Consider the following 55,440-nt stretch of genomic DNA (forward strand, 5'->3'; position numbering starts at 1 on the left):
GATCCGAGGCATTGAGCTCGCCCATGCGTTGCAGCAGGCTTTTCATGTCCATGGCGCACTCCCCTTTTAGAAGGCGTTTTTATCCACCGCTTTGGCGCGGGCGTCGAGGCGGTTGATAAGGTTACGGTTCACCAGTTCTTTCATGCATTGGTCGAGGGTCTGCATGCCGTGGGTCATACCGGTTTGGATGGCCGAATACATCTGGGCCACCTTGTCTTCGCGGATAAGGTTACGAATGGCCGGGGTACCAATCATGATCTCGTGGGCCGCCACCCGGCCGCCGCCGGTTTTCTTCAACAGCGTTTGGGAAATAACCGCTTGCAAGGATTCGGACAGCATGGAGCGGACCATGGATTTTTCTGCGGCCGGGAATACGTCGATGATACGGTCGATGGTTTTGGCCGCCGAGCTGGTGTGCAGGGTGCCAAATACCAGGTGGCCGGTTTCGGCGGCGGTAAGCGCCAGGCGGATGGTTTCTAAATCCCGCATCTCGCCCACCAGTACCACGTCGGGGTCTTCACGGAGCGCCGAGCGCAGGGCGTTGGCAAAGCTGTGGGTGTCGCGGTGCACTTCCCGTTGGTTGACCAGGCATTTTTTGTTCTCGTGCACGAATTCGATGGGGTCTTCGATGGTGAGAATGTGGTCGTGGCGGTTGTCGTTCACATAATCGATCATCGCCGCCAGGGTGGTGGATTTACCGGAGCCGGTGGGGCCGGTCACCAGCACCAGGCCACGGGGCTTGGTGACGATGTCTTTAAAGATGGCTGGCGCCCCCAGGTCGTCCAGGGTCAGCACCTTGGACGGGATGGTCCGAAATACCGCCGCCGCGCCACGGTTTTGGTTGAAGGCGTTAACACGAAAACGCGCCACCCCGGGCACTTCGAAGGAGAAGTCTACTTCCAGGAACTCTTCGTATTCCTTGCGCTGCTTATCGTTCATGATGTCGTAGATAAGCGAGTGCACTTCTTTGTGCTCTAAGGCCGGCAGGTTGATGCGGCGCACATCGCCGTCAACCCGGATAAGGGGCGGAACGCCCGCAGAGATATGCAAGTCAGAGGCATTGTGCTTGACGCTGAATGCCAGGAGTTCGGTAATATCCATGTTCTTGTTATCACTCTTGAACTGCGGGCCAACATGACAACCATAGCAGAACGCTTGCATGACGCGGCAGCGCGCATCGCCAAGGCCGCAACGGTTTCAGGCCGGAACCCGGATGCCATTAGTCTGCTTGCGGTAAGCAAGCGAAAACCCCTCGAGGATGTCGTTGCCGCCCTGGCCGCAGGCCAGCTGGCGTTCGGTGAGAATTATGTGCAGGAAGGGGTGGAGAAGATCCAGGCCCTGTCTGCCGCCCATCCCGGCCATAAGGCGCAGTGGCATCTTATTGGCCCCCTCCAGTCCAATAAGACGGCGCTGGTGGCTGAGCACTTCGATTGGGTGCAAAGCCTGGACCGCGCCAAAATCGCCAAACGCCTCGACGAACAAAGACCGGCTCACCTTAAACCCATCCAAATTTGCATACAAGTGAACATCAGTGGTGAACAAAGTAAGTCTGGTGTTAGCCCCGATGAGGTCCTGGCCCTTGCCGCAGCCATCAGCGCCCTGCCTAAGCTTACCCTGCGCGGGCTGATGGCCATTGGCAGTGATGCCGGCCCAGACACCCAGCACCGCGAGTTTCACGCCATGAAAACCCTCTTTGACGAGCTTAAGGGCCGGTATCCCCAGGTAGACACTTTGTCTATGGGGATGAGCGGCGACCTGGAAATCGCTATCATGGAGGGCACCACTATGGTTCGCCTGGGTACCGCCCTGTTCGGTGCCCGTACCAACTGACAAGGTTGAACATGGAACACAAGCACATTGCATTTATCGGCGCTGGCAATATGTCCGGCGCCATCATGGGGGGCCTGGTGGCCTCCGGTTACCCCGCCAAGGCCATCACCGCTGCCAATCGCTCCGAGGGTAAGCTCGAGACCCTGGCCGATGAACTGGGTATCAATACCACCACCGACAACCTCAAGGCGGCCGAAGCCGCCGACGTGGTGGTGCTGGGGGTCAAACCCAACATGATGGAAGGGGTGGTCAAACAGCTGGCGCACCTCAACGACGGCAAGAAGCTGTTTATCTCCATCGCTGCCGGGGTCACCCTGGCCCATTTTGAAGCCTGGTTTGGCAAAGCGGTCCCGATGATCCGCACCATGCCCAACACCCCGTCCCTGGTGGGCCTGGGCATGACCGGCCTGTACGCCTCAGACACCACCAACAAAGACGACAAAGCCATCAGCGATATGCTGATGCGGGCCGTGGGTAAAACCGCCTGGGTGAAAACCGAAATCGAACTGGACCACATCATCGCCGCCGCCGGCTCCGCCCCGGCCTACTTCTTCCTCTTTATGGAAGCCATGGAAGCCAAAGCCATAGAACTGGGCTTTGACGCCGCCACCGCCCGCGAGCTGGTGCAGCAAACAGCCAGTGGCGCTGCGGAAATGGTACGCCGCCGCGACATGCCCATCCGCGAGCTGCGCCGCCAGGTCACCTCCCCCGGCGGCACCACCGCCAAGGCCATTGAGTCCTTCCAGGCCGCTGGCCTTGAGAAGATCGTTGCAGACGCCATGGACGCCGCCATCAGCCGCGCGGCAGAAATGGCCAAGGAGCTTTGATGAACGCCTTTGTATTTTTGTTCAAGACCCTGTTTGAGCTCTACATCATGGTGGTGTTGCTGCGGGTCTGGTTGCAGTGGGCCAAGGCGGACTTCTACAACCCCTTCAGCCAATTTGTGGTCAAGGCCACCCAGCCCATAGTGCGGCCGCTGCGCAAGGTGATCCCTTCTCTTGGCCCCATCGACACTGCCTCGGTGCTGTTTGCACTGGTGCTGAGCGGCCTGGAAGTGATAGTGCTTAACCTTATTCTCGGTGGTGGCATACCGCCGCTGCTGTCAATACTGTTTACCGGCGCTATTTTGCTGGTTTCCAACATCTTCCAGCTGATCATCTACGTGATCTTCGCCGGCGTGATTTTAAGCTGGGTGGTACGAGGCTATCACCCGGTGGCGGCAGCACTGTTCCAGCTCACCGAGCCGCTGCTTCGCCCCATCCGCAGCATTTTGCCCAATATGGGCGGCCTGGACCTTTCCCCCATGGTGCTGCTGCTGGGCCTGTACTTTATTCGCATCTTGCTGACCGATCTGACCGGCATCGGTTTTTAATGAGCGCATTTGAATGGCAGGACCAGGATCTGGTCCTGCATCTTTATGTGCAGCCCAAAGCCAGCCGCGACAGCTTTGCCGGCCTGCACGGCGATGAGCTGAAACTGGCCATCACCGCCCCGCCGGTGGATGGCAAAGCCAACGAACACATCCGCAAATACCTCGCCAAACAGTGCCGCATCGCCAAAAGCCAGGTGCTGATTGAAAAGGGCGAGCTGGGGCGCCACAAGAAGGTGCGACTTTGCGGCCCGTTAACGCCGCCCCCCGACTGGGACTGGCTCACCGGCTAAACTGTGCCCAAGCCCACCACGGACTTGGCATCCCATGAATTACCGCCCGCTGCTGCTGTTATTGCTGAGCTTTTGCCTGCATGCCGAGCAAAAGCAGGACTTTGGCCCCTACCGCGTCCATTACCAGGCGCTGCCCACCACCTTTCTGACCCCGGCCATCGCTGGCCAATACCATATCCGGCGTAGCCGCTATGAAGGGCTGGTTACCGTCACGGTACTCGATAGCCGCCACGGCAACAGGGCGATAAGGGCCGTGCTGGACGGCACCGCCACCAACAGGGTGGGCAACCAGAGACGGTTGTCCTTTCGGGAAGTGATTGAAGGGGACGCCATCTATTACCTGGCAACCCTGCCGGTCAGCCACCAGGAACATTTTGTCTTTGCCATTACCCTACGCCCTGCCGGTGGCCCGCCCCTGGCGCTGCGTTTTGACCACCGTTTCTACACCGACTGATGTGCTACACTAGCGCCCCGAATTTTGGAGGTGCCATGAGTAAGATTGTCCTGGCTACCGGCAACGCCGGTAAGGTGCGCGAGCTGGACGCCATGTTGGCGCCGCTTAAATTGCACGTTGTCGCCCAGAGCGAATTCGATGTGCCGGAAGTGGCCGAAACCGGCACCACCTTCGTGGAAAACGCCATCATCAAAGCCCGCCATGCCGCCCGCATTACCGGCCTGCCGGCCATTGCCGACGATTCGGGCCTGGTGGTGGATGCCCTGGGCGGGGCGCCGGGTATTTATTCGGCCCGCTACAGCGGCGAAGGCGCCACCGATGCCAAGAACATCGACAAACTGCTGGCCGAGCTGCAAGACGTGCCGATGGATGCCCGCAGCGCCCGCTTTATCTGCTGCCTGGTGTACCTGCGCCACGCCGACGACCCCACCCCCATCATCTGCGAAGGGGCCTGGGAAGGGCGTATCGCCCGGGAAGCCTTTGGCGAAGGCGGCTTTGGTTACGATCCGGTGTTTTATGTACCGGCCCTGGCCAAAACCGCCGCCGAGCTCAGCAAGGAAGAGAAAAACGCTGTCAGCCACCGGGGCCAGGCCCTCAAGGCGCTGCTGGCCAAGCTGGGGGAATAAGGTGACGCTGCCGCCGCTCTCGCTCTATATCCATATTCCCTGGTGCGTGGAAAAGTGCCCCTATTGCGACTTTAACTCCCACGCCATCAAGGACGGCATTCCTGAAGCCGAGTACGTGGACGCCCTACTGGCCGACTTAGAGGCCGATCTGTCCCTGGCCGGCGGCCGCACCTTGCAGAGCATTTTTATTGGCGGCGGCACCCCCAGCGTGTTCTCGACCGAGGCCATAGCCCGGCTGCTGGCCGGGGTGAAAGCCCGCATTCCCTTTAGCGACGATATCGAGATCACCCTCGAAGCCAACCCTGGCACCGTGGAAGCGGATAAATTCAAGGGCTTTGCCGAAGGTGGCGTCAACCGCCTGTCGATTGGCGTGCAAAGCCTGCAGCAGGACAAACTCAACCTGCTGGGGCGCATTCATGGCCCGGGCGAAGCCCTGCGCGCCGCCGCTCTCGCCGCCGATTGCGGGGTGAGAAGCTTTAACCTCGACTTGATGCACGGCCTGCCCAATCAGCGCCAGGAAGATGCCCTGGACGACCTTCGCCAAGCCATTGCCTGCAACCCGGCGCACCTGTCCTGGTACCAGCTCACCATCGAGCCCAACACCCTTTTTGCCAGTAAGCCGCCGGTACTGCCCGACGACGACACCCTTTGGGCCATCCAGGAAGCTGGCCACGAGCTGCTGCTGGCAGCGGGGTATCGCCAATATGAGATCTCCGCCTACGCCAAGCCCGGCTTTGAGGCCCGCCACAACCTCAACTACTGGCGGTTTGGCGACTACCTCGGCATTGGCTGCGGCGCCCACGGCAAGCTCACGCAAAAAGACGGCCGCATTCTTCGCACCGTCAAGGTACGCCACCCCAAGGGCTACCTAGACTCCAGCCGCTCATTTATGGACCAACTGCTGGCGGTAGAGGCAGACGAGCTGCCGTTCGAGTTCTTTATGAACCGGCTGCGGCTCTTTGAAGACGTACCCAAGGCCGACTTTACCCATCGTACCGGCCTGCCGCTGGCCCTTGCCCAGCAGCAACTGGCCGATGCCTTTGCCAAGGGCCTGATGGTGGAAACCGACAGCCACTGGCAGGTCACCGAACAGGGGCATCGCTACCTTAATCAGCTGCTTGCCTCATTTTTGTAACCTTTCATAACCAGCAGCCGACAAAAAAATCGCCATTGGGTTAACATTGCCGCTCCTTGAAGCCCTTGCCCTGGAGAACCCATGGTGTTTCGTTCCGGTATCCTGGCCGCCGTGCTGGCTGCGTCGTTGTCCGCCTGCACCCAAATGCCCCATAACCACACTAAGGTGCCAGAATCCGAGCTAAGCCAGGCTCAGCTACACGAGCGGGCCCAGGCCCTTTTCCAGGCCTACTTTGATGCCGAAGTAGCGGCCAGCCCCATGTGGCAGACCGAACTGGGTATGGACACCAACAAGGGTAAATGGGACGACATCTCCGACCGGGCCGAAGAAGACAAAGTGGCCAGGGCGCAGCTGATGCTGCAACGGCTTGACCAGCTGGACAGCAATCGCCTCTCCCCCCAGGACCAGCTCAGTTGGACCCTGTTGACCCAGCAGCTGCAAAGCACCATCGAAGGCTTCAAGTGGCGCCATTACGACTACCCAGTCAACCAGATGTATGGCTGGCACAGCGAGCCGGCGGCGTTTCTTATTAACAGCCAGCAGATAAACAGCAATGACGATGCCTGGGCCTATATTCGCAGGCTAAGGGCAATGCCGGATCTGTTCCGCCAACTGGAGAACAACCTCAGGGTACGGGCCGATGAGGGGATCATCGCGCCGGCCTTTGTGTTTGAGCACGTCAAAAGCGATATCGCCAACCTCACCCGTGGCTACCCCTTCGAGACCGGCCAACCGGACAACCCGCTGATGGCCGATTTTCGGGCCAAGGTGGCCAAGGTGGCCGGGCTCAACCAATACCGCCTGAACGCCGAGGCCGCCGATGCCCTGCGCACCAAGGTTGGCCCGGCCTATCGCCGTTTGCTGAGCACCATCGACAAGCTGGAAAAACGTGCCGACGATAACGACGGCGCCTGGAAATTCCCCCAGGGCGATGCCTTCTACCAGTGGCGCCTCAAGGAAATCACCACCACCGACCTCAGCGCCACACAAATTCACCAACTGGGGCTCGCGCAGGTCAAGCGTATCCAAAAGGAGATGCTGGCCATCAAGAACCAGGTGGGTTTTAAAGGAGACTTGCAGGCCTTCTTTGAGTACATGCGTAGCAGCCCGCAGTTTTTCTACCCCAATACCGAGCAGGGCCGGGCCCGGTACCTAACAGAAGCCACCGCCCTGATTGACGACATGAAAGCCCGCCTGCCGGAGCTGTTTACCCTGATGCCCAAAGCCGAGCTGGATGTAAAAGCGGTGGAGCCATTTCGGGAAAAATCCGCAGGCAAGGCCTTTTACCAAGGGCCGGCCCCGGACGGCTCCCGGCCCGGGCGCTATTACGTCAACCTCTACAACATGAAAGACATGCCGGTCTATCAAATGGCGGCGCTGGCCTACCATGAGGGCATTCCCGGCCACCATATGCAGATCGCCATCGCCCAAGAGCTCAAGGACATCCCCATGTTCCGCCGTTACGGCCACTACACCGCCTATATCGAGGGTTGGGGCCTGTACGCCGAAGAACTCCCCAAGGAGATTGGCCTTTACCAGGACCCTTACAGCGACTTTGGCCGCCTGGCCATGGAGCTGTGGCGCGCCTGCCGGTTGGTGGTGGATACCGGCATCCATGCCCAGCACTGGACCCGCCAGCAAGCCATTGATTATCTTCTGGCCAACACCCCCAACCCCAAGGGCGATGTGGTCAAGGCCACCGAGCGCTATATCGTGATGCCGGGCCAGGCTACCGCCTACATGGTGGGTAAACTCAAAATCATGGCGTTAAGGGAAGAGGCTCAAAAAGCCCTGGGCAAGGATTTTGATATTCGCGCCTTCCACGACCAGCTCCTTGCCAACGGCCCCTTGCCCCTCAATGTGCTGCAAAAGCAGACTGAGGCCTGGATTAAGGCACAAAGCAATTGATTTATCTTGGGAAAGCAATAAGCTCTGGTAGCTGAAGTTGTACTTAAATCAAAGGAGTAGTCGATGCCTGGCACAAATCAGAACGGTGAAACCCCAGAGCCAACAGACGATTCTGGCAAAAAACAGAACTGACCCCCAGTTCATATGCATCCCATGACCATTATTGAGCTATTTAACAGCTCGGCATTGGTGCTTATTACAGCCGCTTGGTTAGTCTCCAAAGACGCCAAGCGGCTTATTGTGCTGATACTTGCCAACTATGCCATCTGGTATGGGCTGGAATTTTCGCTGACCCACTACGATGGGAAGGAATTCACCTTCAGCGTTGGAAATTCCTATTACCTGCTGCAAGCCGCCAGGGAAGTGGTCATTCTTGCCTTCCTGCTTGAGGCATGGATGCAAAACAAGGCCAGTGCCTTTTGGTGTAAAGCCTACCTCAGCGTGTTGGCCATCTCGGCATCCTGCAATGTGATTATGGCGGCAGACGCCAGTACCGAAGTAGGCTACGCCATAGCAGGTAAAGGTGGTTTTAGAGCCTTTCACTACTACGTAAATCAGGCCATACCCTTGGCTGAAATCCTTATCGCCTGGGGCAGCAGCAATAACGTTATTAGCCGTTTTTTCAAAAGATCGTTCACATCCCCCGTGGAAAACGCCCTTCCAAACGACTCTTCCGGCAAAGCTGATTGACCTTCGCGCCCTGACACCAGACACTAGCCGCTGCGTTTGATTTTGCGGTGCTTGGCTTTTGGAAGACTTCATCAACGGTGACTACCTCAATATTCTGGCTTGCAGCCTGATATTGCTGGCTTTGATAACGGCCAGAAAGGAGCGCCGCCTGCCCCTGGTTATCTTGAGCAACTATGCCGCCTACGGGGTGTTGGCTTGGTTGTCCGATGACTATGAGAACAACATATTCCTGGGGGACCACGAATTCTACGGGCTTTGGTACCTTATCAACGCACTGCGGGAAATCGTGATCCTGGCCTTTGTCTTTGAAGGGCTGTTAAAAGCCCAGCAAGGCCGCAAGCCCTACTGGGTGTATTTCGGGGTGCTGCTGATCTCCATCTCCGCCAGCCTGCTGCTGGCGCTGTCCGACGTAACCGGCAAGGATTACCTGTGGAGCATCCACCTGCAGGCCATCTACCTGATCCCCTTTGCCGAGATAGCCGTGTCCTGGTGGGGAAGCGATAATCTTTTCAACCGCCGTTACAGCACCCGGCGCCAACCGGTTCCCATCGAAAAAATCGCCACCAGCTATTAAAAAACGCCGCATTAAGCGGCGTTTTCGTTATTGCTCGATAACCTCGACCCAGCCGTCGAACTGGGATTTAAAGGCATTGTCTTGTTTGTCGATGGCCATCAGCTGGCCACACAGGGCATTGGCGTCAGACTTGATGGCGTCGCCCTTGGCATCGGCCTCGGCTTCAATCTTCTTGGCCTTGCTTTCCAGGTTATCGGCCCAGGCCTGGATGTTCTCCTCAAAGCTGCCGTCGCCGCTGCTCATGGCCTGGCCCAACTGGCTGAACATATTGCCCATGGACTTTTGCACCGCCCTTTCGATGCGCTTTTCAAAGTCCTTACCGAGAAAATCGTCGTTGTCTTGGTCCCAGCTGCCGGCCCCGACATACCAGGTGCCGCCCTGCTCATGGAGTTTGCTGTCCAGCTTGACCCGCGCCTCGGCAAGGCCTGCTTCAACTTCATCGGCGGCGTCCGTACCCAGCACGTCTTTCAGTACTCCTGTCGTGACCTCTGCCGCTAAATCCAGGGCTTTTAGCCCCAGGCGGGCGGCGCTTTCGGCGCTGGTGCGAAGGTCGCGGTTAAAGCCGTCCAGAGCCTGGCGCTGCTGGGCGCTGAGGGACTGGGTTTTACCCCCTATCACCAAGGTGCCGTCCTGGTAGCGCATCAGGGTTTTGTCTTTGTCAGCAACCGTGAACCCTGATTTATCCAGACGCATGTCGTGGGGCAGGGTCATTTCGCATTTTTCATCCAGGTTCAAATTCATATTGGTTGCCTGGGCCAGCGGCGCCAGCAGCAGCAAAGAAAGGGCGGGGATCAGTGCTTTTTTCATCAGAAGCTCCTTGGCTGATTCTGACTGTGAGCAATCAAACTACATGCCAACAGTAAAAACACTGATGAATCAAAAAGATATAAATTCAACTCACTGATCTGGCTGGTGATTTTCACCAGCTTTTGGCGAATTCGCCAAAGGGCGGGTTGATAAGCTAGTGCCGTGAGAAGGGGCCAGGCGAATGGCCTTAGATAGAGCCGCCAACGCCGTGCAAATGGGTGCAGCAGTGCAAGGCGCGTAGCGAAGGAAAGCAGGGCAATGGGCGCCGTCATGGCGAGTGCAGTCATACAAAGGCGCGTCGCGAACGACATTCAAACAAGGCAGCGGTCCAGGGAAAAGCGCAGTTTACTCATTGGTAAATGAGCATTTTCCCTGGGCCGCTAACGCCGTATGAATGAGTGCAGTAGCGCAAGGCGCGTCGCGAACGACGGCAGGATAAGGCGAATTGCCCTGGGAAAGCGCAGTTTACTCTTGTGTAAATGAGCATTGACCAGGGCAATTCAACGCAGTCATGGCGAGTGCAGTAGCGCCTTATTCAACGCGCTCGAACATCAGATCCCACACCCCATGCCCCAACCGCTCGCCGCGGGCTTCAAACTTGGTTTTGGGCCTGTGCTCGGGGCGCGGCACGTAGTCGTTACTGGCAGACTGGTTTTGATAACCCGGCGCCGCGCTCATCACTTCCAGCATGTGCTCGGCGTAGTTTTCCCAGTCGGTGGCCATATGGAATACGCCGCCAATGGCGAGCTTTTTGCGCAGGCTCTCGGCAAATTCGAGCTGCACGATGCGGCGCTTGTGGTGGCGCTTTTTGTGCCAAGGGTCGGGGAAAAAGAGCTGCATCCGCGCCAGGCTGCCATCGGGAATGTTGTCGGCCAGCACTTCCACGGCATCGTGCTCAAACACCCGCAGGTTGGTGACACCAGCTTCACTGGCCGCCATCAGGCAGGCGCCCACACCGGGCTTGTGCACCTCGATGCCGATAAAGTTGAGCTCGGGGGCAGCTTGAGCCATTTCCACCAGGCTTTTGCCCATGCCAAAGCCGATTTCCAGCACCACCGGGTTGCTGTTGCCAAAGACCTTGGCAAAATCCAGCAGCCCCATGCTGTGCTCAAGGCCCATGGTAGGCCAATTGGCTTCCAGGGCCTGGGACTGGCCTTTGGTCAGGCGCCCTTCGCGGCGCACAAAGCTACGTATCTTACGCAGATAAGGCGTATTTTCGGCGTTTTGCTCGGACATCTGAGGCTCCTGTGTTTTGGGGCGGGCATTATCGCTACAATACCGGCCTATTTCCAGACAGAAGATTGCTCATGACCTTTGCTGAGCGGGTGGTCAACTGGTACCACCAACACGGCCGCAAAACCCTGCCCTGGCAGCAGCACAAGACCCCTTATAAGGTCTGGGTCTCCGAGATCATGCTGCAACAAACCCAGGTTGCCACCGTTATCCCCTATTTTGAGCGCTTTATGGCGCGTTTTCCCGATGTGGTGGCCCTGGCCGATGCCCCTCAGGACGAAGTGCTGCACCATTGGACCGGCCTTGGTTACTACGCCAGGGCCCGTAACCTGCATAAAGCCGCCCAGCATATTCGCGACCAACATGGCGGCACGTTCCCAGAGCGCATCGAAGAGGTAGAAGCCCTGCCTGGCGTTGGCCGCTCCACCGCTGGCGCCGTGCTGTCGCTCTCATTGGGGCAAGACCACGCCATTTTGGACGGTAACGTCAAACGGGTGCTGGCCCGCCACCAGCGGGTAGAAGGCTGGCCCGGCAACAAGAAGGTGCACGATAAGCTGTGGGATATCACCGAAGCGCTCACCCCCAGCAAGGACGTCACCGCCTATAACCAGGCGATGATGGACTTGGGCGCCATGATCTGCACCCGTTCACGGCCCAAGTGCGAGCTGTGCCCGGTAGCCGAAGACTGCGGCGCTTTTATTGTCGGGCGCCAAAGCGACTACCCCGGTAAAAAGCCCAAGAAGACCCTGCCGGTGCGCAGTGCCACCTTCTTGCTGCTAAAAAAAGGCGGGGAAGTATTACTGCAACAACGGCCGCCATCGGGCCTGTGGGGCGGCCTCTACTGCCCGCCAGAGGTGCCACAAGCACAGATTGGCGATTGGCTGGATAGCCGCCAACTGGTGGCCAACCGCCAGCAGCAACTGGCGCCCTTTCGCCATACCTTCAGCCACTTCCACCTGGACATCACCCCCATAGTGCTGGATGTCGAACCTTTACCCGGCATCATGGAAGCCGGCCAGGGGCTTTGGTATAACTTGGCCCAGCCACCGGCCGTGGGCCTGGCCGCTCCCACCAGCAAGCTTTTGACCCTATTGAAAAACGAGGACAGCCAATGAGCCGCACCGTATTTTGCGCCCATCTGAAACAAGACGCCGAAGGCCTGGATTTCCAACTCTACCCAGGGGATTTGGGCAAGCGCATTTTTGACAACATCTCCAAGGAAGCCTGGGCGGCCTGGCAGAAAAAACAAACCATGCTGATCAACGAAAAGAAGCTGAACATGATGGACCCGGAGCACCGCAAGTTCCTGGAAGGGGCCATGACCGACTTTCTTTTCGAGGGTAAAGACCCGCAAATCGAGGGTTACACCCCACCCAAAGCCTGATTTTGCTCAGGCTTTGAGCAAACAGTCTGGAGGGCGCCGAAAAGCCCCTTCAGACTGGTTGACTTGCCCCCCGAAGATCTATTTAATTAGCGCCCGTTGCCTCGATAGCTCAGTTGGTAGAGCAGCGGATTGAAAATCCGCGTGTCGCTGGTTCGATTCCGGCTCGAGGCACCACGAATTGCAAGAAAGATAAGGTTATAGGCCTTGTCTCTGGTCAGAAAATTACGATAAATTGCTGACCTTCAAGCCAGTTTTGGTTGCCGGCTTAGCTCAGTTGGTAGAGCAACTGACTTGTAATCAGTAGGTCGCGGGTTCGACTCCTGCAGCCGGCACCACTTAAAATTTGCCTCGATAGCTCAGTTGGTAGAGCAGCGGATTGAAAATCCGCGTGTCGCTGGTTCGATTCCGGCTCGAGGCACCATCTTAGAAACCCAGCTTCGGCTGGGTTTTCTTTTTTGCCGTCATCGAACAAGTTAGATTGCCAGGCCCTTCCCTGGACCTGGCCCTACGGGCCATCACCTGTGATGTCCCAAAATGCTCCCGGCATTTTGGTCCGGCTCGAGGCACCATAAAAAGAAAGCCCTGGTCGCAAGACCGGGGCTTTTTGTTATCCGCGCCACAGTGTCGCTGACCTCGGCGGCCCCATTCGATTCCGGCTCAAGACACCATCTTAGAAACCCAGCTTCGGCTGGGTTTTCTTTTTTGGCCCTCGCTCAGGCTTGGCCGACAAACCCCCTTACATTCTGCCCCCTTGCCAAAGCCTTGCCCTTTGCGACAATCAGGCCATGTCAAAGGAAGGATGCTTGCATGTATCACAACCATGTTGTCGAGACCCTGCCCCAAGCCCGCCAACTGCCCTGGCAACAGGTCGCGCCGCGCTACCCCGCCATGGAGGGTTACCGGATGCTGCTTATTGCGCTGGCCGTACTGGTGGTAGCCGCCGCAGCGCCGCTGCTAGCAGGGGATGGCGCCATGGCGCTGCTCACCCTGCCGCTGGCGCTGTTAGTAGTGGTACTGGTGGGCTGGCACCGAGTGGAACTTGCCAAGCGTTTTCGGTATGTGGTGCGTGAACAAGACATCCACAGCGCCGAAGGCATCTTCTGGCAAAAGCACACGGCCTTAAGTTACAGCCGCATCCAGCATATCGCCATCGAGCAGGGCCCCTGGGAGCGCCGCTTTGGGCTGGCCAGGCTGCGGCTCTTTTCAGCCGGGTCGTCGTCGGCAGAGCTTGAATTGCCGGGGCTTGAAGAGGCCCAGGCCCAGCAGCTGCGCCAGTGGCTGCTGGAGAGGATAGGCCCGCAATGACCCATTGGCAGCGGCTCTCTCCCTGGGGTGTGTTTTTCTTCTTGATGATGCAACTTGGCGCCTGGGCCAGGGCAGTGCCAGCGATGTTTGCTGCCGGAGTTTATGGTGGTGGCGCCAATTGGAGCCGGGTCACCCTGGCAGTGCTCATCCTGGCGCCGCTCGCCATGATGGGCAGCGCCCTGGTGAGCTGGTGGCGGTTTTTCTATTTGGTTAAACCTGGGCGCCTGGAGATCCGCCAGGGGCTGCTGTTTACCAAACACCTTGAGATCCCGGCCCAGCGGGTGCAGAACATCGAGATAAGCCAGCCCTTTTACTACCTGCCCCTGAGGCTTTACAACCTGACCATTGAAACCGCCGGGGCCAGCGGCCAAGAGGCCAAACTGGCGGCCCTCACCGAGCAGCAGGCCAACGCCATCAAGGCCGCCTTGCTGGGCGAGACTCCAGCGCAGGCTGCCAGCCTTGATGCGCCGCCGCTGTTAACCCGTAGCACCGGCGATTTACTGATTTACGGCTTTTGCCACAACCACCTGACCTGGCTGCTGGTTTTACTGGCCCCCTTCTATGACAACCTTGGCAAATGGCTTGGCAATCTGCTGAGTACCGAGGTGCTGCACCTTGGCTGGCGCCTTTACCTGCTGGGCTTTGTGATGCTGGCACTGATATTAACGGTGCTGTCCATGGCGGCGGCCTGGCTCATCTATGCGCCCTACCGCCTGGAGCAGCAAGACCAGCGCCTAGTGCAAAGCGGCGGCATCATCACCCACCGGCAACTGGCCATGAAACGCCGCCGCCTGCAGTGGCTGGTAGCCAGCCAAAGCCTGCTTGACCGGCTCTTTGGCCGCTGGGTGTTGACCTTCTACCCGGTAAAAGACGGCAAAGCCGCTAAAGACCCAGGCAAAAGCCAAAAGCTGCTGGCCCCGGCCCTGCGCCCAGGGGAGTTGGCGCCGCTTTTGGCCCTGGGCGGCGCCAAGGCGCTGCCCCAGGCGCCCTACAGCCGCCCCTCGCCTTTTTATCTTCGCCGCCTGCTGCTTTGGAGCAGCCTGCCACTACTGGTCGCCACCCTTTCCCTTTGGCATGAATTTGGCGCCCTGGCGAGCCTGCTGTGGCCCCTGGCCTGGCTGGCCATCACCATGCATTGGCTGGGCTGCGGTTGGCAGGTCAACGGCAACCGGCTTTGGGTGCGCCGGGGGCTGGTTAATGTCAGGCAATATCTGTTGAAACCGGCCAAGGTGCAGCGGGTGACCCTCAGCCAAAGCCCAGGCCAGCGCAGAAGGCACCTGGCGAGCCTGACCATCAGTACCGGCGCTGGCAATCTCAATTTGCCCTGGCTGGCGCTGGATGAGGCCTGTTACCTGCGTGACTGGCTGCTAGCCCAGGCGCAGCAGCAAGCCGATGACTGGCTTTAATCGCCGCTGGGCACCTCGATGATGGCTGGCACCACCCCAAGGTGGGCGCAAAAGCGCTCGACGTCACTTTTGGCCAGCACCCAGGTGCGGGTGGATACCAGCGGGTGGCACTGAAAGTCCCCGCCCTGCCAAAGCGTTTGGTCAATCCACAGCATTACTTGGCGCTCGCTGTCGTTGATAAGGGCCAGCAGTGACACGGCGCCTGGCTTTACTCCCAGATATTTTTGCAGCCGCTCGGCAGAGGCAAAACCGAGGCGCGACAAACCGCTGGCCGCCGAGAGCGCTTTAAGATCCACCTTTTTGCTGGCCGGCACCAACAACAGCACATGCCGGCGGCCATAGTTGTCTCGCAAAAAGAGGTTTTTGATGCGCTGCCCTGGCCGCTTCACGCCTAAGCGTTCTGCCGCTTGGCTGTCGTTTAATGGCGGGTGCTCAAAGGCCTGGTAGCGGATGCCAAGGGCGTTTAGCAAGGCGTGTGGCACAGAGACTCTCCGGCAAAAAGGCCAGCCTAACCGGCCTTGGCGGCCGGCTCAATTTTTGGCAAAGCGACTAAAGGCCTCCATCAGCTCCATGGGCAGCGGGAAGATGATGGTGGAGTTGTGCTCGCCGGAGATCTCGGTGAGGGTTTGCAGGTAACGAAGCTGGATAGCTTGGGGCTGCTTGGAGAGGATCTCGGCGGCTTCTTGCAGTTTTTTCGCCGCCTCCAGCTCGCCGTTGGCGTGGATAACCTTAGCCCTTCTTACCCGCTCAGCCTCGGCCTGGCGGGCAATGGCGCGCACCATGGACTCGTCCAGGTCCACGTGTTTTATCTCCACATTGCTGACCTTAATGCCCCAGGCGTCGGTGCTGGCATCGAGAATGCGTTGCAAGTCGGTGTTGAGGGTTTCTCGCTCGGCCAGCATTTCGTCCAGTTCGTGCTGCCCCAGCACCGAGCGCAGCGTGGTTTGGGCCAGCTGGCTGGTGGCTTCAAGATAGTTCTCGACGTTGATGATGGCCTTTTGCGGGTCCACCACCCGAAAGTAAATCACCGCATTGACCTTGATGGAGACGTTATCGCGAGAGATCACGTCCTGGGTGGGCACGTCCATGGTCAGGGTGCGAAGGTCGACTCTTACCACCTGCTGCACAAAGGGCACCACGATGATAAGCCCCGGGCCTTTGACCTTGTAAAAGCGCCCCAGCAGGAAGATAACGCCGCGCTGATACTCGCGCAGCACCCTGAACATGCTCGATAGCAGCAGCACCAGAAAGATAAACAGAATAAGGGGGAACAGGCTGGCGGGGATCATGGGGATACCTCCGGTTGGGCTTTGACGTCCAGCACCAGGCCGTGAACGCCGGTAATAACCACACTCTGCCCCCGGGCCAGGGGCTCTTCGCAACGCGCATTCCAGATCTCGCCCTGCACGCTGACGGTAAGCGCATCAGGGCGGTTATCCAGCACCAGGGCCGGGCAGCCCACAAGCTTACCAACCCCCGACACCACCGGCTGGCGGCGCTGGCGCACCAGCATCCTCGCCACCACTACCAAAAACAGCACCGAGGTCACGCTGCTGGCGGCCACCAGCGGCCAGGCCACCTGGTAGGCCTGGTCGGGGCTTTCAAACAGCAACACCGAGCCAACCGAGAACGCCACCAGGCCGCCGGCTCCTAAAATGCCGAAACTGGGCATCATCGCCTCGGCGGTCAACAGCGCTATCCCCACCAGCAGCAGCGCCAGGCCGGCATAGCTGATAGGAAGCATCTGAAAGGCCAGCAGCGCCAGCATCAGGCTGATAACGCCAATGGTGCCGGAGACTCCAAAGCCGGGGCTGTAAAACTCGAGCAGCAGGCCGTAGATGCCAATCAGCATCAGGATGTAAGCGATGTTGGGGTCGGTAATGGCGATGATGAATTTCTGGCGCCAGTCCGGCGCCCGGCTCACCGCAACAATGCCTTGGGTCGCGAGGGTCACGCTGCCAGAGGCAGTGTCGACCCGGCGGCCGTCAAGCTTTGCCAAGAGCGCCGCTTCGTCCTTGGCAAGAATTTCTATCACCCCTTGGTCCAGCGCCTGGCTGGCGGTCAGGGTGGCGGCATCTTTAACCGCCGCCTCGGCCCACTCGGCATTGCGCCCCCGCTGCTCGGCCAGGGCCCGGATATCGGCAATGGCGTCGTTCATCTGTTTGCGGGCCAGGGTCTTTTGGTTCTCGCTTGGCTCTTTTTGCTCGCCGCCGCTCCCCGTTAGCTGAATGGGGCTGGCTGCCCCCAGATGGGTGGCCGGGGCCATGGCGGCCACATGGCTGGCATAAAGCATGAAAGTGCCGGCCGACGCGGCCCTTGCCCCCTGGGGCGCCACATAAATCACCACCGGCACAGCACTTGCCAGGATGGCTTGGTTGATATCGTGAGTGGAAGAAGAAAGGCCGCCAGGGGTGTCGAGGGTTAATAGCAGCAGCACAGGTTTTGGGTTGGCGCTGGCAGCGTCTGTTATCTCGGTTTTAAGGTATTCAGCCACGCCGGGCCCGATGGCGCCTTTGACACCGAGCTGCCAGTAAACCCCCTGGGCCAGGAGTGGGCAGCAGCACAACAACAGGGCCCAAAGCAGCGCTTTTACCATGAGTGGTTGGCCGGTGATGCAGTCTTTAAAGCGTAGGCCCTGTCGGCCAGCCCTGCCGCAACCCTCGCCGGTGGTTGAGACTTGGGCCCCCTTGGTGTTAACTGTTAGCTTCCTTGACCTAAGCCTTCAACGCCTTGAAATCAGCCACTATTAACGACGTCGCCCGCCTTGCCGGGGTGTCCATCAAAACCGTGTCACGGGTGATCAACCGCGAGCCCAATGTGCGGGAAGAAACCACGGCCAAAGTCATGGCGGCGGTCCAGGAGCTCGATTACCAACCCAACCAGGCGGCGCGCAGTCTGGCCGGTTTCAAGTCGTTCAACATCGGCTACCTGTACGACAACCCCAACGCCTATTACGTCATCGACATGCAGCGCGGCCTGCTCACCGCCTGCCGCGAGCACGGTTACGAGCTGCTTATTCACCCTTGTGACGCCTTTACCGACAACATCGTCGAGGAAGTGTTGGCCACGGTGAAAAAGGCGCGGCTGGCCGGAGTGGTACTGACCCCGCCGCTCTCGGAGATCCCAGAGGTGGTGCAGTGCCTTCAGGAAAAGCAGATCCCCTTTGTGCGGGTGCTGTCAGGCTCACAGGCGCCAGACAACCTGAGCCCCTGCGTGATGGTGGATGACCGCGGCGCCGCCTTCGAGATAACCCAGCACCTGCTGGCCATGGGCCACCGGCGACTGGCGTTCTTTTGCGGCGACACCGAGCACCACTCCACCGCCGAGCGCCAGGCCGGTTTTGAAGCGGCCCTTGCCAAACACCGAGTGGATGCCAACCAGGCAACCATTCTGCCCGGCAGTTATGCCTTTGATTCGGGCGTCAAAAATGCCCGCCAGGTGCTGGCCCTTGCCGAGCGCCCCAGCGCAATCATTGCCGCCAACGACGAAATTGCGGCTGGCGCGCTCTTTGCCTGCCGCCTCGAAGGAGTGCGGGTGCCCGAAGACATGGCCATTGCCGGCTTTGAAGACTCGCCCTTTTCTCGCCAAACCTGGCCACCGTTAACAACTGCCCAACAGCCCAATGCCGAAATCGCCCGCCAGGCCGCTACCCTGCTACTGGCCGACATCCGCGGCGACAAACGCAATAACCAATTGATTTTCTGCCCAAAACTGCTCGAACGAGACTCCACGTCCGCCGCCCGTTGAGGCGGCCCTACCGGCAAAGAGATGGGATCAATGTCATCTTTTTGCAAAAAAGCCTTTGCATGGATTTCACATCGTCGTTAGCGTGAAACTCGATTGACAGCGTTGTCATGTCAACGGTAATGACAACGCTGTCATACCCATAACAGAGCTCCAGCAGTAAGGAGCCAAATGCAGAAAACAAGACATCAGGATAAAACGTCATGGAAACTCGCAAACTGAGCTCGTGCGCTCTGGCCGTGAGGGTAGCTCTGGTACTGGGTGGGGCATTGAGCCTGCCGGCCCTGGCCGCTGACCCCGCGCCGCAGCCCGCCGCCAAAGCAACTGCCAGCAAGGACACCAGCGACATCGAGCGCATTGAAGTCACCGGCATCCGTGCCAGCATGAAGGCCTCCGTCAACACCAAACGGTTCAGCAACTCGGTGGTGGATGCCATTACCTCTGAAGACATCGGCAAGTTCCCCGATAAAAACGTGGCCGAGTCGCTGTCACGGATCACCGGCGTATCGGTGACCCGCGACTTCGGTGAAGGGGAAAAAATCGCGGTGCGCGGTACCGATCCGTCGCAAAACCGGACCCTGCTCAACGGCTCGGCGGTGGCTTCGGCAGACTGGTTTGTGCTGGACAACCCCTCCCGCGCCTTTAACTTCACCCTGCTGCCGTCCAACCTTATTTCCTCTCTTGAGGTGTACAAAAGCCCCCAAGCCGACATTCAGGAAGGCTCTTTGGGTGGCACCGTCTACCTCAAGACCTTCAAGCCGATGCAGCTCGATGCCAACACCCTCAAACTGAGCGCCGAAGAGCAGTATTCGGACAACTCGGAAAAGTGGGACCCGCAGCTGTCCGGTCTTTATTCTTGGAAGAACGACGACGAGACCTTCGGTTTTTTAATCTCCCTGACCCGTCAAGACCGCACCTTGGTGCGTGAAGGCCAGGAAGCGCTGGGTTTTGTCCATGATAAAAACGGCACTGAAGAGGACCAAAGTGACGACTTCTGGCGCCCACGGGTGTTGGGTGATGCTTACTTCTACCAAAAGCGCGAACGTAAGACCGGCTTTGCCGCCATCCAATGGCGCCCCGCCGAGCGTTGGGATATGAACCTCAATATCCTCAACACCAAGCTCGACGCCAATAACACCAACCACAACCTCTACACCTTCCTGGACCAGAACTTCAATCAGGCTGATGCCCAATTCTCGGGTAACCATGTGGTCGCCGGCAGTGCCGACAACGCCATTTCTCAGCTTTATGTGATTGACCGTATCTCCTACTCCAAGAGTAAGGCCTACGACTTTGAAGGCAGCTATGATGCCGATGTCTTCAAGGTCACCATGAAGGCTGGCTTTACCGAGGCAGAAGGTGGCACCAGCCGTGACCGCCACTACCAGTTCTCACGGACCATGGACCACGTCACCTTCGACGGCCTTAACCACACCGACTATGTGGATGCTTCCAACACCGAAAGCCGCGACCAGTTGCTGGCCCGCCCCTTCGACTGGATGCAGGAAGGCGCCCGCACCATGAAGGACGAAGAGCGCTACGGCGGCTTTGACTTCGAACTGCCGGTAAGCCACGGCATCTTCACCGACTTCAAGGCCGGTGTTTATTATCGTGACCACGATAAGAGCCAGCGCCAGACCGGCACTCGCTTCCACTGGTATAAAGACGACCAGCTAAATGGCGCCTGGGGCGACGTGTTGCCGGGGCAAACCAACTGGGCTTCAGGTGTGCTGGGTCAATACAACCTGAGCGACTTTATCGGTGGCGACTCCACCGCCAACTACCCGCTGCTCGACACCGGCAAAGCGGCCGCCATTGCCTACCCGGCCGCGGCCTTTGCCAGCCCCACCGCCACCTTCCTGTTCCTGGCCGACACCTGGAAAGTGAACGAGAAGATTTACTCGGCCTACACCAAAGGCAACTTCCAGGGTGAAGGGTTCCGGGGTGACGTGGGCGTGCGCTTTGTGAAAACCGAAGTGCGCTCCAGCGGTTATCTCTGGGATGGCGACTCCACCGCCGCCGCCATCAGCCTGCTGGATGGTTACAGCCTGCTGGCCGATGCTGTCGACCCCAGTGCCGATGGTGAGTGGAACGTACGCCAAGCAACTGCCAAGCACAGCTATGACGACATCCTGCCCAACCTGAACTTGGTCTTTGACTTGACCGACGACACCTTACTGCGCTTTAGCGCCGCCCGGGTGATGTCGCGCCCCGACTACGTGGATATCGCCTATCACGAGTCCCTGAACATCCCCACCCGTAGCGGCCAACGCGGCAACCCGAACCTCGACCCAACCCGCGCCAACCAATACGACATCGCCTACGAATGGTACTTCAACGATACCGGCATGCTGACCGGCACCTTCTTCTACAAGGATATCGAAGGCCTGGTGCAGTATCAGAATATCGACACTCAAGCTTATGACGAGCAGGCCGGCGAGAATGTGGTGGTCAACGTCACCCAGCCCATCAACGGCTCGGGCAGCGAAGTCAAAGGGGTGGAGCTGTCTTACCAGCAGGAGTTTGGTAACTTCGGTATTCTGGCCAACTACACCTATACCGATGCCGACGCCAAGGAAGAGCGCGATCCCTTCAACAAACCCGGCTCCGGCCTGACTCTTGGTACCTCCAAGCACATGGCCAACCTGACCGGTTATTACGAGAACGACTGGCTCAGCGCCCGCCTGGCGTACAACTACCGTACCCATTATTACGACGGTATCAGTGAGTACGGCTCCGAGGTCTTTACCGACAACTATGGTCAGCTCGACGGCCGTATCGGCATCAAGGTGATGGAAAACCTGGAGCTGACTGCCGAAGCGGTCAACATCACCGATGAAGACATCGAGCAGTACCACATCGACAAATCCGCACCGTCCAAGAAGTACAGTAACGGCCGCCGTTTTTACGTGGGCCTGAACTACAGCTTCTAAACCAAGCCGGCCCGGGCTTGCCCGGGCCTCTTTAGCGAGTAGCCCGATGAAACTGACCGCATTACCCCTGCTCCTGGCGCCTTTTATGGCCAGCGCTCTTACCCAGCCACAACTGGACAAGATGGCAGCCGGTTTAGAGGTGCAATACCAGGTGCTGGCACAAAGTGGCGCCAAGGCCTGCGCCAAGGACATGGGCGATGGCCACTGCTTTAAAGCGCGGCTGACCCTGACGCTGCCGTTTGACGAGCCAGACACCCATTGGCAGCTTTACCTGGGGTTGGTTAACCCGGTGCAATCTTTTACCAGTGACAGCCTGGCCATTCGCCATCTCAATGGCGACCTGCACCAGATCACCCCCAAGGTCCCCTTTGAAAAGGGCCATCCCCTGCATATCGACTGGTACGCGAATTTTTGGCAACTGAGCTATGGCGACAGCCTGCCCAACTTCTACCTGGCCGCCCCCGGGTTGAAACCGGCGCTGCTGGCCGCCACCCGCTCGGTGCCAGGCGCCGTGTTGCCTCATCAGGAGATGCCCTTTATCAAAGGCGAGCTGCCCCACAAACGCACCCTGGATGACGACACCCCGGTCGCAGACGCCAATTGGTATTACGGCCGCTACCCCGAGCCGGTACCAGCGCCCGAAATCGCCCTGTTGCCAAACGCCGCCAAGGTGGTTGCCAAAGGCGGGCGTATCAAGGCCCATGGCTTTGCCCTGGATGCAAAGCTGGCGGCTCTGACCGGTTTGCCAGCAAGCCCCGATGGCCTTGCCGTTACCACCCGCCTTGAACCCGCCCTTGGCAGCGAAGCCTATGTGCTGGATATCGATAACAGCGGCGTGACCCTGGCAGCAGGCGATGAAGCAGGGCGCTTTTACAGCCTTGAGACCCTAAGCCAGCTCTTTGACGGCGCCAGCCTGCCGGCGGTGCATATCGAGGATGCGCCCCGCTACGGCTTTCGCGGCCTGCATCTCGACCTTGCCCGTAACTTCCTCGGTAAGGCCTTCGTGCTGCAACTGATAGAGGAAATGGCAGCCCTTAAACTCAACAAGCTGCACCTGCATCTTGCCGACGACGAAGGCTGGCGCCTGGCCATACCGGGCTTGCCTGAGCTGACGACCGTGGCCAGCAAGCGCTGCCACGACCTTAGCGAGCGCCACTGCCTGCTGCCGATGCTGGGCGCAGGGCCGGTCAGCACCAGCCGCGACGGCTTTTTGAGCGTGGCCGACTATCAGGACATCCTCAAAGCCGCCAAGGCTCGCCAAATTGAGGTCATCCCGTCGCTGGACATGCCGGGGCACAGCCGCGCCGCCATCAAGGCCATGGAGGCCCGCTTCCAGGCCACAGGCGACAGCCAGTATCGGCTGGTGGAGCCGGCCGATAGCACCCGTTACCAGTCGGTGCAGTATTACAACGACAACACCCTCAACCCTTGCCTTGCCTCCACCTACGCCTTTACCGGCAAGGTGTTCAGCGCCCTTAAAGCCATTCACCAGCAAGCCGGTGTGCCGCTCAAGCGCTACCATATCGGCGCCGACGAGACCGCCGGCGCCTGGGCCGACTCCCCAGCCTGCCGGCAGCTTATAAAAGCGGGTAAGGTGGCCGATACCGGCCAGTTGCTGCCCTACTTTTTGGAAAAGGTAACGGCCCAGCTCGATAGCCTGGGAATTGAAGCGGCGGCCTGGAGCGATGGCTTGGAAAAAGTGGCCCGCGAGCACCTGCCAGCCCATGTGCAGGCTAATGTCTGGACGCCTCTTTACTGGGGCGGCGAGAAGGTGGCCCACGAGATGGCCAACGCCGGCTTTGACGTGGTGTACTCTTTCCCCGAGCTCACCTATTTCGATTTCCCGGCAGCGCCGGACCCAGAGGAACCCGGTTACTACTGGGGCACCCGCTACCTCGATGCTGCCAAACTCTATGCATTTATGCCTGATAAGCTGGCCGCCAATGCCAGCCAGTTCAAGGACCGCCAGCAGCATCCCTACCAGGCCGACCACTGGCCTTTGGACAAGCCGCAAAACATCAAGGGCATCCAAGCCCAGCTCTGGAGCGAAACGGTGCGAAGCCCCGCCCAAGCCTGGTACCGGTTGCTGCCAAGGCTTGCCATCATGGCCGACAAGGCCTGGCACAAGGCGCCCTGGGAGGCATTGGAAGGTGAAGCAAGGCAGCAAGGGGAAGCCGCAGGGTACGCCCAGTTATCGGCCACCATCTCCCGCCACTGGCTGGCCCGCTGGGACAAAAAAGCGCTGCCCTATCGCATCGGGCCGGTGGGGGCCGAAAAGAGAGGCAATACCTACAGGTTAAGGGCCGCCCTGCCCGGTCTGACCATCCAGGTCAAACCCAAGGGGCAAGATAACTGGCAGAGCTGGCAACCGGGCATGGCGCTGAGCGCCCCCTTTGCCGCCAGGGCTTTGACCAACACCGGCAGAGCGGGCCGGGCCATTTGGGTAAACCCGCAATGACCCTTTTGATTAGCAACGCTTTTTAAGGGCCTGATGGCCCACAGAACACAGACCCCTTTTGGGACGCCATCGGCGAGTGGATGAGGTTTTAAATGACGTCTTTTGGCAACGAGCCACTATTTCTGGGTATCGACGGCGGCGGCAGCAAGTGCCGGGCCGTGTTGTACCGCAAGGACAGCGGCATTATCGGTGAGGGCCTGGCGGGCCCGGCCAACCCGGTACAGGGCCTGGAGCGGGCCCAGGATGCGGTACTGGCCTGCGCCAGCGCCGCCTTGAGCGACGCCGGCCTGTCTCAGTCGCAACTGGGCCATTTGATTGTCGGTGCGGGCCTGGCCGGGGTTAACGCTCCCCGCACCCGCGCGGCCATGCTGTCTTGGCAGCATCCCTTTGCCCAGTTCTATCTCACCACCGATCTGCACATTGCCAGCCTCGGCGCCCACGACGGCACCGATGGCGCGGTGATCATCACCGGCACCGGCTCCAGCGGTTTCGCCCAATGCGCCGGGCAGCAACGCTTTTTGGGTGGCCACGGCTTTCCCCTTGGCGACAAAGCCGGCGGCGCCTGGCTGGGGCTTGCTGCCGTGCAAGCGGCGCTGCTGGCCCTGGACAACCTCGGCCCCGCCACCTCCCTGAGCCAAGCGGTTCTGGCCAAGACCCACAGCCAAGACAGCACCGCCCTGATGGACCAATTTTGCGGCCAACCCTCGGCTCCTTATGGCCAGTTGGCGGCCCTGGTTTTTGATGAAGCCGCCAAAGGCGATGCCGTGGCCAAGGCCATTGTCGCCGACGGCGCCGGTTACCTGAGCAACATGGTGCTGCAACTGACCGAACTTGGCCCCATCAAGGTGGCCTTTATCGGCGGCCTGGGCGGCATCTGGCAGCCCTGGTTGTCAGACGCGGCCAAGGCCCGCATTACCCCGGCCCTGCAGGGCCCCGAAGTGGGCGCGGTGATCTACGCCCAGCAGCGTTACACAGGAGAACACGCCGCATGACCACCCTGATGGCCGCCGAAGCGCGGGAAAGCGCCCAGCGCATTGCCGAACAACTGAGCCACAACCAGACCCTGGCCACCATGCTTGGCGAGCGGATCCGCAAGCTCAAACCCCAGTTGGTGATGATGGTGGGCCGGGGGTCTTCAGACCATGCTGGGGTCTTTGCCAAGTACCTGATTGAAATAGAAACCGGCGTACCGGTAGCGGCTTCGGCGCCGTCGGTAACCAGCGTTTACGGCCGCACCTTGCAGCTTGCCGGCGCCCTGGTACTGGTGATTTCCCAAAGCGGCCGCAGCCCCGACATCCTGGCCCAAGCCGAAGCAGCCAAGGCAGCCGGCGCCTTTGTGGTGGCCCTGGTTAACGACGAAAGCTCGCCCCTGGCGGAGCTGGCCGATGCGGTGCTGCCCCTCAAAGCCGGCCCGGAAAAGGCGGTGGCCGCCACCAAAAGCTACCTCACCACGCTGTCGGCCATCGCCCAACTGGTGGCGGCCTGGACCAAAAATAAAGACCTAGAAGCGGCCCTTGCCAAGCTGCCTCAAGTCTTGGACAGGGTGTGCAAGGAGCCGGCGCAACTGCACAAAGACAGCCTGGGCGGTGTTGGCCACGGCATCGTGCTGGGCCGGGGGCTCGGTTACGCCATCAGCCGGGAAGTGGCGCTCAAACTCAAGGAAGTGTGCGGCATCCAGGCCGAGGCCTTTTCCAGCGCCGAGTTCCTCCACGGCCCGGTGACCCTCGCCTCCAAACCGCTGACGGTGATCGATTTACATATCGACGACGAGTCCGCCGCCAACCACAGCAGCCAGATAGCCGACGTGAAAAACCGCGGCGCGCACATCCTGCCGATGCGGGTGTTGGCAAGCGACGTGCACCCGCGCCTCGCCCCCCTTTGCTTGCTGCAACGCTTTTACCTGGATATCGCCGAGATTGCGGTGGCCATGGGTCTCAACCCCGACGCCCCGGCCGGCCTTAACAAAGTCACGAGGACCCTCTGATGGCCAGCCAGCACTATCTGGCCAGGCGGCTTTTTGACGGCTGGCATTGGCACGAGAACCGCACCATCAGCGTTGAAGATGGCGTTATCACAGGGTTTTCCCTGGTGGACGACAGCGCCGCCACGGTGCTGGAGGGCACCTTGGTGCCCGGCTTTATCGATGTGCAGGTCAATGGCGGTGGCGGCGTGCTCTTTAACCAAACCCCGACCCTTGCCTGCCTGGACGCCATGGTGGCGGCCCACGCCCGCTTTGGCACCACCGCCATGTTGCCCACCCTCATCACTGACGATATCCACAAGATGGCCCAGGCGGCAGATGCGGTGGCCGAAGCCCTTGCCCACCAGCGCCCCGGCATCATCGGTATCCACTTTGAAGGCCCGCACCTTTCGCTGCCGAAAAAGGGTATCCACAAGGCCCAGCATATTCGCCGCCTAAGTAGCGCCGAAATGGCCCTTTATTGCCGCACCGACCTGGGAGTACGGCTGGTGACGGTGGCCCCGGAAAACCTGCACCCGGACGATATCTGCGCCCTGGTGGCCGCCGGGGTCAAGGTATGCCTTGGCCATTCGGACGCCGATTTTGACCTGGTGCAGCAAGCCCTCGCTGCCGGCGCCAGCGGTTTTACCCACCTTTTTAACGCCATGTCGCAGCTAGGCTCGCGCCAGCCGGGCATGGTGGGTGCGGCCCTGACCGGCAATGGGGTGTGCGGCATCATCCTTGACGGCCACCATCTGCACCCGGCCTGCGCCCGCTTGGCCTACCTCGCCAAAGGCGCCCAGGGGCTGATGCTGGTTACCGACGCCATGGCCGCTGTGGGCAGCAGCGCCAGCGAATTTGCGTATTTCGACGACACCCTTTATCGCCAGGGCGACCGCCTCACCGACAAGGACGGCCGGCTGGCTGGCTCGGCGCTGGACATGGCAAGCGCGGTGCGTAACGCCATGGCCCAGATGCATATCGCCCAAGACCAGGCCCTGGCCATGGCCAGCCGCACCCCGGCGCAGTTTCTTGGCCTTGCCGACAGGGGCCTTCTAGAGCCCGGCAAGCAAGCCGACATGGTGCTCCTGGATGACCAAGGCCAGGTCAGCGCCAGTTGGATGGCCGGCAAGCAGGCCTGGCCCCAGCCCTGAGCCCGGATTTTTACGCAGCAGCACATCAAGGAAGCAACCGATGGAAACAACAATGAGTGCATCAGAACAACAACGCAGCAGCCTGATGCCGATGGCAATCATTGGCACTCTGTTTTTTATCTTCGGCTTTATCACCTGGCTTAACGGCGCGTTGATCCCTTTTTTGCAGATCGTCTGCGATCTGAGCAGTACCCAGTCGCTGTTTGTAGCCTTCTCCTTCTACATCGCCTACACGGTGATGGCCCTGCCCATGGCCTGGCTGCTGGAACGCACCGGTTATAAAAAGGGCATGAGCTTGGGGCTGGCTTTTATCGCCATCGGCTGCCTGGGCTTTATTCCCGCCGCCCTGGAGCAGACCTTCGCCATCTTTTTGCTATCGCAGTTTGTGGTGGGCACGGGTTTGACCATATTGCAGACCGCCTCCAACCCCTACATCGTGCACATAGGCCCGCAGCAAAGTGCGGCGGCGCGGATCTCGGTGATGGGGCTCTTGAACAAAGGGGCCGGGGTGGCAGCGCCCTTGATCTTCACCGCCCTGGTGCTGGGGGATTTTGAAGGCATTACCGCCAAAACCGTGGCCGAGATGGCCCCGGCCGCCCGTATCGAGCATATCCAGGCCCTGTCCCATGGCTTGATAGCGCCCTACCTGGGCATGGCCATTGCCCTGGCGGTACTGGCGGTGGCACTGAAGTTCTCGCCGCTGCCGGAGCTGCAAATCGAATCGTCCCAGGAAGAGTTGAAAAATCAGGGTGAAAAAAGCTCGGTATTGCAGTTCCCGCAGCTGGTGCTGGGAGCCATTACCCTCTTTTTCTACGTGGGGGTTGAGGTGATCGCCGGCGATACCATCGGCCTGCTGGGCTCCAAGCTGGGGATGGCCAATGCCACCTCCCTGACCTCCTTTACCATGGCCTTTATGGTGATGGGTTACCTGCTGGGGCTGGTACTTATTCCAAGGCTGATAAGCCAGGCCAAGGCGCTGGCCATCTCGGCGGTGCTGGGGCTGTTATTGGCGCTGTCGGTGGTGATGAGTGACCCTGGCCATCAGTGGGTGTCGGCGCTGGTATGGGGCTGGCTTGGCCTGCCGCTGCTGCCCAATACCGTGGCTCTGGTGGCGCTGCTGGGTTTTGCCAATGCCCTGGTGTGGCCGGCGGTCTGGCCCTTGGCCCTGGAAGGCCTGGGGAAATTTACCGCCCGCGGCTCGGCGCTACTGATCATGGGGATTGCTGGTGGCGCCGTGCTGCCGCTGCTGTATGGGGTGCTGTCGGACCTGATGAGTAACCAGAGCGCCTACTTGCTGATGCTGCCCTGTTACCTGTTCATCTTTTACTTTGCGGTGGCGGGCCATAAAAAACGCCGCTGGTAACCCCCTTGCCGCGATGGCGGTAACCTTGTCGTTCTCTCTGTTAGCCCGGTGTTCCCGGGCTTTTTTTATGGCGTATGCGCGGCCATTCCAGCAGGCTGCCGTCCTGGCGGCGGATAAGCTCCTCTTCGCTCATGGGCGGCCCCAGCAGCAGGCCCTGGCCCATGTCGCAGCCCATCAGTTGCAGCCATTGCAGTTGCTGGCCGGTCTCGATGCCCTCGGCCACCACCTTGCCCCCTAACTCGTGCACCAGGGTGATAAGGCTTTTGACGATATGCTCGGTGGCGCCGTCCTTGCCCAGCTCCTGAGTAAAGCTTTTATCCACCTTGACCACATCAAAGGGCAGTTTGTGCAGGTAACTTAGCGACGAGTAACCGGTACCGAAGTCGTCGATGGCAATGTCCACCCCCAGCCGTTTGAGGCTGTGCAGGGAGGTCAGGGCGTTTTGGAAGTGGTCCACCAGGCTGGACTCGGTCACTTCCAGCTCCAGCATGGCGGGGTTGATACTGTGGCGCTTGAGCGCGGCCTCCACAAAGGTGGGCAGGCTGGCATCGAGAAACTGCCGGCAGGCCAGGTTTACCGCCAGCCGGCACTCTTTGCCGTCCCGGGCACGGGCCCGGCTTAGCATCGACAAAGCCTCCTCGATAACCCAGTAGCCCAGCTCGATGATCCGGTCGGTGTTTTCCAGCTGTGGGATGAAGGCCTGGGGCATCACTAGCCCTCGCACCGGGTGGTGCCAGCGGATCAAGGCCTCAAAGCCGGCGGCTGAGCCATCGGCCAGCCAGTACTTGGGCTGCAGGTAGAGCTCAAACTGTTGCAGCTTGAGGGCTTGGTCCAAATCCCGCTCCAACTCCAGGCGGCTTTGCAGGCGGTTTTGCATGGCGTCGTTGAAAAAGCTTTGAGACAGCCCCTTCTCCTTAGCGTGGTGCAGCGCCAAGTCGGCCCGGCGCAGCAGTTCTGGGGCGCTCAGCACTTCGTCTTTGGCCAGCGCTACCCCCAGCACCGCCGCTATCTGGCAGTGCATACCGGCTTTAATCACCGGCGGCTCCAGGTGCCAGTGCAGTTGTTGGAGCAGCAGTTGCAGCCTCTCCTTTTCCCGATAACGCATTAGCACCACGAACTTGTCGCCGCTAAAACGGCCCAGGCCGTGGCAGGCGCCGGCCACTTCCTTGAGGCGATTGGCCACCTCTTTTAGCAGCAGATCGCCTTTGTCATACCCGAGACTGTCGTTGATGGCCTTGAACTGCTGGATGTCCACAAACACCACCGCCAGGGTTTCGCCTTCGGCGTATTCCAGCAGCAGGCTGATTTTTTCTTCCAGGTAATGGCGGTTGGCAAGGCCGGTGAGCTCGTCAAAGCGCAGCCGGTATTCCAGCAGCTCCACCTGGCTTTGCATCTGGCTGTTGATGTGCTGTAAATGGCCGGAGAGCTTGAAGGTGTCTTCGCCCAGTTGGTCCAGCTCATCACGAAACCAACTGGCCAGCGGAGCCTGCACTTTTTGTGGCTCTTCGGCCAGCCAGCCCAGTTGCTGGCGATGCAGCGCCAGGCGCTGCACCAGTAGCCATACCCACCAGGCCAACAGCACACACACCACCAGCACCAGCGGCACCCCGAACCACAAAAGTAGCGCCCCTTGTTGCTGGTAACCGGCTTGGAGGGCGCGCACGTCTTTGGCCACCAACAGGCCGCCGACCGGCATTTGCGCCAATGGTTGCCACCACAGCAGCCATTGGCCGAGCTGGCGCTGGTCGTCAGTGGGTCTTTCCTGGCCAAGGGCCGAGAGCATGGGGGCAAAACCCGGGGTAGTGGCCGATTCGGCAATGCCCATGCCCCAAACCCGGTCGCCGCCGCCCGGGCGCAGCAGCAACAACTCCAGGCCCAGCTCCTGATGCAACCCGTCCAACAGCGGCGCCAGCGGCAACAACAGCCCAAGACGGGTGTCTTTATCCACACTTAAGGTCAGTAACTGCATGCAGCGCTGGCGGCACACCAGGTGGCTACCATCCTGCCCTTGTGGCCACAGGGCGCTGTCACCCAAGGCGACCAGTACCTCCTGATGCTGGCGCAGCACCAACCCTTGCCAATTGCGGCTGCGCTGCAAGGCTGGCCACTGCTGGGCCAGGATAGCGGCCAGCACCACCGGATCGTTGCCGCTGCGCTCAACCCATCCTTCCAGCAGCAGGGCTGCCTCCTGGCGCCGGGCGGCCAGGCGGGCGCTCAATTGCGTGGCGAGGGTACCTTCAACCTGCTGGCGATCGGCATCGAGATAGGCTTGCTCGGCGCTGCGCTGCCACAACCAAAGGCCCAGAAATAGCAGTACTGTTACCGGTACCATCACCAGCAGCAACTTGAGGTAAAGACTGAGAAAGGGGCGGCGGATAGGGGCCACCGGGGCGGGCCTGACACTTGGCACGGTGCTCATGCCTCCCTGGCATGGGGAAATCCGTTTTTGAGTATAGCCGGTGCTATACTGCGCGCCTTGCTTTCACGAGGCCCGTCATGCTTTCCAACATCAGCCAGTTATTGCTGCGCAATCAAGACCATTTTGCCCAGCACAGTCTCCTTGTTTGCCAGTCTCCCCGCGACAACCTGGCCCAGCAGTGGGAAGGTGGCCCCCTTTATACCCACCATACCGATTTCGTTGCCTGGCAGATGGCGGAGCGCGCCCTGGGAGACAAGGCCCTGTTTGCCCCGGCGCCGACCGGCGTCGAGGTGGACCAAGCGCTGCTGGCCATGCCCAAAAGCAAGGACGAAGCACGGATGCTGCTGGCGGCCCTGGCGGCCCTGCTGCCGGTGGGTGGCAAATTGCTGCTGGCCGGCGAGAACAAGTCCGGTATTAAATCGGCGGTGAAGCTGCTGGAGCCTTACGGCGAGCCGCTGAAAATCGACAGCGCCCGCCATTGCAGCCTGTTTGAAGTCGAGCTGACCGAAAAGGCCCCGGCGTTTTACCTGGCCGACTGGCAGCAGACCTTCGAGCTGACCGTTGCCGGTGAAAACCTCAAGGTGGTGAGCCTGCCCGGGGTGTTTAGCCACGGCGAGCTGGACAGCGCCACGGCGCTGCTGCTTGAGGCCCTGCCTCGGGTGAAAAGCGGCCGGTTGCTGGATTTTGGCTGCGGCGCCGGCATCATCGGCAGCTATCTTGCTAAAAAAGCCCCCGACGCCCAGGTGGAAATGCTGGATGTTTCGGCCCTCGCCATCGCCGCCTCCGAGCTAACCCTCAAGGCCAACGGCATCGAGAACGCCAAGGTAACAGCCTCCAATGGCCTGAGCGCTCTGACCGGCCGTTTCCACCAAATCATCACCAACCCGCCCTTTCATACCGGGGTGGGCACCGACTACAGCGCCACCGAGCAGCTGCTGGCCGAGGCCCCCAAACGGCTGGTGCAAGGGGGCGATCTGGTGCTGGTGGCCAACCGCTTCTTGAAGTACGAGCCGCTGCTGGCTGCCGGCTTTAACAACAAGGTGGACACCCTGGCCCAGACCAACAAATTCAAGGTGCTCTACTGCCGCGGTTCGGGCCGTTAAAAAGCCCTTGATCTTTTTGGGTGCATCGCTAGAATGCTCCTCCACAACGCAGATGTGGCGGAATTGGTAGACGCGCTAGCTTCAGGTGTTAGTGACCTCTGGTCGTGGGAGTTCAAGTCTCCCCATCTGCACCACCTTCGAAAAACCCGGCTTAGGCCGGGTTTTTTATTGCCTCAACGACCCATTGCTCAGCTTTCGCGCAAACGGGCGCCAGCCGTTAAAAAAACCGTTGACGGAGCAGTCTGGATGGGTAGAATGCCTCCCCGTGGAAAGCGAAGCTTCCCACCACAATTTGGTGTGCAGATGTGGCGGAATTGGTAGACGCGCTAGCTTCAGGTGTTAGTGACCTCTGGTCGTGGGAGTTCAAGTCTCCCCATCTGCACCAACAGATTTTAAGACCTCGAATCATTCGAGGTTTTTTTAGCCCGGAACAAGGCGTAAAACGGTTCGACAATTTGCAGATGTGGCGGAATTGGTAGACGCGCTAGCTTCAGGTGTTAGTGACCTCTGGTCGTGGGAGTTCAAGTCTCCCCATCTGCACCACCCTCGAAAAGGTCGGCTTTTTAGCCGGCCTTTTTTCGTCTAAGCTGGCGCCATGGAACAGCTTGAATTCTTCGCTATCCCCTCCCCCTGTATCGGGGTCTGCCAGGCAGACAACCGCGGCTATTGCCTGGGCTGCCTGCGCTCGCGGGACGAGCGATTCGGCTGGAACGCCATGAACGACGCCGAAAAACGCAAAGTCATCGAGCTGTGCCAGCAGCGCAAAAAAAGACGGGCCCTCAAGGCCCGCCTGCAACAAGACGACGATCTTTAAAGGTTCTCCTCCGCAAAGGACGCCAACCGGCTCCGTACTACCCCATCCAAATACACATTGGCCGACCCAGGGAAATCCTTGAACCGTTCCACTATGTAAGTGAGGCCCGAGGTCACCGGGCTTAAGTAGTTGGAGTCAATCTGCGCTAGGTTGCCCGAGCAGATCATCTTGGTGCCCTCGCCGCAGCGGGTGAGGATGGTTTTAAGCTGACTGGCGGTGAGGTTCTGGCTCTCGTCAATCAGCACGATGGCGTTCTGGATGGAGCGCCCGCGCATGAAGTTCACCGATTTGAACTGGATATTGGCCTTATCCATGATGTATTGCAGGCTGCCAGACGGGTGCGCGTCGGAACCGTGCAGCACTTCCAGGGTGTCGGTGATGGCCGCCAGCCACGGCAGCATTTTTTCTTCCTCGGTGCCCGGCAAAAAGCCGATACTCTCAGCTATCTCCGGGGTGTTACGGGTCACAATCACCTTGTCGTACTGGCCCCGCTCTATCACCATTTCCAGCGCCGCGGCCATGGCCAGCAGGGTTTTACCGGAGCCGGCCGGGCCGGTGAGCATCACCAAGTCCAAACTCGGGTCCATCAACGCGTGCAGGGCCAGACCCTGGTAGATGTTTTTGGGGGCGATGCCCCAGGCGTGCTGGGCCATCAGCCGGTCATAGCCGAGATCCAGCAGTTTGACTTGCTTGTCGCCGTGTTCCTGCACCCGGCCGACAAACTCGTGGCTGTCGTCGAGGATGTATTCGTTGGTGTAGAGGTTTTCCAGCACCCCGGCGGCAATGGTCTGGATGGTGTCGCGGCCCTGGGTCTGGCTTTCTACTTTGCCTACTTTGTCCCACAGCCGCCCTTCCACTTCCTGGTAGCCCTTGGCCAGGTAGCGGATGTCGTCCACCAGCTGATCGGTGCGGTAGTCTTCCACATGGCGAAGGCCGGCCCCCTTGGCCTTGAGCCGCATGTTGATGTCTTTGGTCACCAGCACCACTTTGGTGGGGGCCTTTTCCTTTTGCAGGTGCAGGGCGGCGTTGATGATCTTGTTGTCTGCCTCCGACCCCGGCACATGGGCCAGTTCGCCTTTGATTTCGTGGTCGGGGTAGATGGAGATGTGGCCGCGGTTGCCTTCCAAGTCTTGGCTTGGCAAGGGCACGCCAGCGGCGATTTCTTCGGGGCTGGTATTTTTAAAAACATCGTCCAGGGCCCGGATCGCGGCGCGGGCATCTCTGGAAATGTCGCTACGTCTGTCCTTGATGTTGTCCAGTTCTTCCAGAACCGTCATCGGGATCAGTACGTCGTGTTCGTCGAAGGAGTAGATGGCAAGGGGTTCGTGCAGCAGGATGTTGGTATCAAGGATGTAGACTTTTCTTTCGTCTGGAGCCATAGCGCTCTCCCTAACTGAACGGCCAAAGAAGGTGCAATCTCACCTCAATCTCACTTTAACCTTAGTTGGCGACAAAAGGGGAGACCAAGATCAAGGCTTATCGCTTTTGCCTAGGCTTTAGGTCTTGGGTAACATACGCCGCCTTCTTCGCCTTCGGAGCTATTTGATGTCACTCGCCCTTGGCCAACGTTTTATTGCCGACGCTGAATCCGAGCTGGGTTTGGGTACCGTGGTTGCCCTGGATAACCGCACCCTTACCGTCCTTTTCCCCGCCAGTGGCGAAACCCGCCTTTACAGTAAAACCGAGGCCCCCATCACCCGGGTCACCTTCCGCGAAGGGGATGCCATCAAGAGCCATGAAGGCTGGACCCTGACCGTCGAGCAGATAGAAGAAGAAAAAGATCTGCTCACCTATATCGGCATCCGCCAGGACACCGGCGAGCAAACCGCCCTGCGCGAAACCTTTATCGACGGCACCATCCAGCTCAACAAACCCCAGGACCGCCTATTTGCCGGCCAACTGGACCGCACCGACTGGTTTACCCTGCGCTACCAGACCCTGGAGCAGATGCACCAGTTGTCGCAAAGCCCGCTGCGTGGCCTGATTGGCGCCCGCATGGACCTTATCCCCCACCAGCTTTATATCGCCGAGGAAGTAGGCAACCGCCAGGCGCCCCGGGTATTGCTGGCCGACGAAGTGGGCCTGGGTAAAACCGTGGAAGCGGGCATGGTTATCCACCAGCAACTGCGCGCCGGTTTTGCCGAGCGGGTGCTGTTGTTGCTGCCTGAAAACCTGATGCACCAGTGGCTGGTGGAAATGCGCCGCCGCTTTAACCTCAACTTCGCCCTCTTTGACGAAAGTCGCCTCGAAGAAGCCGAACACGACGCCGACAACCCCTTCGACACCGCCCAACTGGTGATGGTGAGCCTGGAGCTGATTGCCAAGCGCAAAACCCGTTTTGATCAGCTGCTGGAAGCGGACTGGGACATGCTGGTGGTGGACGAAGCCCATCACCTGGCCTGGGAAGAAGACAAACCCAGCCGCGAGTACCAAGTGGTAGAAGCCCTGGCCGAGAGTATCCCCTCGGTGCTGCTGCTCACCGCCACCCCGGACCAGCTTGGCCACCAGAGCCACTTTGCTCGGCTGCGCCTCTTGGACGGCGAGCGCTTCCACGACTATGAAGCCTTCTGCGAAGAAGAAGCCCAGTACAAGCCCCTGGCTCAGGTGGCCCAGAAGCTGCTGGACAACCAACCTCTCGATGCCGACGACAAAGCCAAGGTGGCCGCCTGGGGCGATGACCTGCTGGCGCTCGCCGACGGCAGCGACGGCGACCGCAAAAAGCTGGTCTCGGCGCTGATTGACCGCCACGGCACAAGCCGGGTGCTGCTGCGTAACACCCGCGCCGCGGTGCAGGGCTTCCCTGGCCGCGAGCTGATCAGCGAGGCCCTGGCCCTGCCCGACGCCTACGCCACCGCCATTCGCGTCGGTAAGATGATGAGCGGCCGCAAAGCCGAAGCCGAGAAGCTCGAAGAGCAGCTCAACCCCGAGCTTATCTACCAGGCCTTTGAAGGCGACGAAGGTAACAGCTGGTGCCAGCACGACCCACGGGTGCAGTGGCTGGTTAAACACCTCAAGCACAACAACAACGAAAAAGTGGTGCTGATTGCCCATACCCGCCGCCAGGTGCAGGCCATCAACGATTACCTGCGGGAAAAACACGGCATCCAGGCCGCGGTGTTCCACGAAGATTTGTCGATCATCGAGCGTGACCGCGCCGCAGTGTTCTTCGCCGACGAAGACGGCGCGCAAATCCTGCTGTGCTCCGAGATTGGCTCTGAAGGGCGTAACTTCCAGTTTGCCCATCAGCTGGTGCTGTTTGACCTGCCCCTGAACCCGGATTTGCTGGAACAGCGCATCGGCCGCCTGGACCGTATCGGCCAGGAGCGGGTAGTGAAGATTTACGTGCCGCACCTGGCAGCCTCTGCCCAGCAAAAGCTGGTGGACTGGTATCACCAGGGCCTGAACGCCTTCGAATCCACCTGCCCGGTGGGCGGCGCCGTGTTTGAGGCCCAGCAGCAAGCCCTGACTGCAGCGCTGTTAAGCGAAGAGGCCGATGCCATGGGCGAGCTGATTAGCGAGGCAGCCGACCGTCGCCAGGCGCTGATGGCGGAAATGGAAGCTGGCCGCGACCGCCTGCTGGAGCTCGCCTCCCAAGGCGCAGGCCGGGGCGACAAGCTGGCCACCGACATCGCGGTGCTGGATTACGATCCAAAGCTCCCTATCTTCCTGACCCAGGTGCTGGACGTGTTCGGTGTCGACCAGGAAGACCTGGACGACTACACCCAGCTGCTGCGCCCCGGTGAGCGCATGCTGACCAGCCTGCCGGGCCTCGACGAAGAAGGAATTCAAACCACCTTCGACCGCGAATATGCCCTGAGCCGCGACAACGTGCAGTTCTTGAGCTGGGATCACCCCCTGGTGCTGGAAGCCATGGATGCGGTGCTGACCGGCGACATGGGCAACGCCTCGGTGGCACTCTTGAAAAATAAGGCGCTGCCGGCCGGCACCACCTTTGTGGAGCTGGTGTTTACCACCCAGCATCAGGCGCCCAAAGAATTGCAGCTGGACCGTTACCTGCCGCTGACGCCGCTGCGCATGCTGCTGGACAAAACCGGTAAAGACCTAGCGCCCAAGGTGCCCTTTGACAACTTCAACCGCCAGTTGACCCCCATCAAGCGCCATACCGCCTCCAAACTGGCGGTGGCCTCCCAGGAGCTTATTCATACCCTCATCCGCCAGGCCGAAGCGGAAGTGGCGCCGCAGCTCGACACCCTGGTGGCCAAGGCCCGGGACGGCATCGCCCAGCATCTGGGTAGCGAGCTGGCACGGCTCAAGGCGCTCAAGGCGGTGAACGACAGCATCCGTGATGACGAAATCACCGCCCTGGAGACCCGCCAGGCCAGCCTGCTCAAGCACATCGGCGATGCCGCCTTGCGCCTGGACATGGTGCGCCTTATCGTGGTGGTGAACGAGTAACCCAAAGGCCATTTATGAAGCGCTGTTTGCTCCTGCTGACACTCCTGCCCCTGGCAGCCAAGGCCGAGGAGCCGCAGCGCTTCACTCCCGTGGGTGAGCCCAAGGCCGAATTGGTGGCCAGCGGCACCCTGCCGCCGCCCCTGCCCAAGGCCCTGGCCGCCGATGGCCTGAGTGTCGAGCTCTACTCCGCGCTACCCAAAGACAACTGGCAACCCAAGCCAGAGCAAGTGCTGCTGACCTCAAACGGCGCCTTGTTCAAAGCCTGCCAGGAAGGGCCCTACAAGGCCTGTATCTTCCTTAACGCCCAATACCGCCCAGACGCCATTGCCAAACCCACCCTGGACTTGGTCAACGCCCCGCGTTTGCCGCTGGAAGGGGATATGGCACTTAGGCAAAAGCTGCTGCCGGCCCAACCGGACAGCCGCTTTTACGCCTTGGCGCTGAGGGAGAACACCCCGGGAGAGAGCCAGGAGCTTGCCACCATCATCAGTGGCTGGCTCGAAGCCTTGAAAAAGACAGGCTCCGGGCCTAGCCCTTCTGAGCCTTGATTTGCTGGTAGGCGGCCTGGATGGCCTGGGTCCGCTCTTTGGCCAGCTCCATCATCTCCGGCGGCAGGCCCTTGGCCATCAGTTTGTCGGGGTGATGTTCGGCCATGGCCTTTTTGTAAGCGCGGCGCACCGCCTGCATGTCGGCGTCCGGGCTTAAGCCCAGTAACTCGTAAGCCTGGTTGAGCTGGGCGTAACGGGATTGCTCCGGCGCTTGGGTAAATGCCTGGCCAGCCTTGGCCATGCGAATAAGACTATCGAGCATCCGCTCCGGTAGCCCCAGGCTTTTACGCACCCGCTCCAACACCCGCCGCTCTTCGGCCTGCAACTGGCCGTCGGCCAGGGCCAGGGCCACTTGGATCTCCATAAACAGCTGGATAAGGTCGCGCTGGCCGCCAAGGGCTTCTCGCAGGGCCTGCACCGCTGCCTCCAGGGGATAACCGGCAGATTTGCCTTCGCGAAAGGCCTCCTGGGCGGCGCGGCGCTTCTCGCCACTCAGATGCAACCTGTCCATTAGGGCGCTGGCGGCGGCAATGTCTTCTTCACGGACCCGGCCCTTGGCCTTGGCCAGGTGCCCCATCACCGCAAAGCTGGTGTGAAAATACAAGGTCTCGCGGCCTGCCTCGTCCAGGCGGTGCCAGAGCTTGCCAAAACCGGCGCCGTTAAAATCCCGCTTCAGGGCCTTGTCGAACCACCAGCCAACGATAAACCCAAGAATGGCGCCCGGCAGACGGGCAAAGGCGAGGCCAAGCAGCAAGCCGACAATACGTCCCCACATGATTACGCCTTGTCCTCCAGATAATGATTAAGCGCCTCAAGGCGCGCCGGGGTGCCCACATCCTGCCAGTAGCCCCCGTGATAAAGGCCGCCAAGCCGCCCCTCCTCGGCCCATTGGCGCAGCAGTGGCCCCAGGGCGCCGTGGCCCTCGGCCAGGCCTTCAAAAAGCGCGGTATCCAAAAGAGCAATGCCGGCATAGGTGTAGTGGCGAGGTGTGTTGACCACCTGCCCGCCGATGAGGCCAAAATCGCCATCGGGGTGCTGCGGCGGGTTATCCACCAGCAGCAGGGTTGGCGCCGGGGCCGCCATCAGCGAGGTAATGTCGGCGTCGCAATAGACGTCGCCATTGACCAGCAAAAAAGGGCCACTGCCCAGCAATGGCAGCGCCCGGCGGATGCCGCCGGCGGTTTCCAGGGCCTCGCCCTCATGGGAGTAGTCAATGCGCACGCCAAAGGCGCTGCCGTCGCCCAACGCCTTGGGGAGCTGCTCGCCAAGCCAGGCGGTGTTAATCACCACCTCCTTGATGCCAGCGGCGGCCAAACGCTCAAGATGATGAACGATAAGGGCTTTACCACCGGCCACCAGCAAGGGTTTGGGGGTGTGGTCGGTCAGGGGGCGCATCCGCTCGCCGCGACCGGCGGCCAGAATCATCGCCTTCATGGGGTTTGCTCCAGTAGGCTGACCAGAGGGGCAAGCTCCGGGTAGTGGCGCGCCACCCGCAGCAGTTTTTGCCGGGTGGGCTCGAGATCGCCAAGGTAGCCTGATTTTCCGTCCTGATAGTGAAGGCGGCAAAAGATACCGAGGATCTTGAGTTGACGCAGGATACCGGTGAGATCGAACCAGCGCCGAAACAGCGCTTCATCGCTGGTGTGTTGCTGCTGACCAAAGGCCTGGGCAATCAAACGCTCTTCTTCTTCGGTGCTGAGTGACACGTAGCTGTCACGCACCAAAGACACCGCATCGTAGGTCAGCGGCAGGCGCTGGATGTCCTGAAAATCAATCACCGCCAGGGCGTCGCCAACCCGGTGCAGGTTACGGCCATGGTAGTCACGATGGGCCGGCACCAGGGGTTGGGCGAAAAAGTTGGCAAACAGGGACTGAAAAACCCCGTCCAGGCTGGCACAATCCACCTTTAAACCAAGATGCCTGCCCAGGAACCAATCCTGGAACAAGTCGCGCTTGCGCTGCACAAAGGGCTGGCCTGCTGTTGTTAAAGGCAGGTTAAGCTGCTGAAGTTTTGCGATAATGGAGACAGCCCGGCCATACCAGAGCGGCCGCTCGGCCTCGCTAAGGCCCGCCAGCTGCGTATCGCCAAGATCAGGCAGTAACATCCAGGTGTCTTGGGTGGCCAAGGGCTTTGGTACCAGAATGCCTTGTTCGTCCAGCGCTTTGGCCAGACGCATAAAGGCGTCGCGCTGGGCCAGTTCATCGGCCTGGTAGGCCACAACGATGGCCGTGCCGCCGTCAAAGCCCAGGCGCCAGTAACGGCGGCTGCCGGCGTCGCCGGTCAGGGCGACCAGGCTGGCATCTTTGCAGCCCAGTTGGCTGCAAGCCCATGATTTCAGGGCATCGACAGGAATATCTCGCATAGTGGCGGCCACTATAGCTCAATAGCCCGAGCGGGAAAATTGCATTATGATTCGCCTCTCGGATAAATCGGCCGAGAGGGCCAACAGAGCGAGAGCGACATGGGAAGGAGCGTGACTAAAGTCCGCCATTGGTTGCTGTTATCAGCTGTTGCTGCCAGTGTCAGCCAGGCCCTGGCAGCAGAACAAGAATTCGGCAAGACCTGCCAACCGCCCCCGCTTCCGGTAAAAAGCAGCGAGGGGCAGGACATCAAACCCCTGAATGAATCCGCGATCCAGGCCACCGCCAAAGAAACGGTGATCCAAGGCCAGGATTCTGCGCTCCTTAAGGGGAACGTCAAAATCAACCAGGGCGGCCGGGAGCTGAGCGCCGACGAAGCCTTGCTTGATCGCAAAAACAACCGCATCAAGGCCAAAGGTACCGTCAGTTTTGACGATGGCCGCCTGCGTCTGAGCAGCGACTCCCTGGATGCCCACACCGATGAGAACCGGGCTGATCTGGAGGCGGTGACCTATCAGTTGCTGGGCACCAATGCCCGTGGCAGCGCCAAGAAGCTGCATGTCTCTCAAAACGACGGCATGACCCTGGAAGGCGGTAACTTTACCACCTGCCCGGCGGACGACCCGGCCTGGGCCATCGATGCCAATGAGATCCATGTTGACCCGGATGCAGGCTGGGGCGAGGCCTGGGGCGCCAAGTTCCGCCTCTACGATGTGCCGGTCTTTTATTTTCCTTACTTGAGCTTTCCGGTGTCTGGGGAGCGTAAGAGCGGCCTGCTCTACCCCACTTTTACCTCCAGCGACAAACGGGGCCTGGAATTTGCCCAGCCTATCTACTGGAATATCGCCCCCAACCTGGATGCCACCATTACCCCCAGGTACATGTCTTACCGGGGCACCCAGCTCAATACCCAGTTTCGCTATCTGGTGGGCGATGACGACCTCGGGCAATTTAACCTTGAGTATTTGCCCAATGACCGTAAGTTCGCTGGCGCCGACAACACCCGCTACCTGTTCAACTGGCAGCACAGCGGCAAGGCTGACGAGCATTGGCGCTACAACGCCGATTACACCACCGTCAGCGACGATGCCTACTTTGTCGATATGGACTCGAATATGGGCTCGTCCACCGACACCCAAATCACCCGCACCGGCAGCGTGGCTTACCTCTCCTATGGCTGGAACTTCCTGGCCGAGGTGAAAGACTTCGAGGTTCTGGGGGATTACCCCGAGCCCTACAAGGTAGTGCCGCGCCTGGAGCTGTCACGGGACGACACCAACTTCTGGAACGGCCTGGATTTCAGCTTCTACTCGGAGCTGTCATCTTTCGACAACAACGATAAAACCCAGCCCACGGCCGAGCGTTTGCACCTGGAGCCCACCATCTCCTTCCCGCTCAACAGCCCGGCCGGTAACCTCACCACCGAGCTCAAGCTCTACCAGACCTTCTACGAGCAGCACGATCCGACCCGCCGCCTCAACGAGAGCGTGTCACGGACCTTGCCGCAACTGCGGGTGTATGGGCAGCTGAACTTCGAGCGCCAATTGGAGCTGGCCGGGCGCAACTACCGCCAGACCCTGGAGCCGCAGTTCCAATACCTGTACATTCCCAAGGAAGATCAGAGCGATATCGGCCTTTACGACACCAGCTTGCTGGGTGAGGACTACCACGCCCTGTTCCGCAACCGCCGTTACTCGGGGCTGGACCGGATCACCGACGCCAACCAGGTGACCCTGGGTGTCACCAGCCGCATCTTCGACCAGAAGAACCAGGAGCGGATGCGGGTGTCCATTGGCCAGATTTTTTATCTGCGTGATGCCACAGTGGGTCTTGAGAACGATGTGGGCCAGGTCACCAACTCCACCTCGGCCTTGGCCGGTGAGATTGACCTGCGGGTTGATAAAAACTGGAGCCTTTCCAGTAACATTCTTTACGACACCGACACCGGAAAAACCAACAAAGGGAACTTCCGGGTCGATTACAGGGTCAGTGATGACAAGCTGGTCCAGTTTACCCACCGTTATGTCCGTGACATTTCTGACGGGGTGAACATCGATCAGGCGGGCATCAGCGGTGCCTGGGCTGTGAATTCCACCTGGAAGGTGTTTGCCTCCCACTACGAAGACCTTAACTTGCACCGCGCTGAAGAAACCTATGGTGGTTTCGAGTATGAAGCCTGCTGTTTTGCCGTCAGGGTAACGGCCAGGCGCCACCTGAACACCATTTTGTCGAACAGCATCGAGTTTGCCGGTCAGCCTACTTATGAAAACAGCATCAGTTTTGAGTTTATTTTCAAAGGCTTGGGCGGGCACGGCACCAGCGGCGACCAACTATTAAGCAAAGGGCTTTTCAGCTATCGTGAGCCCTACAACCTGAGTTACTGATCCATGAGAATGACCCCGAAAATGCTCGCTGCCATGGCTGGTGGCGTAATGATGTTTAGCCAGGCCCAGGCCCAGCCTGAAGTCCTGGACAAAGTAGCCGCCATCGTCGACCAGGGTGTAATACTCGAGTCCGACGTCAACGACATGATGCGCGACATCAAGGCCAGCGCCCTCAAATCCGGGCAACAGCTGCCCTCCGACCGGGTACTGCACGTACAGGTGCTTGATCGCCTGATCACCGAAGAGCTGGAAATGCAGACCGCCAAACGTATCGGCCTGCAAATCTCCGACGCCCAACTGGACCAAACCATTGGTAACATCGCCAAGGACCAGAAGCTGAGCGTGGAGCAGCTGCGCCAGAAAATCGACTCCGAAGGCGGTAACTTCGAGAGCTACCGCGAGCATGTACGTACCGAGCTGACCCTCGGCGAAGTGCGCCGCATCGTGGTCAGCCGCCGCATTCAGGTGAGCCCTCAGGAAATCGAGGCCATGGTCAAACAGCTCGACGAGCAAGGTGACCGCAATGTTGAGCTGCACCTGCGCCACATCCTGATTGACGTACCCCAAAACGCCAACGCCGCCCAACTGGCCGACGCCAAAGACCGCGCAGATAAAGTACTGGCCCGCCTCAACAAGGGTGAAGATTTTGCCCAGTTGGCTATCGTGTCGTCTTCCGGCAACCACGCCCTGGAAGGGGGCGACCTTGGCTGGATGAACGCCAACGAAGTGCCCACCCTCTTTGCCGATGCCCTCAAAGACGCCAAAAAAGGCGAGATCATTGGGCCCATCCGCTCCGGTGCCGGTTTCCACATTATCAAAGTGGATGGTATCCGTGGCCAACAAACCGTTGAACTGGAAGAAGTGCACGCGCGCCACATCCTGGTCAAACCTTCTGTCATTCTCAGCGACGACAAAGCCAAAGCCGAGCTGGAGCAATGGCGCAGCGAGGTATTGGCCGGTAAAGCCGACTTTGCCGAACTGGCCAAGGAACATTCTGAAGACCCCGGCAGTGCCAGCCAGGGCGGCGACTTGGGCTGGGCCGATCCGAAGATCTACGACCCCACCTTTGCCAACACCATTGAGCACCTGAAGAAAGGCCAAATCTCCGAGCCCTTCCGCAGCTCCTTTGGCTGGCACATCGTGCAGCTGATTGACACCCGCACCACCGACGCCACCCAACAGGCCAAGAAAGAAAAAGCCTACCGAGTGCTGTTCAACCGTAAGTTCAACGAAGAAGCCCTGGCATGGCTGCGCGAGATCCGTAGCCAGGCCTATATCGATATCCTGGACAACAAAAAATGATCCAGCGTATCGCACTGACACCCGGCGAGCCGGCCGGCATCGGGCCAGATTTGGCGGTGATGCTGGCCCAGCAAGACTGGCCGGTTGAAGTGGTGGTCTGTGCCGATGCCGACCTGTTAAAAGCCCGGGCCAAGTGCCTGGGCTTACCGCTTGAATTACGCCCCTATGAACCCTGGGCGCCGGCCCTGCCCCAGCAAAAGGGCACCCTGACCCTGGCGCCTTTTGGGCTGAGGGAAGACGTTGTCCCCGGCGAGCTTAACGAGGCCAACGCCCACTACGTGTTGGAGACCCTGTCCTTTGCCGGTGAAGGCAACATGGATGGCCGCTTTGCCGCCGTGGTCACGGGCCCGGTGCACAAGGGCATCATCAACCGCGCCGGTATTGCCTTCTCAGGCCATACCGAGTTCTTTGCCCATCAGGCCAATGTCAGCGACGTGGTGATGCTGCTGGCCACCGAGGGGCTGCGGGTGGCCCTGGTGACCACCCATATCCCTCTGGCCTATGTGGCCAAAGCCATTACCCCGGAGCGCCTCACTAAGGTCATCGGTGTGCTGCACCAGGACTTGGTCAGTAAATTCGGCATCGATAAACCCTGTATCTATGTGTGTGGCCTAAACCCCCACGCCGGCGAAGGCGGCCATTTGGGCCGCGAAGAAATCGATGTCATTGAGCCGACCCTGGAAGGGCTTAGAGAGCAGGGCATGAACCTGGTTGGCCCGTTACCGGCCGACACCTTGTTCCAACCCAAGTATCTGGATAATGCCGATGCGGTGCTGGCCATGTATCATGACCAGGGGCTGCCGGTACTCAAGCACAAAGGCTTCGGCAACTCCGTCAATATCACCCTGGGTCTTCCCTTTGTCCGTACCTCGGTCGACCACGGCACCGCCCTGGATCTGGCCGGCACCGGCAAGGTAGACGCAGGCAGCATGAAACTGGCCCTTTCCCAGGCCATCGCACTGGCAAACCGTTAATTAGATGACAGACAACGTCCATATGGGCCACAGGGCCCGCAAGCGCTTCGGCCAGAACTTCCTCAACGATCAGGATGTGATCGCCAATATCGTCCGGGCCATCAACCCGCGCCCCGACGACGTGCTGGTGGAAATCGGCCCCGGCCTTGGCGCCTTGACCGAGCCGGTACTGGAACAGGCCGGGCAACTGCAAGTGGTGGAGCTGGACCGCGACCTGGCGGCTCGCCTGCGTCAGCGCGACGGCATTACCGTCAACGAAGCCGACGCCCTGAAATTCGACTTCGGCACCCTGCACCAAGAAGGCAAGCCCTTCAAGGTGTTCGGCAACCTGCCCTACAACATCTCCACCCCGCTGCTGTTCCACCTCTTTACCTGGTCTGACTGCATCAACGAGATGCACTTCATGCTGCAAAAAGAAGTGGTAGAGCGGATGGCCGCCGGCCCCGGCACCAAGCAGTACGGCCGCTTGTCGGTGATGACCCAGTATTTTTGCCAGGTGATCCCGGTGCTGCACGTCGGCCCCCACGCCTTTACCCCGCCCCCTAAGGTGGACTCCGCCGTGGTGCGACTGGTGCCTTACAAAGACAAGCCGGTCAAGGTCAAAGACGAGCGCAAACTGAGCCAGGTGCTGACTGAAGCCTTCAACCAGCGCCGCAAAACGGTGCGCAATACCTTCAAGGCCCACTTCAGCACCGAGCAGCTTGAAGCGCTGGGTGTGGACCCCGGTGCCCGCCCCGAAAACCTCAGCCTGGCCCAGTATGCGGCCCTGGCCGATGCCCTGGCTGGTCGATCCTCGGAGGCCTGATGCTGCGTTTTCAGATCCACGTAGACACCCGGTACCTGGATGACCGCTCGCTGCCGGACGAAAACAAATACGTTTTTGCCTACACCATCACCATCCGCAACCTCGACACCCAGCCGGCCAAGCTTATCAACCGTTATTGGTTGATAACCGACGGCAACGGCAAAACCACCGAGGTGTCCGGGGCCGGCGTAGTGGGCCAGCAGCCCACTATTCAACCGGGCAGCGAGTACAGCTACACCTCAGGGGCGGTGCTGGAAAGCCCGGTGGGCACCATGGAAGGCCACTACGAGATGGAAGCCCAGGGCGGCGGCAACTTTAAGACCCCGGTGCCCATTTTTCGCCTAGCGGTGCCCAAGGTCGTTAACTGATGCACTATGTGGTGGGTGACATTCAGGGCTGCTATCGCGAGCTGATGGCGCTGCTGGAAAAGGTCGCGTTCAACCCGCAGTCTGACCGACTGATTGCCGTTGGCGATCTGGTGGCACGGGGCCCTAACTCCCTGGATGTGTTGCGCTTTTTTATGCGTCACCCCGAGTCCTGCCAAACCGTGCTGGGCAACCACGATCTGAACCTGCTGGCCGTGCTCTGTGACCTTCGCAAAGCCAAGAAAAGCGATCTGCTGGATGAAGTGCTGGCGAGCCCCGAGCGCGGCGCCATCATCGACTACCTGAGGCGCCAGCCCTTGGCGCTGTGGTTTAACGAGCTCAAGCTGTTGGTGACCCATGCTGGCTTGCCGCCCCTTTGGGACTGCCAGCGCACCCTGGCAGCCAGCAGCCTGGTAAGCCAGGCGCTGCAGGGCGATGGCTGGCAACAGCTCCTGGCCGACATGTACGGCGACCAACCTGACAGCTGGTCACCGGAGCTTTGCGGCACGCCTTTGCTGCGCTACATCATCAACGGCCTGACCCGGATGCGCTTTTGCCGCCCGGACGGCAGCCTTGACCTCAAATGCAAGCTGGGCCCGGCCGAAGGTGCCAAGCAGGGCTTTGTGCCCTGGTTCGATCTTCAGCCTCCCCTTCCCTTCACCCTGGCCTTTGGCCACTGGGCATCCTTGCAAGGGGCGCTGCCCCGTTCCGACATCAAGGCATTGGATACCGGCTGCGTGTGGGGAGAATCACTCACTTTGTGGTGTGCCGAGACCGATACCCTGCATCAGCAAATAGCAATTTCCTAAAGCATTTCAAATTTTTGCCGATACATATCTGTAACCTGCCTCAAACCATCTGTTAAGGATGAAAAACAGCCGTTACACTAGGCAGCTCGAATTTTTGGGCAAGCCTTTTGCATAGGTTATGTCGTCAAGTTTTTGTCAGAGGAAGCCCCGATGAACCTCACTGTTGCCAAGCGGATAGTCCTTGGCTTTGCCATCATTACGCTGTTGTTGTTCGGTAACGGCCTGAGTTCCTATCTCGGCTTTGATAAGGTCGAAAGCAATGTCCAGCGCGCCACCTCTCTTGCGGTGGGTGCCGTGGTCAGTGTCGGCCAGCTGCAACAAAGCAGCTCCACCCTGAGCGAGCTGGGTCTCAAGGCCTATCACAGCGACAGCATCAACGAGATTGAGGGCTACCAGCAGACCGCCCAGTCCACCTCCGACGAGTTGAATACATCTCTGCGCAAATTCAAAGACCTCATTAAAAACGAGGCGTCTTTGGTGGAAACCGCCAAAGTGGTTGAAGGCAGCTTCAGCGGCCTTCAAGGCGCTCAGGGACGGTTGTTTGACGCCAAGCTGACCAGCCTCAAACTGCGCGACCAGCTGAAAAAGATGCAATCGTCGGTGTCCGATACCGCCGATGATGCCAGCGCCGACATTCTCGATTTGACCGACGCCGGGGTACCGGACGCGGCGGCCAACACCACCAGCAAACTCGAGAACATGTTCCTGTCGCTGTCCACCAGCATCATCGAGTACAACAAGTCCACTACCCTGACTAAAGCCGATACCATCGCTGGTGAAATCAATTTTGCCCTGAGTGATATCGACTCCAACCTCGCTTTTGTGGCCCGCTCGGTCGGTACCGACAACAAGTACATCAAGTCGCTTCAGGACAAGGCCAAGGCGCTGCGCGCCAAAGTAACCGATGCCGGCACCGGCATTATCGATCTGCAAAAATCCCGCCTGAAGGAAAACGAAAAAGCCGAAGGCGCGTTGACCGAAGAGCAGATCAACCTTGACGGCCTGCGCGGCGCCCTGAACAAGCTGCAAAACGCTTCCCAGGCCATTGCCGCCGACACCAAAGAAGCCATCGACAGTTCCATTGCCACCGCCAATACCGCCACCTTTGTAGTGATGGCCATCTGCGTCATCGCGGCGGTACTGATCAGCACTTACGTAGTGCGCTCCATTACTGCGCCGCTGGACAAGGTCAAAGAGATGCTGACCATCCTGGCCTCAGGCGACCTTAGCCGCCGCCTGGACGCCAGCGCCAAGGACGAGTTTGGCGAGCTGGCCCGCTCTACCAACAGCCTTACCGATTCGCTGCGAAACCTCATTGAAGGGATCTCCAGCGGCTCGACCCAACTGGCCGCTAGCGCCGAAGAAACCTCGGCCATCACCGCCCAGACCAAGGTGGCTATCCAGCAGCAAAAAGGTCAGGTTGACCAGGTGGCTACCGCCACCACTCAAATGTCAGCCAGTGCCGATCAGGTTACCCATGCTGCTTCCGATACTTTGTCTTCCGTACTGCGGGCCGAAAAAGAAGCAGAGCGGGTACGCCAGTTGTCTGCCGATACCAAGAGCACCATCCAGATGCTGGCCGCCGAAGTGGAATCTGCTTCTCAGGTGATCAACAAACTGCATCAGGACAGCGCCAACATTGGCTCCATCCTCGACGTAATTCGCGGCATTGCCGAACAGACCAACCTGCTGGCGCTGAACGCCGCCATTGAAGCGGCCCGTGCCGGCGAGCAAGGCCGAGGCTTTGCGGTGGTTGCCGATGAGGTCCGTACTCTGGCGTCCCGTACTCAGCAGTCCACCCAAGAGATCCAGTCCATGATCGAGGCCCTCCAGCAGGGCGCCGAACAGGCGGTAAGCGCCATGGATCAGGGTAAGTTCCAGGCCGAGAGCTGTGTGTCCAAATCGGTGGAATCCGATGTGGCCCTAAGCCACATCACTGATGCGGTTCACGAAGCCCGCGACAAGAGCGAGCACATCGCCCAAGCCGCAAAGGAGCAAGGGATCGTGGCCCAGGAGATCAACGAGAAGCTCACCTCTATCGTCAATATTGCCGAAGAGACCGCCCAGGGCGCCGAGCAGACCGCCACCTCCAGCGAAGAAGTGGCCAGGCTCTCCGAGGAGCTGCGTAATTCGGTCAGGCGCTTTAGGATACAATAAGCCTCACCTGCACTATGAAACGCGGCCCAAGGCCGCGTTTTTTTATTGGAAAGCGCCATGAAAAGAACCCTGTTTTTACTGCTGTTGCTGCTCAGCGCCTGCACCCCGGCACCACCGAGCCAGGAAGCCCTCAAAGAGGCGCTGCTGGCCCATCTGGGCGCACTGGGACCGGATGCCTTTCTGGAGATAGAAAACGTCACCTTGCTTGATAGCAAGCGCCAGGATGACAACCACATCCAGGTGGCTCTGGCTTATCAGGTGCGCTTTACCGAAAACTTTCCCGACGCCGCTCGCGCCCTCTCCACAGGGCAGCCCGACATGTTCGCCCGCTTTGGTTCAAGCCTTGGGGCCATGGCACTGAAGATGGAGTTTGGGGTGTTTCGAAAAGGGGACCTGCTTGAGCGTCAGGACAGTCTGCAACTGATACTAAACGATAAGGGCCAGTGGCAGTTGGCCCCTCAGGCATAAAAAAACCCGCCTTAATGGCGGGTTTTTCTTAAAAACACCTATCAGAGGCGTTCTTTGATAGCAGCCGCAGTGGCGCTGCCACCGAAGCCATTGGCATCAGCCCAGGCGATAACGGTTTTACCATCAGCCTCGGGAGCACCCAAGGTAGAGCCAGGCAGCTGCTTGGCGATGAATTCGCCGGCACCGTCGGCACCGGAGCTCATGGCAAAACGCAGCAGACTCAAACCGTTGCACTTAACGCCGTCATAGATGTTACGCAGGCGAATACCGGAATCGGACAGCTTGGAGCGCAGGCGGTTTTTGTCATTGGATGCCACGTAGTCACAGATACTGGCAACCAATTGCGCCGCGTCGGCCTTGGCGGGGGTGGGCTGATAGGTAAACGCCAACAAAAGCGCTACAGCACCCATTTTTACTGATTTCAACACGTCAACCACTCCTAACAGGCAAGCAAAGAAAAGCCCGCAAATGCTAACAATCTAGGCACTGCCCCTCAATCAGAAATAGGTCAAATGCCTGGTAATAAACGTTCAAAAGTGACAAAGGTCAAATTGTACTGATTATGTATATCGGCCAAAAATTGGCTCTCCTGAACTTTTTTCCAGCAATTTTCTGCCTGCCAGTCGGGAAACCGGGTGTCGCCCTCGATATCAGCATCGATAAAAGTCAGGTACAGGCGCTGCGCCACCGCCAAAGCTTGGCGATAGATCTGGCCACCGCCGATAACCATCACCTCTTCGGCATCAGCGGTGGCTGCCAGGGCGTCGTCAAGGCTGCCCACGACTTCCACTCCTTGTGGGCGGAAATCGGCCTGACGGCTTATCACCAAGTTACGGCGCCCAGGCAGGGGCCGCCCGATACTCTCAAAGGTCTTGCGACCCATGATCACCGGTTTGCCCAGAGTCACGGCTTTGAAATGTTTGAGATCGGCGGGCAGATGCCAGGGCATGTCGTTGTCACGCCCAATCACGCGGTTGTTGGCCATGGCGGCCACCAAGGAGAGGATCATGGTGTTGCGCTCTTAAACAAAAAAGCGAGCTTAACAAAAAGCCGTGCTATTGAGCACGGCTTCAAAGTTAACGTTCGTAGATGACTTCTACGTCGTAGTCGTCGTCATCCCAGTCGTCATCGTCCAGATCGTCGTCATCGTCATGCTGATGCTCGGCGATGGCCTTCTCGTGGTAGTCGTCCCACTTGAAGTCGACATTGACCTTGTCTTCCGGTTTTTCTTCTTCCGGCGGCAGGCTGTCGATAAAGGTCATCAGCTCACGGGCCAGCTGTTCGGTACCCTCACTGAGCACGGCGCAGATCTTGAAGTGCGGCCCGTGGTAATCCAGGGCGTCGATGATTTCTTCGATGCGCTCTTCCAGTTCGTCGGCTTCCAGCAAGTCGGTTTTGTTAAACACCAGCCAGCGGGTCTTGGCCGCTACCTTGGGTGAGTACTTGTCCAACTCGTCGATGATAACCAGGGCGTTTTCCACCGGGTCGGAACCGTCAAAGGGATTCACGTCGATAACGTGCAGCAAAATGCGGCAGCGTTCGAGGTGGCGCAGGAACTGAAAACCAAGGCCAGCACCGTCGGCAGCACCTTCGATAAGACCGGGGATGTCGGCAATGACAAAGCTCTTACCCGGATAAGGGCTGACCACACCCAGGTTCGGCACCAGGGTGGTAAAGGGGTAATCGGCGACCTTGGGCTTGGCTTTGGACACCGAGCGAATGAGGCTCGATTTACCGGCATTGGGTAGCCCCAGCAGGCCCACATCGGCCAGCAGCAGCAATTCCAGCATCAGGTTACGCACTTCGCCCTTGGTTCCCAAGGTACGTTGGCGTGGCGCCCGGTTGACCGAAGATTTAAAGCGGGTGTTACCCAGACCGTGGAAGCCGCCTTTGGCCACCATCAAACGCTGGCCATGTTTGGTGACTTCACCCACCACTTCGCCGGTGTCGTGATCACTGGCGCGGGTACCCACTGGCACCTTGAGGACCAAATCCTTGCCGCCTTTACCGGTACAGTTGGCCGCGCCACCGTTTTCGCCGCGTTCGGCTTTATGGAAGCGCTCGAAACGATAGTCGATCAAGGTATTGAGGTTGTCATCAGCCTCGATGTAAACGTCACCGCCGTCACCGCCATCGCCACCATCAGGGCCGCCGTTGGGAATAAATTTCTCACGACGAAAACCGACAACGCCATTGCCGCCGTCTCCCGCTTCAACGCGGATCACGGCTTCATCTACGAATTTCATTGCGACTTTTCTCCTGCAGAGGCTTAAGCATAGGACGGCTCCAATAAAAAACCCCGCGCTGGGCGGGGCTTTCAAGTACAGCGGTCAGCTTATTCAGTGATGATGCTGACGTACTTGCGGTTTTTAGGACCTTTCACTTCGAATTTCACTTTGCCTTCGGCAGTAGCGAACAGAGTGTGGTCTTTACCGATGCCCACGTTGGTGCCAGCGTGGAATTTGGTGCCGCGTTGACGAACGATGATGTTGCCTGCCAGAACAGACTCACCGCCGTAGCGCTTTACACCCAGGCGTTTGCTTTCGGAATCACGACCGTTACGGGTAGAACCGGCTGCTTTTTTGTGTGCCATGGTAAGGTCTCCTTATTAGGCGCTGATGCCAGTGATTTTAATTTCAGTGAACCACTGACGGTGGCCCATCTGCTTACGGTGGTGCTTACGACGACGGAACTTGACGATTTTGACTTTCTCGCCACGGCCGTGAGCAATCACTTCGGCAACCACTTTGCCACCGTCAACGTAGGGAGCACCTACTTTGACGTCGTCGCCGTTGGCGACCATCAGCACCTTGTCGAATTCGACAGTGGCGCCAGCTTCCAGATCCAGCTTCTCCAGACGAATAACTTCGCCTTCAGCTACACGGTGTTGCTTGCCACCGCTTTGGATAACCGCGTACATGGTTTTTCTCCGTTATTCTTCGCATCGGCCTGCAAGCGGATGCGTTATAAACCTGACAATAGGGCGCGTATTCTAAAGAAAAGCGTCTGATACAGCAACCCGATCATCCGTAAAAAAGTAGAAAAATTGCTCAACAGATTGAACCCGAACTGACTATGTCATGCGTCCGGGCTTTTAGTGTAAGATCACCGCATCTGACACACAATATAAGGGCCTGGCGGCCATCGTCTTTTTATATGGATCTCGCCCAAATTCGCCAACTCTGCGCCACTGACATGGACTCGGTCAACGAGACCATTCAACAACAGCTCAGTTCTGACGTGGCCCTCATCAACCAGCTCGGCTTTTACATCGTCAATGCCGGAGGCAAGCGCCTTCGCCCCATGCTGACCGTCCTGGCAGCCAGGGCCCTGGGCTACGATGGCGACAAGCACGTGCGCCTGGCCACGCTCGTTGAGTTCATTCACACCTCAACCCTCTTGCATGACGATGTGGTGGACGAGTCCACCCTGCGCCGTGGCCGGGAAACGGCCAACGCCCTTTTTGGCAACCAGGCTTCGGTGCTGGTCGGCGACTTCCTCTACACCCGCGCCTTCCAGCTGATGGTGGCGCTGGATTCGATGAAGGTGATGCAGGTACTGGCCGACGCCACCAACGTCATCGCCGAAGGGGAAGTGATGCAGCTGATGAACTGCAACGACCCCGAGACCACCGAAGCGCGCTATATGAAGGTGATCTACTCCAAGACCGCCAAGCTCTTCGAGGCAGCCACCGGCCTCTCGGCCGTGATAAGCGGCCAGCCAGAGCTCGAAGACGCCATGAGTGATTACGGCAAGTACCTGGGTACCGCCTTCCAGTTGATTGACGACCTGCTCGATTACGAAGCAGACGCCGACGAACTGGGTAAAAACCTGGGGGATGACCTTGCCGAGGGTAAGCCCACCCTGCCGCTGCTCCATGCCATGCACAACGGTAACGCCGAAGAGTCCGCCATGATCCGCCAAGCCATTGAACAAGGCGATGGCCGTGACAAACTGGAGCTGGTACAAGGCTGCATGCGCCGCCTAGGCTCCCTCGACTACACCTACCAGCGCGCCCTGGAAGAGTCGGACAAGGCCATCAGTGCCCTGGCCGCCATTCCCGACAGCCCCTACAAGGAAGCGCTGATCGGCCTAGCCAAGGTGGCGGTAGAACGCAAAAGCTAAATTGCTGCAAAAGAAAAAGGCCCTTCGGGGCCTTTTTTGTGATTTGACAGCATTAAAAAAGGGAGCCAATGGCTCCCTTTTTTGAATTCGTACGGCTTATTTACCGGTAACGAATTCTTCACCCAGGGTGATGTCACCCTTGAGGGTGGCCAGAGCGCTATCCAGAGCGCCTTGCTCGAAAGCAGACAGCTCACCGTAGCCCAGTACTTCTTCCACACCGTTTTTGCCCAGACGTACCGGCTGAGCAAAGAAACGGGCGTGTTCGGAGCCGCCTTCTACATAGGCGCACTCAACTACGTTGGCTTCGCCTTGCAGACCACGGATCAGAGACAGACCGAAACGGGCAGCCGCTTGGCCCATGGACAGGGTAGCGGAGCCGCCACCGGCCTTGGCTTCAACCACTTCGGTACCGGCGTTTTGAATACGCTTGGTCATGGCAGCGGTTTCGTCAGCAGACAGTTCCAGGCCTTCTACTTGAGACAGCAGCGGCAGGATGGTCACGCCGGAGTGGCCACCAATGACATTGATGTGCACGTCGGCAGGGTTTTTACCCAGTTTTTCACCGATAAAGGTCTCGGCGCGGATAACGTCCAAGGTAGTCACACCGAACAGGCGCTTGGCATCGTAAACGCCTTTGGCTTTGAGCACTTCGGCAGCGATGGCAACGGTGGTGTTAACCGGGTTGGTGATGATACCAACCAACGCTTTAGGGCAATTGTCGGCAATGGATTCTACCAGAGCGCGAACGATGCCGGCGTTAACGTTGAAAAGATCGGAGCGGTCCATGCCAGGCTTACGAGGTACGCCGGCGGGGATCAGAACGACATCGGCGCCAGTCAGGGCGTCGGCCAGTTTTTCCTGCCCAAAGCCTTCGACCTTAACGGCGGTCGGAATGTGGCTCAGATCAACGGCAACACCGGGAACAACCGGGGCTACGTCGTACAGTGCCAGTTCGGAACCGGCGGGCAGTTGGGTCTTGAGCAGCAAAGACAGGGCCTGACCGATACCACCGGCGGCGCCAAGTACGGCTACTTTCATCGCATTATCTCCCTTGTGTCTGACCTGTTCAGGTGTGGGCAGCACCTTAGCTCAACAAGGGTTAAAAAACAATTATGCCAAGCCAGCGGTTATGGTGCCGATGAGGTCTGGAGCGGTAAACGTCAGTGAACTTGCAGGTAATGGGAAAGAATGTGATCGAGGGATTTATCTTCGCGCAACTTGGCAAGGGCCTTGTTGATGGCATCGAGCAAGGCATCGCTGCGCTCGCCCCGCGAAAGCGCAATACCCATGCCCCTGCCGAAGTAGCGGAGGTCACGGATAGGGCTACCCATTAAACGTAAGTCTTTGTTTGCAGGGTCAGAAAGCCAGGCATTGGCAACAGCGGCATCAACAAAAATAGCCGAGATCCGCCCTGCCCTCAGCTCGGTCAGCGCGCCATTAAGATCGTCATAACTGGTCAGCTGCCACTGGCGTTGGTCAATCAGGTACTGCTGATGGCTGGAGCCATTTTGCACCCCGATATACCCCGACTTGGCGTAACGATCTGTTGCGTCTTTCAGGGTCACGTACACAGCGCTGTTGCGGTAGTAAGGGTCTGAAAAACGGATGCTGTTGTCGTAGCGGGAGGAGATATCCAGGGCGGCGATCACCGCGTCCAGTTCACCATCTTCCAGCTCGTCCAGGAGGCTGTCGAAGGGGTGCTCAATAATGATGCAGGGACGCTGTAGCAACTCACATACGGCATGAGCAACATCAATATCGATA

54 protein-coding genes and 6 tRNA genes (2 of these 60 cut by a window edge) are annotated in these 55,440 nt (G+C 59.3%); 40 read left to right on the forward strand and 20 right to left on the reverse strand.

Going from position 1 to position 55,440, the window contains the following annotated elements:
* On the reverse strand, positions 1 to 52 hold the start of the coding sequence (locus AC22G1_RS17115) for a PilT/PilU family type 4a pilus ATPase (protein ID WP_487314441.1). The gene continues 1,058 nt to the left of window position 1, outside the view; only the first 52 of its 1,110 coding nucleotides appear in the window; its start codon is at positions 50 to 52; the stop codon falls past the left edge of the window.
* A 14-nt stretch (positions 53 to 66) separates the two neighbouring features.
* On the reverse strand, positions 67 to 1,101 hold the full coding sequence (locus tag AC22G1_RS17120) for a type IV pilus twitching motility protein PilT (RefSeq protein WP_050657954.1): 1,035 nt from the start codon (positions 1,099 to 1,101) through the stop codon (positions 67 to 69).
* Between the two features lie 33 nt (positions 1,102 to 1,134).
* On the opposite strand from AC22G1_RS17120, the gene AC22G1_RS17125 reads away from it, so the two are divergent.
* The 10 genes from AC22G1_RS17125 to AC22G1_RS17170 all read left to right on the forward strand — a co-directional run bounded on the left by AC22G1_RS17125 (position 1,135) and on the right by AC22G1_RS17170 (position 8,879).
* Positions 1,135 to 1,830, forward strand: coding sequence for a YggS family pyridoxal phosphate-dependent enzyme (locus AC22G1_RS17125; RefSeq protein ID WP_050657955.1), 696 nt, complete (start codon positions 1,135 to 1,137; stop codon positions 1,828 to 1,830).
* 11 nt (positions 1,831 to 1,841) lie between these two features.
* Positions 1,842 to 2,657 carry a pyrroline-5-carboxylate reductase gene (gene proC / locus AC22G1_RS17130; RefSeq protein WP_487314442.1) on the forward strand — a complete coding sequence of 272 codons (816 nt, stop codon included), beginning with the start codon at positions 1,842 to 1,844 and terminating at the stop codon, positions 2,655 to 2,657.
* Positions 2,657 to 3,202 (forward strand): YggT family protein, encoded by a 546-nt coding sequence (locus tag AC22G1_RS17135; protein ID WP_487314443.1) that lies wholly within the window; start codon positions 2,657 to 2,659, stop codon positions 3,200 to 3,202. Before proC ends, AC22G1_RS17135 begins: the two co-directional genes overlap by 1 nt.
* Positions 3,202 to 3,492, forward strand: coding sequence for a DUF167 family protein YggU (gene yggU / locus AC22G1_RS17140; RefSeq protein ID WP_050657958.1), 291 nt, complete (start codon positions 3,202 to 3,204; stop codon positions 3,490 to 3,492). Before AC22G1_RS17135 ends, yggU begins: the two co-directional genes overlap by 1 nt.
* Positions 3,493 to 3,526: 34 nt before the next feature.
* Positions 3,527 to 3,946: a DUF4426 domain-containing protein gene (locus AC22G1_RS17145; RefSeq protein ID WP_487314444.1), complete on the forward strand. Its 420-nt coding sequence runs from the start codon at positions 3,527 to 3,529 to the stop codon at positions 3,944 to 3,946.
* 35 nt (positions 3,947 to 3,981) lie between these two features.
* Positions 3,982 to 4,572, forward strand: a complete 591-nt coding sequence (locus AC22G1_RS17150) for an XTP/dITP diphosphatase (protein WP_050657960.1) — start codon at positions 3,982 to 3,984, stop codon at positions 4,570 to 4,572.
* A 7-nt stretch (positions 4,573 to 4,579) separates the two neighbouring features.
* A complete protein-coding gene (gene hemW, locus AC22G1_RS17155) occupies positions 4,580 to 5,707 on the forward strand; it encodes a radical SAM family heme chaperone HemW (protein WP_487316746.1) in 1,128 nt (375 codons plus the stop codon).
* A gap of 81 nt (positions 5,708 to 5,788) precedes the next feature.
* Entirely contained in the window at positions 5,789 to 7,615 is a 1,827-nt protein-coding gene (locus AC22G1_RS17160) for a DUF885 domain-containing protein (protein ID WP_487314445.1), read from the forward strand.
* A 153-nt stretch (positions 7,616 to 7,768) separates the two neighbouring features.
* Entirely contained in the window at positions 7,769 to 8,305 is a 537-nt protein-coding gene (locus AC22G1_RS17165; protein ID WP_487314446.1) for a hypothetical protein, read from the forward strand.
* Between the two features lie 58 nt (positions 8,306 to 8,363).
* Complete coding sequence (locus tag AC22G1_RS17170) at positions 8,364 to 8,879, forward strand: hypothetical protein (protein ID WP_487314447.1); 516 nt, start codon at positions 8,364 to 8,366, stop codon at positions 8,877 to 8,879.
* A 27-nt stretch (positions 8,880 to 8,906) separates the two neighbouring features.
* Here AC22G1_RS17170 and AC22G1_RS17175 read toward each other — a convergent pair whose 3' ends face one another.
* The 3 genes from AC22G1_RS17175 to trmB form a co-directional block, all read right to left on the reverse strand.
* A complete protein-coding gene (locus AC22G1_RS17175) occupies positions 8,907 to 9,686 on the reverse strand; it encodes a DUF2884 family protein (protein ID WP_050657965.1) in 780 nt (259 codons plus the stop codon).
* Positions 9,686 to 9,973, reverse strand: coding sequence for a hypothetical protein (locus tag AC22G1_RS17180; protein ID WP_487314448.1), 288 nt, complete (start codon positions 9,971 to 9,973; stop codon positions 9,686 to 9,688). Before AC22G1_RS17180 ends, AC22G1_RS17175 begins: the two co-directional genes overlap by 1 nt.
* Before the next feature lie 244 nt (positions 9,974 to 10,217).
* Entirely contained in the window at positions 10,218 to 10,922 is a 705-nt protein-coding gene (trmB, locus tag AC22G1_RS17185) for a tRNA (guanosine(46)-N7)-methyltransferase TrmB (protein WP_487314449.1), read from the reverse strand.
* 71 nt (positions 10,923 to 10,993) lie between these two features.
* Between trmB and mutY the strand changes: the two genes are divergently transcribed.
* The 7 genes from mutY to AC22G1_RS17220 all read left to right on the forward strand — a co-directional run bounded on the left by mutY (position 10,994) and on the right by AC22G1_RS17220 (position 15,014).
* Positions 10,994 to 12,034, forward strand: a complete 1,041-nt coding sequence (gene mutY / locus AC22G1_RS17190) for an A/G-specific adenine glycosylase (protein WP_487314450.1) — start codon at positions 10,994 to 10,996, stop codon at positions 12,032 to 12,034.
* A complete protein-coding gene (locus AC22G1_RS17195; RefSeq protein ID WP_487314451.1) occupies positions 12,031 to 12,303 on the forward strand; it encodes an oxidative damage protection protein in 273 nt (90 codons plus the stop codon). Before mutY ends, AC22G1_RS17195 begins: the two co-directional genes overlap by 4 nt.
* 98 nt (positions 12,304 to 12,401) lie before the next feature.
* Positions 12,402 to 12,477 (forward strand) — tRNA-Phe (locus tag AC22G1_RS17200).
* An 85-nt stretch (positions 12,478 to 12,562) separates the two neighbouring features.
* Positions 12,563 to 12,638: transfer RNA gene (locus AC22G1_RS17205), tRNA-Thr, on the forward strand.
* A 10-nt stretch (positions 12,639 to 12,648) separates the two neighbouring features.
* Positions 12,649 to 12,724: transfer RNA gene (locus tag AC22G1_RS17210), tRNA-Phe, on the forward strand.
* A 386-nt stretch (positions 12,725 to 13,110) separates the two neighbouring features.
* Entirely contained in the window at positions 13,111 to 13,608 is a 498-nt protein-coding gene (locus tag AC22G1_RS17215; protein ID WP_487314452.1) for a PH domain-containing protein, read from the forward strand.
* Positions 13,605 to 15,014: a PH domain-containing protein gene (locus AC22G1_RS17220; RefSeq protein ID WP_487314453.1), complete on the forward strand. Its 1,410-nt coding sequence runs from the start codon at positions 13,605 to 13,607 to the stop codon at positions 15,012 to 15,014. Before AC22G1_RS17215 ends, AC22G1_RS17220 begins: the two co-directional genes overlap by 4 nt.
* Here AC22G1_RS17220 and AC22G1_RS17225 read toward each other — a convergent pair.
* From AC22G1_RS17225 to AC22G1_RS17235, 3 genes are read right to left on the reverse strand one after another with little or no spacing between them, the layout of a single operon-like run.
* Positions 15,011 to 15,496, reverse strand: coding sequence for a prolyl-tRNA synthetase associated domain-containing protein (locus tag AC22G1_RS17225; protein WP_487314454.1), 486 nt, complete (start codon positions 15,494 to 15,496; stop codon positions 15,011 to 15,013). The genes AC22G1_RS17220 and AC22G1_RS17225 overlap by 4 nt on opposite strands.
* A 48-nt stretch (positions 15,497 to 15,544) precedes the next feature.
* Entirely contained in the window at positions 15,545 to 16,303 is a 759-nt protein-coding gene (locus AC22G1_RS17230; protein WP_487314455.1) for a slipin family protein, read from the reverse strand.
* A complete protein-coding gene (locus AC22G1_RS17235; protein ID WP_487314456.1) occupies positions 16,300 to 17,610 on the reverse strand; it encodes an NfeD family protein in 1,311 nt (436 codons plus the stop codon). Before AC22G1_RS17235 ends, AC22G1_RS17230 begins: the two co-directional genes overlap by 4 nt.
* Positions 17,611 to 17,744: 134 nt before the next feature.
* Here AC22G1_RS17235 and AC22G1_RS17240 point away from each other — a divergent pair, with 134 nt between their 5' ends.
* The 7 genes from AC22G1_RS17240 to AC22G1_RS17270 all read left to right on the forward strand — a co-directional run bounded on the left by AC22G1_RS17240 (position 17,745) and on the right by AC22G1_RS17270 (position 28,626).
* Entirely contained in the window at positions 17,745 to 18,761 is a 1,017-nt protein-coding gene (locus tag AC22G1_RS17240) for a LacI family DNA-binding transcriptional regulator (protein WP_487314457.1), read from the forward strand.
* A gap of 200 nt (positions 18,762 to 18,961) precedes the next feature.
* A complete protein-coding gene (locus AC22G1_RS17245) occupies positions 18,962 to 21,691 on the forward strand; it encodes a TonB-dependent receptor (RefSeq protein ID WP_487314458.1) in 2,730 nt (909 codons plus the stop codon).
* A 46-nt stretch (positions 21,692 to 21,737) separates the two neighbouring features.
* The gene (locus AC22G1_RS17250; protein WP_487314459.1) at positions 21,738 to 24,149 is read left to right on the forward strand and encodes a family 20 glycosylhydrolase; all 2,412 of its coding nucleotides are present in this window, start codon (positions 21,738 to 21,740) and stop codon (positions 24,147 to 24,149) included.
* A 92-nt stretch (positions 24,150 to 24,241) separates the two neighbouring features.
* Positions 24,242 to 25,141, forward strand: a complete 900-nt coding sequence (locus AC22G1_RS17255) for a glucosamine kinase nucleotide-binding domain-containing protein (protein WP_487314460.1) — start codon at positions 24,242 to 24,244, stop codon at positions 25,139 to 25,141.
* Positions 25,138 to 26,133 (forward strand): glucosamine-6-phosphate deaminase NagB-II, encoded by a 996-nt coding sequence (gene nagB-II / locus AC22G1_RS17260; RefSeq protein WP_487314461.1) that lies wholly within the window; start codon positions 25,138 to 25,140, stop codon positions 26,131 to 26,133. The genes AC22G1_RS17255 and nagB-II overlap by 4 nt, the downstream gene beginning before the upstream one ends.
* Positions 26,133 to 27,263, forward strand: a complete 1,131-nt coding sequence (gene nagA, locus AC22G1_RS17265) for an N-acetylglucosamine-6-phosphate deacetylase (protein WP_487314462.1) — start codon at positions 26,133 to 26,135, stop codon at positions 27,261 to 27,263. The genes nagB-II and nagA overlap by 1 nt, the downstream gene beginning before the upstream one ends.
* A gap of 52 nt (positions 27,264 to 27,315) precedes the next feature.
* Positions 27,316 to 28,626 (forward strand): sugar MFS transporter, encoded by a 1,311-nt coding sequence (locus AC22G1_RS17270; RefSeq protein ID WP_487314463.1) that lies wholly within the window; start codon positions 27,316 to 27,318, stop codon positions 28,624 to 28,626.
* Between the two features lie 40 nt (positions 28,627 to 28,666).
* Here AC22G1_RS17270 and AC22G1_RS17275 read toward each other — a convergent pair whose 3' ends face one another.
* A complete protein-coding gene (locus AC22G1_RS17275) occupies positions 28,667 to 31,045 on the reverse strand; it encodes a putative bifunctional diguanylate cyclase/phosphodiesterase (protein WP_487314464.1) in 2,379 nt (792 codons plus the stop codon).
* 77 nt (positions 31,046 to 31,122) lie between these two features.
* On the opposite strand from AC22G1_RS17275, the gene AC22G1_RS17280 reads away from it, so the two are divergent.
* The 5 genes from AC22G1_RS17280 (at position 31,123) to AC22G1_RS17300 (ending at position 32,962) form a co-directional block, all read left to right on the forward strand.
* On the forward strand, positions 31,123 to 32,148 hold the full coding sequence (locus AC22G1_RS17280; RefSeq protein ID WP_487314465.1) for a methyltransferase: 1,026 nt from the start codon (positions 31,123 to 31,125) through the stop codon (positions 32,146 to 32,148).
* A gap of 48 nt (positions 32,149 to 32,196) precedes the next feature.
* Positions 32,197 to 32,282, forward strand: a tRNA-Leu gene (locus AC22G1_RS17285).
* Positions 32,283 to 32,447: 165 nt separating this feature from the next.
* Positions 32,448 to 32,533: transfer RNA gene (locus AC22G1_RS17290), tRNA-Leu, on the forward strand.
* 72 nt (positions 32,534 to 32,605) lie between these two features.
* Positions 32,606 to 32,691 (forward strand) — tRNA-Leu (locus AC22G1_RS17295).
* A 52-nt stretch (positions 32,692 to 32,743) separates the two neighbouring features.
* Positions 32,744 to 32,962: a DUF1289 domain-containing protein gene (locus AC22G1_RS17300; protein WP_050659160.1), complete on the forward strand. Its 219-nt coding sequence runs from the start codon at positions 32,744 to 32,746 to the stop codon at positions 32,960 to 32,962.
* Here the strand turns inward: AC22G1_RS17300 and AC22G1_RS17305 are convergent.
* On the reverse strand, positions 32,959 to 34,341 hold the full coding sequence (locus AC22G1_RS17305; protein ID WP_487314466.1) for a PhoH family protein: 1,383 nt from the start codon (positions 34,339 to 34,341) through the stop codon (positions 32,959 to 32,961). The two genes, AC22G1_RS17300 and AC22G1_RS17305, sit on opposite strands and share 4 nt — an antisense overlap.
* A 166-nt stretch (positions 34,342 to 34,507) precedes the next feature.
* On the opposite strand from AC22G1_RS17305, the gene rapA reads away from it, so the two are divergent.
* Positions 34,508 to 37,378 carry an RNA polymerase-associated protein RapA gene (gene rapA / locus AC22G1_RS17310; RefSeq protein WP_487314467.1) on the forward strand — a complete coding sequence of 957 codons (2,871 nt, stop codon included), beginning with the start codon at positions 34,508 to 34,510 and terminating at the stop codon, positions 37,376 to 37,378.
* 14 nt (positions 37,379 to 37,392) lie between these two features.
* Positions 37,393 to 37,926 carry a hypothetical protein gene (locus AC22G1_RS17315; protein WP_487314468.1) on the forward strand — a complete coding sequence of 178 codons (534 nt, stop codon included), beginning with the start codon at positions 37,393 to 37,395 and terminating at the stop codon, positions 37,924 to 37,926.
* Here AC22G1_RS17315 and djlA read toward each other — a convergent pair.
* From djlA to AC22G1_RS17330, 3 genes are read right to left on the reverse strand one after another with little or no spacing between them, the layout of a single operon-like run.
* Positions 37,907 to 38,701 carry a co-chaperone DjlA gene (djlA, locus tag AC22G1_RS17320; protein ID WP_487314469.1) on the reverse strand — a complete coding sequence of 265 codons (795 nt, stop codon included), beginning with the start codon at positions 38,699 to 38,701 and terminating at the stop codon, positions 37,907 to 37,909. The genes AC22G1_RS17315 and djlA overlap by 20 nt on opposite strands.
* Before the next feature lie 2 nt (positions 38,702 to 38,703).
* Complete coding sequence (murU, locus tag AC22G1_RS17325; RefSeq protein WP_487314470.1) at positions 38,704 to 39,360, reverse strand: N-acetylmuramate alpha-1-phosphate uridylyltransferase MurU; 657 nt, start codon at positions 39,358 to 39,360, stop codon at positions 38,704 to 38,706.
* Positions 39,357 to 40,289, reverse strand: coding sequence for an aminoglycoside phosphotransferase family protein (locus AC22G1_RS17330; protein WP_487314471.1), 933 nt, complete (start codon positions 40,287 to 40,289; stop codon positions 39,357 to 39,359). Before AC22G1_RS17330 ends, murU begins: the two co-directional genes overlap by 4 nt.
* A gap of 111 nt (positions 40,290 to 40,400) precedes the next feature.
* On the opposite strand from AC22G1_RS17330, the gene lptD reads away from it, so the two are divergent.
* The 8 genes from lptD to AC22G1_RS17370 all read left to right on the forward strand — a co-directional run bounded on the left by lptD (position 40,401) and on the right by AC22G1_RS17370 (position 49,551).
* Positions 40,401 to 42,671: an LPS assembly protein LptD gene (gene lptD / locus AC22G1_RS17335; RefSeq protein WP_487314472.1), complete on the forward strand. Its 2,271-nt coding sequence runs from the start codon at positions 40,401 to 40,403 to the stop codon at positions 42,669 to 42,671.
* A gap of 3 nt (positions 42,672 to 42,674) precedes the next feature.
* Entirely contained in the window at positions 42,675 to 43,973 is a 1,299-nt protein-coding gene (gene surA, locus AC22G1_RS17340; protein ID WP_487314473.1) for a peptidylprolyl isomerase SurA, read from the forward strand.
* Complete coding sequence (pdxA, locus tag AC22G1_RS17345) at positions 43,970 to 44,947, forward strand: 4-hydroxythreonine-4-phosphate dehydrogenase PdxA (protein WP_487314474.1); 978 nt, start codon at positions 43,970 to 43,972, stop codon at positions 44,945 to 44,947. Before surA ends, pdxA begins: the two co-directional genes overlap by 4 nt.
* 4 nt (positions 44,948 to 44,951) lie before the next feature.
* Positions 44,952 to 45,752: a 16S rRNA (adenine(1518)-N(6)/adenine(1519)-N(6))-dimethyltransferase RsmA gene (rsmA, locus tag AC22G1_RS17350; RefSeq protein WP_050659150.1), complete on the forward strand. Its 801-nt coding sequence runs from the start codon at positions 44,952 to 44,954 to the stop codon at positions 45,750 to 45,752.
* Entirely contained in the window at positions 45,752 to 46,120 is a 369-nt protein-coding gene (gene apaG, locus AC22G1_RS17355) for a Co2+/Mg2+ efflux facilitator ApaG/CorD (protein WP_487314475.1), read from the forward strand. Before rsmA ends, apaG begins: the two co-directional genes overlap by 1 nt.
* Entirely contained in the window at positions 46,120 to 46,926 is an 807-nt protein-coding gene (locus AC22G1_RS17360; protein ID WP_487314476.1) for a symmetrical bis(5'-nucleosyl)-tetraphosphatase, read from the forward strand. Before apaG ends, AC22G1_RS17360 begins: the two co-directional genes overlap by 1 nt.
* Positions 46,927 to 47,076: 150 nt before the next feature.
* Positions 47,077 to 49,083 (forward strand): methyl-accepting chemotaxis protein, encoded by a 2,007-nt coding sequence (locus AC22G1_RS17365; RefSeq protein ID WP_487314477.1) that lies wholly within the window; start codon positions 47,077 to 47,079, stop codon positions 49,081 to 49,083.
* A gap of 57 nt (positions 49,084 to 49,140) precedes the next feature.
* Positions 49,141 to 49,551, forward strand: a complete 411-nt coding sequence (locus AC22G1_RS17370) for a hypothetical protein (protein ID WP_487314478.1) — start codon at positions 49,141 to 49,143, stop codon at positions 49,549 to 49,551.
* A gap of 41 nt (positions 49,552 to 49,592) precedes the next feature.
* Here the strand turns inward: AC22G1_RS17370 and AC22G1_RS17375 are convergent, their stop codons facing one another.
* From AC22G1_RS17375 to rplU, 5 genes are all read right to left on the reverse strand, one after another.
* Positions 49,593 to 49,979, reverse strand: a complete 387-nt coding sequence (locus AC22G1_RS17375; protein ID WP_123420497.1) for a DUF3718 domain-containing protein — start codon at positions 49,977 to 49,979, stop codon at positions 49,593 to 49,595.
* 80 nt (positions 49,980 to 50,059) lie between these two features.
* Positions 50,060 to 50,560: a type 3 dihydrofolate reductase gene (gene folA / locus AC22G1_RS17380; RefSeq protein ID WP_487314479.1), complete on the reverse strand. Its 501-nt coding sequence runs from the start codon at positions 50,558 to 50,560 to the stop codon at positions 50,060 to 50,062.
* 67 nt (positions 50,561 to 50,627) lie between these two features.
* Complete coding sequence (gene cgtA / locus AC22G1_RS17385; RefSeq protein WP_487314480.1) at positions 50,628 to 51,797, reverse strand: Obg family GTPase CgtA; 1,170 nt, start codon at positions 51,795 to 51,797, stop codon at positions 50,628 to 50,630.
* Positions 51,798 to 51,886: 89 nt separating this feature from the next.
* The gene (gene rpmA, locus AC22G1_RS17390) at positions 51,887 to 52,144 is read right to left on the reverse strand and encodes a 50S ribosomal protein L27 (RefSeq protein ID WP_050659142.1); all 258 of its coding nucleotides are present in this window, start codon (positions 52,142 to 52,144) and stop codon (positions 51,887 to 51,889) included.
* A 15-nt stretch (positions 52,145 to 52,159) separates the two neighbouring features.
* Positions 52,160 to 52,471 carry a 50S ribosomal protein L21 gene (gene rplU, locus AC22G1_RS17395; RefSeq protein ID WP_487314481.1) on the reverse strand — a complete coding sequence of 104 codons (312 nt, stop codon included), beginning with the start codon at positions 52,469 to 52,471 and terminating at the stop codon, positions 52,160 to 52,162.
* Positions 52,472 to 52,707: 236 nt separating this feature from the next.
* Here rplU and ispB point away from each other — a divergent pair, with 236 nt between their 5' ends.
* Complete coding sequence (gene ispB / locus AC22G1_RS17400) at positions 52,708 to 53,676, forward strand: octaprenyl diphosphate synthase (protein WP_487314482.1); 969 nt, start codon at positions 52,708 to 52,710, stop codon at positions 53,674 to 53,676.
* A gap of 96 nt (positions 53,677 to 53,772) precedes the next feature.
* Here the strand turns inward: ispB and mdh are convergent, their stop codons facing one another.
* Positions 53,773 to 54,714, reverse strand: coding sequence for a malate dehydrogenase (gene mdh, locus AC22G1_RS17405; RefSeq protein WP_487314483.1), 942 nt, complete (start codon positions 54,712 to 54,714; stop codon positions 53,773 to 53,775).
* Positions 54,715 to 54,836: 122 nt separating this feature from the next.
* Positions 54,837 to 55,440 carry the 3' portion of a transporter substrate-binding domain-containing protein gene (locus AC22G1_RS17410; RefSeq protein ID WP_487314484.1) on the reverse strand. 215 nt of this gene lie beyond the right edge of the window, so the window shows 604 of its 819 coding nt (coding positions 216-819); its start codon lies off the right edge, out of view; it ends in the stop codon at positions 54,837 to 54,839.

The organism is Gallaecimonas zhanjiangensis (genome assembly GCF_057624825.1).

What these genes read in the sequence shown, in the direction of transcription:
- AC22G1_RS17120 (WP_050657954.1), bottom strand. Translation starts at nt 1,101, where the DNA reads ATGGATATTACCGAACTCCTGGCATTCAGCGTCAAGCACAATGCCTCT.
- AC22G1_RS17125 (WP_050657955.1), top strand. Translation starts at nt 1,135, where the DNA reads ATGACAACCATAGCAGAACGCTTGCATGACGCGGCAGCGCGCATCGCC.
- proC (WP_487314442.1), top strand. Translation starts at nt 1,842, where the DNA reads ATGGAACACAAGCACATTGCATTTATCGGCGCTGGCAATATGTCCGGC.
- AC22G1_RS17135 (WP_487314443.1), top strand. Translation starts at nt 2,657, where the DNA reads ATGAACGCCTTTGTATTTTTGTTCAAGACCCTGTTTGAGCTCTACATC.
- yggU (WP_050657958.1), top strand. Translation starts at nt 3,202, where the DNA reads ATGAGCGCATTTGAATGGCAGGACCAGGATCTGGTCCTGCATCTTTAT.
- AC22G1_RS17145 (WP_487314444.1), top strand. Translation starts at nt 3,527, where the DNA reads ATGAATTACCGCCCGCTGCTGCTGTTATTGCTGAGCTTTTGCCTGCAT.
- AC22G1_RS17150 (WP_050657960.1), top strand. Translation starts at nt 3,982, where the DNA reads ATGAGTAAGATTGTCCTGGCTACCGGCAACGCCGGTAAGGTGCGCGAG.
- AC22G1_RS17160 (WP_487314445.1), top strand. Translation starts at nt 5,789, where the DNA reads ATGGTGTTTCGTTCCGGTATCCTGGCCGCCGTGCTGGCTGCGTCGTTG.
- AC22G1_RS17165 (WP_487314446.1), top strand. Translation starts at nt 7,769, where the DNA reads ATGACCATTATTGAGCTATTTAACAGCTCGGCATTGGTGCTTATTACA.
- AC22G1_RS17175 (WP_050657965.1), bottom strand. Translation starts at nt 9,686, where the DNA reads ATGAAAAAAGCACTGATCCCCGCCCTTTCTTTGCTGCTGCTGGCGCCG.
- AC22G1_RS17180 (WP_487314448.1), bottom strand. Translation starts at nt 9,973, where the DNA reads ATGACTGCACTCGCCATGACGGCGCCCATTGCCCTGCTTTCCTTCGCT.
- trmB (WP_487314449.1), bottom strand. Translation starts at nt 10,922, where the DNA reads ATGTCCGAGCAAAACGCCGAAAATACGCCTTATCTGCGTAAGATACGT.
- mutY (WP_487314450.1), top strand. Translation starts at nt 10,994, where the DNA reads ATGACCTTTGCTGAGCGGGTGGTCAACTGGTACCACCAACACGGCCGC.
- AC22G1_RS17195 (WP_487314451.1), top strand. Translation starts at nt 12,031, where the DNA reads ATGAGCCGCACCGTATTTTGCGCCCATCTGAAACAAGACGCCGAAGGC.
- AC22G1_RS17215 (WP_487314452.1), top strand. Translation starts at nt 13,111, where the DNA reads ATGTATCACAACCATGTTGTCGAGACCCTGCCCCAAGCCCGCCAACTG.
- AC22G1_RS17220 (WP_487314453.1), top strand. Translation starts at nt 13,605, where the DNA reads ATGACCCATTGGCAGCGGCTCTCTCCCTGGGGTGTGTTTTTCTTCTTG.
- AC22G1_RS17230 (WP_487314455.1), bottom strand. Translation starts at nt 16,303, where the DNA reads ATGATCCCCGCCAGCCTGTTCCCCCTTATTCTGTTTATCTTTCTGGTG.
- AC22G1_RS17235 (WP_487314456.1), bottom strand. Translation starts at nt 17,610, where the DNA reads ATGGTAAAAGCGCTGCTTTGGGCCCTGTTGTTGTGCTGCTGCCCACTC.
- AC22G1_RS17245 (WP_487314458.1), top strand. Translation starts at nt 18,962, where the DNA reads ATGGAAACTCGCAAACTGAGCTCGTGCGCTCTGGCCGTGAGGGTAGCT.
- AC22G1_RS17250 (WP_487314459.1), top strand. Translation starts at nt 21,738, where the DNA reads ATGAAACTGACCGCATTACCCCTGCTCCTGGCGCCTTTTATGGCCAGC.
- AC22G1_RS17255 (WP_487314460.1), top strand. Translation starts at nt 24,242, where the DNA reads ATGACGTCTTTTGGCAACGAGCCACTATTTCTGGGTATCGACGGCGGC.
- nagB-II (WP_487314461.1), top strand. Translation starts at nt 25,138, where the DNA reads ATGACCACCCTGATGGCCGCCGAAGCGCGGGAAAGCGCCCAGCGCATT.
- nagA (WP_487314462.1), top strand. Translation starts at nt 26,133, where the DNA reads ATGGCCAGCCAGCACTATCTGGCCAGGCGGCTTTTTGACGGCTGGCAT.
- AC22G1_RS17270 (WP_487314463.1), top strand. Translation starts at nt 27,316, where the DNA reads ATGAGTGCATCAGAACAACAACGCAGCAGCCTGATGCCGATGGCAATC.
- AC22G1_RS17275 (WP_487314464.1), bottom strand. Translation starts at nt 31,045, where the DNA reads ATGAGCACCGTGCCAAGTGTCAGGCCCGCCCCGGTGGCCCCTATCCGC.
- AC22G1_RS17280 (WP_487314465.1), top strand. Translation starts at nt 31,123, where the DNA reads ATGCTTTCCAACATCAGCCAGTTATTGCTGCGCAATCAAGACCATTTT.
- AC22G1_RS17300 (WP_050659160.1), top strand. Translation starts at nt 32,744, where the DNA reads ATGGAACAGCTTGAATTCTTCGCTATCCCCTCCCCCTGTATCGGGGTC.
- AC22G1_RS17305 (WP_487314466.1), bottom strand. Translation starts at nt 34,341, where the DNA reads ATGGCTCCAGACGAAAGAAAAGTCTACATCCTTGATACCAACATCCTG.
- rapA (WP_487314467.1), top strand. Translation starts at nt 34,508, where the DNA reads ATGTCACTCGCCCTTGGCCAACGTTTTATTGCCGACGCTGAATCCGAG.
- AC22G1_RS17315 (WP_487314468.1), top strand. Translation starts at nt 37,393, where the DNA reads ATGAAGCGCTGTTTGCTCCTGCTGACACTCCTGCCCCTGGCAGCCAAG.
- djlA (WP_487314469.1), bottom strand. Translation starts at nt 38,701, where the DNA reads ATGTGGGGACGTATTGTCGGCTTGCTGCTTGGCCTCGCCTTTGCCCGT.
- murU (WP_487314470.1), bottom strand. Translation starts at nt 39,360, where the DNA reads ATGAAGGCGATGATTCTGGCCGCCGGTCGCGGCGAGCGGATGCGCCCC.
- AC22G1_RS17330 (WP_487314471.1), bottom strand. Translation starts at nt 40,289, where the DNA reads ATGCGAGATATTCCTGTCGATGCCCTGAAATCATGGGCTTGCAGCCAA.
- surA (WP_487314473.1), top strand. Translation starts at nt 42,675, where the DNA reads ATGAGAATGACCCCGAAAATGCTCGCTGCCATGGCTGGTGGCGTAATG.
- pdxA (WP_487314474.1), top strand. Translation starts at nt 43,970, where the DNA reads ATGATCCAGCGTATCGCACTGACACCCGGCGAGCCGGCCGGCATCGGG.
- rsmA (WP_050659150.1), top strand. Translation starts at nt 44,952, where the DNA reads ATGACAGACAACGTCCATATGGGCCACAGGGCCCGCAAGCGCTTCGGC.
- apaG (WP_487314475.1), top strand. Translation starts at nt 45,752, where the DNA reads ATGCTGCGTTTTCAGATCCACGTAGACACCCGGTACCTGGATGACCGC.
- AC22G1_RS17360 (WP_487314476.1), top strand. Translation starts at nt 46,120, where the DNA reads ATGCACTATGTGGTGGGTGACATTCAGGGCTGCTATCGCGAGCTGATG.
- AC22G1_RS17365 (WP_487314477.1), top strand. Translation starts at nt 47,077, where the DNA reads ATGAACCTCACTGTTGCCAAGCGGATAGTCCTTGGCTTTGCCATCATT.
- AC22G1_RS17370 (WP_487314478.1), top strand. Translation starts at nt 49,141, where the DNA reads ATGAAAAGAACCCTGTTTTTACTGCTGTTGCTGCTCAGCGCCTGCACC.
- folA (WP_487314479.1), bottom strand. Translation starts at nt 50,560, where the DNA reads ATGATCCTCTCCTTGGTGGCCGCCATGGCCAACAACCGCGTGATTGGG.
- cgtA (WP_487314480.1), bottom strand. Translation starts at nt 51,797, where the DNA reads ATGAAATTCGTAGATGAAGCCGTGATCCGCGTTGAAGCGGGAGACGGC.
- rpmA (WP_050659142.1), bottom strand. Translation starts at nt 52,144, where the DNA reads ATGGCACACAAAAAAGCAGCCGGTTCTACCCGTAACGGTCGTGATTCC.
- rplU (WP_487314481.1), bottom strand. Translation starts at nt 52,471, where the DNA reads ATGTACGCGGTTATCCAAAGCGGTGGCAAGCAACACCGTGTAGCTGAA.
- ispB (WP_487314482.1), top strand. Translation starts at nt 52,708, where the DNA reads ATGGATCTCGCCCAAATTCGCCAACTCTGCGCCACTGACATGGACTCG.
- mdh (WP_487314483.1), bottom strand. Translation starts at nt 54,714, where the DNA reads ATGAAAGTAGCCGTACTTGGCGCCGCCGGTGGTATCGGTCAGGCCCTG.